Annotated in this window: 51 protein-coding genes and 2 pseudogenes (1 of these 53 cut by a window edge); 25 read left to right on the top strand and 28 right to left on the bottom strand. The window is 72.2% G+C overall.

Annotated elements, in window-relative coordinates:
• Positions 1-116: 116 nt before the first annotated feature.
• Positions 117-758, bottom strand: a complete 642-nt coding sequence (locus EDD32_RS13045) for a TetR/AcrR family transcriptional regulator (protein WP_123918126.1) — start codon at positions 756-758, stop codon at positions 117-119.
• A gap of 427 nt (positions 759-1,185) precedes the next feature.
• On the opposite strand from EDD32_RS13045, the gene EDD32_RS13040 reads away from it, so the two are divergent.
• From EDD32_RS13040 to EDD32_RS12995, 10 genes and pseudogenes are all read left to right on the top strand, one after another.
• Positions 1,186-1,401 carry a Flp family type IVb pilin gene (locus EDD32_RS13040; RefSeq protein WP_170175291.1) on the top strand — a complete coding sequence of 72 codons (216 nt, stop codon included), beginning with the start codon at positions 1,186-1,188 and terminating at the stop codon, positions 1,399-1,401.
• Positions 1,402-1,473: 72 nt separating this feature from the next.
• Positions 1,474-1,860, top strand: coding sequence for a TadE/TadG family type IV pilus assembly protein (locus EDD32_RS13035; protein WP_123918124.1), 387 nt, complete (start codon positions 1,474-1,476; stop codon positions 1,858-1,860).
• Positions 1,848-2,861: a pilus assembly protein TadG-related protein gene (locus EDD32_RS13030; RefSeq protein ID WP_123918122.1), complete on the top strand. Its 1,014-nt coding sequence runs from the start codon at positions 1,848-1,850 to the stop codon at positions 2,859-2,861. The genes EDD32_RS13035 and EDD32_RS13030 overlap by 13 nt, the downstream gene beginning before the upstream one ends.
• On the top strand, positions 2,858-3,610 hold the full coding sequence (cpaB, locus tag EDD32_RS13025; protein WP_170175289.1) for a Flp pilus assembly protein CpaB: 753 nt from the start codon (positions 2,858-2,860) through the stop codon (positions 3,608-3,610). The genes EDD32_RS13030 and cpaB overlap by 4 nt, the downstream gene beginning before the upstream one ends.
• Entirely contained in the window at positions 3,607-4,812 is a 1,206-nt protein-coding gene (locus EDD32_RS13020; protein WP_123918118.1) for a CpaE/TadZ family protein, read from the top strand. The genes cpaB and EDD32_RS13020 overlap by 4 nt, the downstream gene beginning before the upstream one ends.
• Complete coding sequence (locus tag EDD32_RS13015) at positions 4,809-6,404, top strand: TadA family conjugal transfer-associated ATPase (protein WP_123918116.1); 1,596 nt, start codon at positions 4,809-4,811, stop codon at positions 6,402-6,404. Before EDD32_RS13020 ends, EDD32_RS13015 begins: the two co-directional genes overlap by 4 nt.
• A 251-nt stretch (positions 6,405-6,655) precedes the next feature.
• Positions 6,656-7,348 (top strand): type II secretion system F family protein, encoded by a 693-nt coding sequence (locus EDD32_RS13010; RefSeq protein WP_246006291.1) that lies wholly within the window; start codon positions 6,656-6,658, stop codon positions 7,346-7,348.
• Positions 7,349-7,357: 9 nt separating this feature from the next.
• Positions 7,358-8,254, top strand: coding sequence for a type II secretion system F family protein (locus EDD32_RS13005; protein WP_123918114.1), 897 nt, complete (start codon positions 7,358-7,360; stop codon positions 8,252-8,254).
• A gap of 98 nt (positions 8,255-8,352) precedes the next feature.
• Positions 8,353-8,877: a prepilin peptidase gene (locus EDD32_RS13000; protein ID WP_246006126.1), complete on the top strand. Its 525-nt coding sequence runs from the start codon at positions 8,353-8,355 to the stop codon at positions 8,875-8,877.
• A 314-nt stretch (positions 8,878-9,191) separates the two neighbouring features.
• Positions 9,192-9,668, top strand: a pseudogene (locus EDD32_RS12995) (IS1634 family transposase); the annotation flags it as partial.
• A gap of 29 nt (positions 9,669-9,697) precedes the next feature.
• Here the strand turns inward: EDD32_RS12995 and EDD32_RS12990 are convergent.
• Positions 9,698-11,086 carry an IS256 family transposase gene (locus tag EDD32_RS12990; protein ID WP_123920527.1) on the bottom strand — a complete coding sequence of 463 codons (1,389 nt, stop codon included), beginning with the start codon at positions 11,084-11,086 and terminating at the stop codon, positions 9,698-9,700.
• 113 nt (positions 11,087-11,199) lie between these two features.
• Between EDD32_RS12990 and EDD32_RS12985 the strand changes: the two are divergent.
• Positions 11,200-12,377 (top strand): annotated as a pseudogene (locus EDD32_RS12985) (IS1634 family transposase); the annotation flags it as partial.
• A gap of 138 nt (positions 12,378-12,515) precedes the next feature.
• Here EDD32_RS12985 and EDD32_RS12980 read toward each other — a convergent pair.
• The 4 genes from EDD32_RS12980 to EDD32_RS12965 form a co-directional block, all read right to left on the bottom strand.
• Positions 12,516-13,711 (bottom strand): IS3 family transposase gene (locus tag EDD32_RS12980; protein WP_123918110.1). Its coding sequence is split into 2 segments (ribosomal slippage): positions 12,516-13,424 and positions 13,427-13,711, totalling 1,194 coding nucleotides; the frame shifts between segments, so codons are not numbered across the junction.
• 93 nt (positions 13,712-13,804) lie between these two features.
• Complete coding sequence (locus tag EDD32_RS12975; protein WP_246006125.1) at positions 13,805-14,905, bottom strand: IS110 family RNA-guided transposase; 1,101 nt, start codon at positions 14,903-14,905, stop codon at positions 13,805-13,807.
• A 273-nt stretch (positions 14,906-15,178) separates the two neighbouring features.
• Positions 15,179-15,679 carry a nucleoside deaminase gene (locus EDD32_RS12970; protein WP_123918108.1) on the bottom strand — a complete coding sequence of 167 codons (501 nt, stop codon included), beginning with the start codon at positions 15,677-15,679 and terminating at the stop codon, positions 15,179-15,181.
• An 82-nt stretch (positions 15,680-15,761) separates the two neighbouring features.
• Positions 15,762-16,742: a magnesium transporter gene (locus EDD32_RS12965; RefSeq protein WP_123918106.1), complete on the bottom strand. Its 981-nt coding sequence runs from the start codon at positions 16,740-16,742 to the stop codon at positions 15,762-15,764.
• Between the two features lie 187 nt (positions 16,743-16,929).
• Between EDD32_RS12965 and EDD32_RS12960 the strand changes: the two genes are divergently transcribed.
• Genes EDD32_RS12960 through EDD32_RS12950 form a run of 3 tightly spaced genes read left to right on the top strand, consistent with a single transcriptional unit; the run spans position 16,930 to position 19,525 of the window.
• Positions 16,930-17,637 carry a copper resistance CopC family protein gene (locus tag EDD32_RS12960; RefSeq protein WP_170175288.1) on the top strand — a complete coding sequence of 236 codons (708 nt, stop codon included), beginning with the start codon at positions 16,930-16,932 and terminating at the stop codon, positions 17,635-17,637.
• Positions 17,634-18,260 (top strand): copper chaperone PCu(A)C, encoded by a 627-nt coding sequence (locus EDD32_RS12955; RefSeq protein ID WP_123918102.1) that lies wholly within the window; start codon positions 17,634-17,636, stop codon positions 18,258-18,260. The genes EDD32_RS12960 and EDD32_RS12955 overlap by 4 nt, the downstream gene beginning before the upstream one ends.
• Complete coding sequence (locus EDD32_RS12950; protein WP_123918100.1) at positions 18,260-19,525, top strand: Dyp-type peroxidase; 1,266 nt, start codon at positions 18,260-18,262, stop codon at positions 19,523-19,525. Before EDD32_RS12955 ends, EDD32_RS12950 begins: the two co-directional genes overlap by 1 nt.
• A 238-nt stretch (positions 19,526-19,763) precedes the next feature.
• On the opposite strand, the gene EDD32_RS12945 is transcribed toward EDD32_RS12950, so the two are convergent.
• Genes EDD32_RS12945 through EDD32_RS12930 form a run of 4 tightly spaced genes read right to left on the bottom strand, consistent with a single transcriptional unit; the run spans position 19,764 to position 25,674 of the window.
• Positions 19,764-20,873 carry a nitronate monooxygenase gene (locus EDD32_RS12945; protein WP_123918098.1) on the bottom strand — a complete coding sequence of 370 codons (1,110 nt, stop codon included), beginning with the start codon at positions 20,871-20,873 and terminating at the stop codon, positions 19,764-19,766.
• Between the two features lie 27 nt (positions 20,874-20,900).
• A complete protein-coding gene (locus tag EDD32_RS12940) occupies positions 20,901-21,917 on the bottom strand; it encodes a hydroxymethylglutaryl-CoA lyase (protein ID WP_123918096.1) in 1,017 nt (338 codons plus the stop codon).
• On the bottom strand, positions 21,914-24,106 hold the full coding sequence (locus EDD32_RS12935; protein ID WP_123918094.1) for an ATP-binding protein: 2,193 nt from the start codon (positions 24,104-24,106) through the stop codon (positions 21,914-21,916). Before EDD32_RS12935 ends, EDD32_RS12940 begins: the two co-directional genes overlap by 4 nt.
• Positions 24,107-24,111: 5 nt before the next feature.
• A complete protein-coding gene (locus tag EDD32_RS12930; protein WP_123918092.1) occupies positions 24,112-25,674 on the bottom strand; it encodes a carboxyl transferase domain-containing protein in 1,563 nt (520 codons plus the stop codon).
• A gap of 75 nt (positions 25,675-25,749) precedes the next feature.
• On the opposite strand from EDD32_RS12930, the gene EDD32_RS12925 reads away from it, so the two are divergent.
• Together EDD32_RS12925 and map are read left to right on the top strand one after the other, a co-directional pair.
• A complete protein-coding gene (locus EDD32_RS12925; RefSeq protein ID WP_123918090.1) occupies positions 25,750-26,481 on the top strand; it encodes a TetR/AcrR family transcriptional regulator in 732 nt (243 codons plus the stop codon).
• Positions 26,478-27,260, top strand: a complete 783-nt coding sequence (gene map, locus EDD32_RS12920; protein WP_123918088.1) for a type I methionyl aminopeptidase — start codon at positions 26,478-26,480, stop codon at positions 27,258-27,260. Before EDD32_RS12925 ends, map begins: the two co-directional genes overlap by 4 nt.
• A 49-nt stretch (positions 27,261-27,309) precedes the next feature.
• On the opposite strand, the gene EDD32_RS12915 is transcribed toward map, so the two are convergent.
• From EDD32_RS12915 to EDD32_RS12905, 3 genes are all read right to left on the bottom strand, one after another.
• Positions 27,310-28,086 (bottom strand): enoyl-CoA hydratase-related protein, encoded by a 777-nt coding sequence (locus EDD32_RS12915; protein WP_123918086.1) that lies wholly within the window; start codon positions 28,084-28,086, stop codon positions 27,310-27,312.
• Positions 28,087-28,267: 181 nt separating this feature from the next.
• Complete coding sequence (locus EDD32_RS12910) at positions 28,268-29,800, bottom strand: catalase (RefSeq protein ID WP_246006124.1); 1,533 nt, start codon at positions 29,798-29,800, stop codon at positions 28,268-28,270.
• Positions 29,801-29,922: 122 nt separating this feature from the next.
• On the bottom strand, positions 29,923-30,348 hold the full coding sequence (locus EDD32_RS12905) for a Fur family transcriptional regulator (RefSeq protein ID WP_123918082.1): 426 nt from the start codon (positions 30,346-30,348) through the stop codon (positions 29,923-29,925).
• A gap of 246 nt (positions 30,349-30,594) precedes the next feature.
• Between EDD32_RS12905 and EDD32_RS12900 the strand changes: the two genes are divergently transcribed.
• Positions 30,595-32,613: an HNH endonuclease gene (locus EDD32_RS12900; protein WP_170175287.1), complete on the top strand. Its 2,019-nt coding sequence runs from the start codon at positions 30,595-30,597 to the stop codon at positions 32,611-32,613.
• A 116-nt stretch (positions 32,614-32,729) separates the two neighbouring features.
• Here the strand turns inward: EDD32_RS12900 and EDD32_RS12895 are convergent, their stop codons facing one another.
• Both EDD32_RS12895 and EDD32_RS18870 read right to left on the bottom strand, forming a co-directional pair.
• The gene (locus EDD32_RS12895; RefSeq protein WP_123918078.1) at positions 32,730-33,635 is read right to left on the bottom strand and encodes a D-hexose-6-phosphate mutarotase; all 906 of its coding nucleotides are present in this window, start codon (positions 33,633-33,635) and stop codon (positions 32,730-32,732) included.
• A 91-nt stretch (positions 33,636-33,726) separates the two neighbouring features.
• Complete coding sequence (locus tag EDD32_RS18870) at positions 33,727-34,188, bottom strand: hypothetical protein (protein WP_170175286.1); 462 nt, start codon at positions 34,186-34,188, stop codon at positions 33,727-33,729.
• A 297-nt stretch (positions 34,189-34,485) separates the two neighbouring features.
• Between EDD32_RS18870 and EDD32_RS18865 the strand changes: the two genes are divergently transcribed.
• Both EDD32_RS18865 and EDD32_RS12885 read left to right on the top strand, forming a co-directional pair.
• Positions 34,486-35,466, top strand: coding sequence for an aminoglycoside phosphotransferase family protein (locus tag EDD32_RS18865; RefSeq protein WP_170175285.1), 981 nt, complete (start codon positions 34,486-34,488; stop codon positions 35,464-35,466).
• Positions 35,467-35,495: 29 nt separating this feature from the next.
• The gene (locus EDD32_RS12885; RefSeq protein WP_246006123.1) at positions 35,496-36,836 is read left to right on the top strand and encodes an AI-2E family transporter; all 1,341 of its coding nucleotides are present in this window, start codon (positions 35,496-35,498) and stop codon (positions 36,834-36,836) included.
• Positions 36,837-36,884: 48 nt separating this feature from the next.
• On the opposite strand, the gene EDD32_RS12880 is transcribed toward EDD32_RS12885, so the two are convergent.
• From EDD32_RS12880 to EDD32_RS12870, 3 genes are all read right to left on the bottom strand, one after another.
• A complete protein-coding gene (locus tag EDD32_RS12880) occupies positions 36,885-37,328 on the bottom strand; it encodes a hypothetical protein (protein ID WP_123918074.1) in 444 nt (147 codons plus the stop codon).
• Between the two features lie 102 nt (positions 37,329-37,430).
• Positions 37,431-37,676, bottom strand: coding sequence for a DUF6191 domain-containing protein (locus tag EDD32_RS12875; RefSeq protein WP_123918072.1), 246 nt, complete (start codon positions 37,674-37,676; stop codon positions 37,431-37,433).
• Between the two features lie 123 nt (positions 37,677-37,799).
• Positions 37,800-41,420 carry an error-prone DNA polymerase gene (locus EDD32_RS12870; protein WP_123918070.1) on the bottom strand — a complete coding sequence of 1,207 codons (3,621 nt, stop codon included), beginning with the start codon at positions 41,418-41,420 and terminating at the stop codon, positions 37,800-37,802.
• 281 nt (positions 41,421-41,701) lie between these two features.
• Between EDD32_RS12870 and EDD32_RS12865 the strand changes: the two genes are divergently transcribed.
• The gene (locus EDD32_RS12865) at positions 41,702-43,624 is read left to right on the top strand and encodes an LTA synthase family protein (RefSeq protein ID WP_123918068.1); all 1,923 of its coding nucleotides are present in this window, start codon (positions 41,702-41,704) and stop codon (positions 43,622-43,624) included.
• A 39-nt stretch (positions 43,625-43,663) separates the two neighbouring features.
• On the opposite strand, the gene EDD32_RS19550 is transcribed toward EDD32_RS12865, so the two are convergent.
• The 6 genes from EDD32_RS19550 to EDD32_RS12835 all read right to left on the bottom strand — a co-directional run bounded on the left by EDD32_RS19550 (position 43,664) and on the right by EDD32_RS12835 (position 50,133).
• The gene (locus tag EDD32_RS19550; RefSeq protein ID WP_123918066.1) at positions 43,664-44,035 is read right to left on the bottom strand and encodes a GntR family transcriptional regulator; all 372 of its coding nucleotides are present in this window, start codon (positions 44,033-44,035) and stop codon (positions 43,664-43,666) included.
• Positions 44,032-44,910, bottom strand: a complete 879-nt coding sequence (locus EDD32_RS19545; RefSeq protein WP_123918064.1) for a hypothetical protein — start codon at positions 44,908-44,910, stop codon at positions 44,032-44,034. The genes EDD32_RS19550 and EDD32_RS19545 overlap by 4 nt, the downstream gene beginning before the upstream one ends.
• A gap of 166 nt (positions 44,911-45,076) precedes the next feature.
• On the bottom strand, positions 45,077-46,753 hold the full coding sequence (locus tag EDD32_RS12850; protein ID WP_246006122.1) for a DNA polymerase Y family protein: 1,677 nt from the start codon (positions 46,751-46,753) through the stop codon (positions 45,077-45,079).
• Between the two features lies 1 nt (position 46,754).
• The gene (locus EDD32_RS12845; RefSeq protein WP_123918062.1) at positions 46,755-47,753 is read right to left on the bottom strand and encodes a hypothetical protein; all 999 of its coding nucleotides are present in this window, start codon (positions 47,751-47,753) and stop codon (positions 46,755-46,757) included.
• Between the two features lie 410 nt (positions 47,754-48,163).
• Positions 48,164-48,349, bottom strand: coding sequence for a hypothetical protein (locus tag EDD32_RS12840; RefSeq protein ID WP_123918060.1), 186 nt, complete (start codon positions 48,347-48,349; stop codon positions 48,164-48,166).
• Positions 48,346-50,133: an SNIPE associated domain-containing protein gene (locus tag EDD32_RS12835; RefSeq protein WP_170175284.1), complete on the bottom strand. Its 1,788-nt coding sequence runs from the start codon at positions 50,131-50,133 to the stop codon at positions 48,346-48,348. Before EDD32_RS12835 ends, EDD32_RS12840 begins: the two co-directional genes overlap by 4 nt.
• Positions 50,134-50,291: 158 nt before the next feature.
• Between EDD32_RS12835 and EDD32_RS12830 the strand changes: the two genes are divergently transcribed.
• The 4 genes from EDD32_RS12830 to EDD32_RS12815 all read left to right on the top strand — a co-directional run bounded on the left by EDD32_RS12830 (position 50,292) and on the right by EDD32_RS12815 (position 53,221).
• A complete protein-coding gene (locus EDD32_RS12830; RefSeq protein WP_123918056.1) occupies positions 50,292-50,819 on the top strand; it encodes a YbhB/YbcL family Raf kinase inhibitor-like protein in 528 nt (175 codons plus the stop codon).
• 146 nt (positions 50,820-50,965) lie between these two features.
• Entirely contained in the window at positions 50,966-51,502 is a 537-nt protein-coding gene (locus EDD32_RS12825) for a YbaK/EbsC family protein (protein ID WP_123920523.1), read from the top strand.
• Positions 51,502-52,638, top strand: a complete 1,137-nt coding sequence (locus tag EDD32_RS12820) for an AAA family ATPase (protein ID WP_123918054.1) — start codon at positions 51,502-51,504, stop codon at positions 52,636-52,638. Before EDD32_RS12825 ends, EDD32_RS12820 begins: the two co-directional genes overlap by 1 nt.
• A 118-nt stretch (positions 52,639-52,756) precedes the next feature.
• A complete protein-coding gene (locus EDD32_RS12815) occupies positions 52,757-53,221 on the top strand; it encodes a tRNA (cytidine(34)-2'-O)-methyltransferase (RefSeq protein ID WP_123918052.1) in 465 nt (154 codons plus the stop codon).
• 21 nt (positions 53,222-53,242) lie between these two features.
• Here the strand turns inward: EDD32_RS12815 and EDD32_RS12810 are convergent, their stop codons facing one another.
• Both EDD32_RS12810 and pip read right to left on the bottom strand, forming a co-directional pair.
• Positions 53,243-53,518, bottom strand: a complete 276-nt coding sequence (locus EDD32_RS12810; RefSeq protein WP_123918050.1) for a DUF2277 domain-containing protein — start codon at positions 53,516-53,518, stop codon at positions 53,243-53,245.
• 115 nt (positions 53,519-53,633) lie between these two features.
• On the bottom strand, positions 53,634-54,587 hold the full coding sequence (gene pip, locus EDD32_RS12805) for a prolyl aminopeptidase (protein WP_123918048.1): 954 nt from the start codon (positions 54,585-54,587) through the stop codon (positions 53,634-53,636).
• Positions 54,588-54,664: 77 nt separating this feature from the next.
• Between pip and EDD32_RS12800 the strand changes: the two genes are divergently transcribed.
• Complete coding sequence (locus EDD32_RS12800; protein ID WP_246006121.1) at positions 54,665-55,051, top strand: nitroreductase family deazaflavin-dependent oxidoreductase; 387 nt, start codon at positions 54,665-54,667, stop codon at positions 55,049-55,051.
• Positions 55,052-55,446: 395 nt separating this feature from the next.
• Here the strand turns inward: EDD32_RS12800 and EDD32_RS12795 are convergent, their stop codons facing one another.
• Both EDD32_RS12795 and EDD32_RS12790 read right to left on the bottom strand, forming a co-directional pair.
• Complete coding sequence (locus EDD32_RS12795; protein WP_123918046.1) at positions 55,447-56,373, bottom strand: TrmH family RNA methyltransferase; 927 nt, start codon at positions 56,371-56,373, stop codon at positions 55,447-55,449.
• A gap of 7 nt (positions 56,374-56,380) precedes the next feature.
• On the bottom strand, positions 56,381-56,723 hold the 3' end of the coding sequence (locus tag EDD32_RS12790; RefSeq protein ID WP_123920521.1) for an ABC transporter ATP-binding protein. It continues 1,577 nt past the right edge of the window; only the last 343 of its 1,920 coding nucleotides appear in the window; the start codon falls outside the window, past its right edge; the stop codon is at positions 56,381-56,383.

Genomic DNA, 56,723 nt, shown 5'->3' with positions numbered 1-56,723 from the left:
AGACAGCGACGACGAAGGCCCCCGACCTCGGTCGGGGGCCTTCGTCGTTGTCAGGTTCTCACGCTCGCACGCACTACCTCTACCAATCCCGGCTCGCTCCGGCCGCCCTGGCGGCCTCACGCGCCGCGGCGACGGGATCTGCGATGGTGGTTCGATCCGGTCAGTCCCGAGGCGAGCTGGGCGAACGCCTCGTCGAGCATGGCGGGCAGTCGCCGGGCGGCGGACCCGGAGCGCATCCACAGGCCGATGGTGCTTCGGATGGTCGCTACCGCGGCGGCGCTGACAAGGCCGGGGTAGGCGTCAGCGTCCGGGTCGGCCCCGGTGCGATCGGCGATGACGGCCCGAAGGTCCGCTTCCAGCGCGTCGTACTGCGCGAGGCGGTACGGGCGCAGGCTCACGAACTGCTCGTCGAGCTCGAGATGGCGGACGAAGGAGCGCACCTGTTCGAGACTCCACGCTTTGGTCGACCCGACCACCGCCTGGCGCAAGACCTCCAGTGGCGGCTCGTCGGTCGGCCGCTGCACGGCGCCGTCGACGAAGCCCGCCCAGCGGGGGGCGTCAGCGGCGACCACCGCCTCCTCCTTGGAGGCGAAGTAGTTCGAGAACGTCCGCGGCGAGACGAAGGCCATCCTTGCGATCTCGTCGATCGTCAGGTTGTCCATGCCGTGCTCCAGCGCCAGCTTGAGGGCGGCATCGGCGATCGTCTCTCGCGTCATCAGCTTCTTGAGCTCTCGCAAGCCCATGTCAGGGGAGTCCATGCCCGTTCCTCACGCGCGTGGTTGCTAGTTCGGCAAACCCCCAGATGGTGCTGGGGATGGTCGCCTCTCCCCCGAGAACGACGGACACCTGCTCAGGTTCTGCGCTCCTGCCGGCTCCGCCCCCAGGCGGGTCCCGCTATCAACAAGGCTAGCCCCAAAGCGGCCCAATGTCATGAGATCTGGCACCGGGCATGGGTCGAAGGTCCCACCTGCGAGAACGCTTCGCGAAGCGTCCAGAGCCCCTTGCCGGCCGACTCGGACTATCACAACTTCGCTTCAACGCAAGTTCGCCACACCAAACTGCTTGCGGGACCCGCAAAGTTCTGCCAAGGTCAGCGATGCATGGCCGATTTTCACCCCCTGCAAGTCGGCGTGCACACACCGCTTCGGCCCGGCCGGAGAGCCCCACTCACAGAGAGTCCCCACCATGAACCGTGCAGCCGCATTTGTCATGACCATGTTCACCCTCGTCGGCGACCGTTTCGAGAACCGCAAGGACCGTGGCGCCACCGCCGTGGAGTACGGCCTGATGGTCGCCCTCATCGCCGTCGCCATCATCGTCGTCGTCACTGCCCTCGGCGGTCAGCTCAGCACCCTCTTCACGAGCGTGACGGAGGCCCTCAAGCCAAAGGTCACTGCCTAGTCTCGTCGAGCGCGGCGCAGCGATTGTGCTGCGCCGCGCTTGTCCACTCCCAGTGCGCTGAGAGGCGGAGATGTGAGAGGGATACGTCACCAGTGCGAGAAGGGTGCCGCAGCGGTCGAGTTCGCGTTGCTCGTTCCGGTGCTCGTTGCGCTTCTCCTGGGCATCGTGGAGTTCGGCCGTGCCTACAACGTCCAGAGCACCATCTCTGGAGCCGCACGTGAAGGCGTGCGCGAGTACGCCCTTCACAATGACGCATCTGCAGCCGAGGACGCGGTGCGATTCTTCGCCGCATCCCTTGACCAAGGTGCGTTGACGGTGACCGCCAACCCATCCTGCCCACCTGCGGGCGGGGATGCACGCACGACTGTCACCGTGACGTATGACTTCGATTTCATAACAGGTTGGTTCGGAAACGGCCTGACCTTGACCGGCATGGGGACAATGAGATGCAACGGTTGAACTGCCAGAGGGACCGCGGAGCGGTTGCCGTTGTTGTCGCACTGCTCATGGTCGCGATCATCGGCACCGCTGCGGTATCCGTGGATGTAGCCAACATGTGGTCGGACAAGCGTCAGCTCCAAAATGGAGCCGATGCCGCTGCTCTAGCGATTGCGCAAGAGTGCGCCTCTGGGACCTGCGGCGGCAACCCGACCGACACCGCCAAGGAATTCGCTGTCCTCAACAAGAACGACAGGCTTGCCAACGCAGAGGTCGAGCTCGACACGGCTGCTGGCAAGGTCAGAGTGGTAACGAAGGCAGATACCGACCACTGGTTCGCTCCCATCTTCGGCCTGGACAGTAGTGAGGTCGGTGCGGCAGCTACCGCCGCTTGGGGCCCTGCTGGCAGCGCCACCTCGGCACTGCCGCTGACCTTCTCCGTGTGCGAAATTGCCGCCATGACGGACGGGTCGTTTCAAGAGACGCCAAGCGGTTCCGGCAACTGGGAGCTCAAGTACAACTCTACTCAGACCACGACGATCTACCTCGACCACCCTGGTTCGAGCAAGGACGGAAGCGACGGTTGCACGTCCACATCGAGCGGGGCAGAGATCCCAGGAGGATTCTCGTGGATCACCGATGGCCTTGACGCTTGCACCGCATTTACGGCGATCGGCTATCCCGTTCCGAGTGACACCGGGAACCCTGGACCCGGCGAGTGCAGTGCGGATTACTTGCAGACTCTGATCGGGCACGATGTCGTTCTTCCCATCTTTGGAGAGAGTGGCGGATCTGGATCGGGCGGCTCTTACACCATCTACGGGTACGTGGGCTTTACCCTTGAAGGCCTCTTCCTTCAGACGCAGGGAAACGGGCCAATTGCGTTGGGTGACAGCAGCGGCTGCAACGCCGGAAATGGTCAGTGCATCCGCGGGAAGTTTACGAAGATCTCCGACGGAACCGGCACCTCTTCCCCCACCGCCCCCAACACCGGGGCATCCAATGTTCGACTGACGGATTGAGCAAACCAGTGCAGCGCCGTGTCATCGCCGCCGTTTCGGCAGCACTTCTCGCCCTCGTCGGTGGGCTCCTCATCATCAGCTACGTCCGTGGGGCAGACCAGCGCGCCCTTGCCGGCCAAGAAGCCGTGGACGTACTCGTTGTCTCCGAGGACATCCCCAAGGGAGCCTTGGCTGAGGAAATCGTCGCCTCGGTCAGCGCCGTTCAACTTCCTGCCGTGTCGGTACCTGAGGACGCCGTCACGTCGCTCGAGGAGGTCTCCGGTCTCGTGGTCACGGCCGATCTGTACCCCGGCGAGCAACTTATTGCGGCCCGTTTCGCACAACCAGCAAGCCTCGCGACCTCAGAGGTCGATGTCCCTGCGGGTCTTCAGCAGTTGTCAATCCAGCTGGAGCCGCAACGTGTCATCGGCGGGCATCTCGACGCCGGCGACAAGGTCGGAATCTTCGTGTCCATGCCGGGCGAGGCAGAGGTCCCCGCGCAGACCCGCCTCATCCTGAGTCACGTTCTCGTCACCCGTGTCCAGGGCGGCATCGCAACGCCCACGGACGCCGACGAGTCGGCCGCTGACCCGGCAAGCACGCAGGGCACGCCGGACCAGGTCGTGATCGTCACGCTTGCGACGACCGCACCTGACGCCGAACGCATCGTCTTCGGTCAGGTCAGCGGATCAATCTGGCTCTCCGTGCAGCCGGACGACGCGACGGCGGACGGCAGCCGGATCGTGACGCGGGAGAACATCTTCGAATGACCCGCGTCGTCCTCGCCACAGGCTCGCCAGACCTCCTGGAACGCATGCACTACGCCACGGGAGGGGCATTCCTCGCGCTTCGCGGTGAAGCCCTGCCCGTCGACGTCGAGGATTTCTTCACCAAACTAGGTGGCGCGCCTCGGCCGGATGTCGTCATGCTGGACGCGGATGGCGAGACAGAACATGCCCTCGGCCTTGCCGCTGACTTCCGACGCAGGCTCCCTGGCGCGAGTGTGGTTCTGGTCAGTCCGCTGGGTTCCGACCTCGGCCTCCAAGCGTTGCGCGCCGGCGTTGTCGACATCCTGCACGCGGAGGCCGACATCGAGGCGATCCGGCTGGTTCTGGACCGTGCCTCCGACCTCGCCGCACGACCGGTCGAAAGCCACGGGCATGCCCCGACGGCCAGTGTTGAGCCCGGACAGCAGGGCAAGGTCATCAGTGTGATGTCGCCCAAGGGCGGCGTGGGGAAGACGACGATCGCTACCAACCTCGCGATCGGGCTCGCCGAATCCGGTGCCCAGTCCACCGTTCTGGTGGACCTCGACATTCAGTTCGGCGATGTCGCCAGCGCGCTCGATCTTGAGCCGGACTACACGCTCCCCGACGTCGTAACCGGTCAGGGCCAAGGCGACACCATTGCACTGAAGAGCTTTCTCACCCAGCACAGCTCCGGGCTGTTCGTGATCTGCGGCGCCGACTCGCCCGCGGCCGCAGACGGCATCACGACCGCGGATGTCTCCGCCCTGCTGCGGTCGCTCGCGGACGAGTTTCGGTTCGTCGTGGTGGACACCGCGCCGGGCCTCACGGAACATAACCTCGCCGTCATGGACGAGACCAGCGACCTCGTGCTCGTCACAAGCATGGATGTCCCTGGCATTCGCGGCCTTCGCAAGGAGATCGACACGCTTGACCGCCTCAGTATGGTCGACGCCGAGCGCCACATCGTCGTCAACCTCGCGGAGAAGGGCGTCGGACTCGACATCAAGGACGTGGCCGTCACCCTCGGGACCGACGTCCATGTGGAGATCCCACGGTCCAAGGCGGTCTCACTCTCCGTCAACCAGGGAATCCCGATACTCGTATCCAGCCGTCGGGACGCAGCCGCACGTCAGATTGCCCTCCTCGTTGAGAGGTTCGTGCCGCAGGCCGACGCCCAAGCAGCCAACCGAGGCCGACACAGGCTGATCGGAGGAAACCGATGAACCTCGCCGAGAGGCTCTCAGTGGCCGCCCGCGCCAATGGTGCGCGCGCCGGGGAGGTTGACGATCAGCACCGGCCCCCTCCGGCCGCACCACAAGGGGCGCCCGAAGCCCTGCGGCCGGAAAATCCGCCGCTTGCTGCCGCACCGTCGGGTGGTGTCGGTCTCCACCCTGGTGTCGCAAGTGCCGTCGCTCCCGTCACCACTTCGGGCCCGAACCCAGCGAGTACGGCGACATCGCTCTCCGGGAGGCAAGCTGCCACGCAGTCACCGACCTCGACGGCGACATCGGCGACCTCCTGGGTGGCTGCCGACCCGATGTCCAAGCTCAAGGCGAAGGCAGCTGCTTCACTCTTCGAGCGGATGGGGTCACGGCTGAGCGACCCGACGCTCAGCGAGGAAAAACTGCATGAGTTGGTACATGCCGAGCTCCTCGCGGTGGTCGAGGAGGAGAAGATTCCTCTCACGAGCGAAGAGCGCCTGCGATTCATCCGTCAGGTCCAAGATGACGCGCTGGGCTACGGCCCCCTCCAGCGATTCCTTGACGACCCGACCGTCACCGAGGTCATGGTCAACGGCCCTGACAACATCTATATCGAGCAGAATGGCAAGCTCGGACGCGCGCCCGCGAGCTTCAGCTCCGAAACGCACCTTCGACGCGTGATCGAACGCATCGTCTCGCGGGTCGGTCGCCGCATCGACGAGTCCTCGCCCATGGTGGACGCACGCCTCGCCGATGGCTCCCGAGTGAACGCGATCATCTCGCCGCTGGCATTCTCCGGCTCTACCTTGACCATCCGGAAATTCTCCAAAGACCCCTACAAGGTCCACGATCTGATCCGGTTCGGAACGCTCTCCCCGGAGATGGCCGAACTGCTGCACGCCTGTGTGGCCGCGAGGCTCAACATCATCATCTCCGGCGGTACCGGTACGGGCAAGACGACGCTCCTCAACGTCCTCTCGTCGTTCATCCCCGAGGACGAGCGCATCATCACCATCGAGGACGCTGTCGAGCTCCAGCTCCAGCAGGACCATCTGGTCCAGCTCGAGAGCCGCCCGCCCAACATCGAGGGCAAGGGGGCGATCTCGATTCGCGATCTCGTGCGCAACTCGCTCCGCATGCGTCCCGATCGCATCGTCGTCGGCGAGGTCCGCGGCGGTGAGACTCTCGACATGCTGCAGGCCATGAACACCGGCCACGACGGCTCACTCTCGACCGTTCACGCCAATACCCCCCGCGATGCGGTGTCACGTCTCGAGACGATGGTGCTCATGGCAGGGATGGACCTGCCACTACGCGCGATTCGCGAGCAGATCGCATCGGCGGTGAACGTCATCGTCCAGCTCAGCCGACTACGGGACGGCACCCGGCGGGTCACCGCGGTCACCGAGGTGCACGGCATGGAGGGCCAGACGGTGACGATGCAGGACGTGTTCGTCTTCGATCATGCCGCCGGGATCGACGCCAACGGCCGCTACCTCGGTCGCACGATCCCCACTGGTGTGCGTCCCCGCTTCGCCGAGAGGTTCTCGGACATGGGCATCAACGTCTCCCCGAGAGTCTTCGGTGGTCCCGAGATCGGCACGTACAGGTGAGCGTCATCGCCGAGACCCCGTCACTTGCGGTCGGCCTAGCGGCCGCGGTCACAGCTATCGCCGTCCTCGTCTTCATAGCCGTCGCGCCAGCGTCCAACCGGGTCGAGCTTCGCCGCAGGCGCCCCGGTGCACCTCCCCCGCCAGGGCCGCTGGCGACCATGTCCTCGGCGGCAACGGCAGCCGTGGGGACAGCGATGGAACGCCGGGGCACCGGAGGCCTTGCCGGAACGCTCGAGCATGCCGGTGTGAAGATGCGTCAGCAGGATTTTGCCTTCCTCGTTTTGGTAGGCGCGCTTGCGCTCGCGGCCTTCGGCGTCCTGTTCCTGGGGCCTCTGGGACTCCTCCTCAGTAGCCTCTCGCCCCTCCTCGCCAAGGTAAGGCTCGACTCGTTGACGGCGCGCCGCCGGCGGAAGTTCGCCGACCAGTTGGATGACTCACTCCAGCTCATGGCCAGCAGCTTGCGTGCCGGTCACAGCCTTCCGCAGGCCCTGAATTCAGTAGCCCGTGAGGCGGAGGAACCCACATCCGAGGCTTTCTCGCGGATCATCAACGAAACGCGTGTCGGTCGCGACATGGGCGACTCCCTCACGGACACCGCACGCCGGATGGGATCGGAAGATTTCGAGTGGGTGACTCAAGCCATTGCGATCAATCGCGAGGTCGGTGGGAACCTCGCGGAGGTGCTCGACGGTGTCGGTCACACCATCCGGGAACGTAACCAGATCCGCCGCCAGGTCAAGGCGCTCAGCGCCGAGGGCAAACTCTCGGCGTTCATCTTGATGGGCCTTCCGTTCGTTGTGGCGATCTTCCTCGTCTTCACCAACCCTGGATACATCTCCGGGCTCACCCAAAGCCTTCTCGGCTACGGCATGCTTGCGATTGGCGCGGTCCTCCTGATCGTTGGCGGGATCTGGATGCGCAAGACCGTCCAGATCAAGTTCTGAGGAGTCAACATGCCCACTGTGCTCGTTCTGGGTGTGTTGGCGGTGAGCGCGGCCCTTGGCACTGTCACGTTTCTCGCCGTGGCCGGAGCTGACCGTTCGAGACAACAAGCCGTCGCGAACTTGCAGCGTGGGATACACCTGGGATCTTCGGCGGTGGCCTCCGGACCGTCACGCAGTGACGGTGTTCTCGCGGTCTTGGTCGCACGCTTGACTTCCCCGGTGACGAGGAGGCGGATCGACAAGCTGCTGGCCCGCGCCGGTCGTCCGGCGGCCTGGCCACCCGAGCGGATCGCAGCGGCGAAGGTCCTCCTCGGGGCAGCTGCGGCTGCTCTCTCGTTTCTCTACATCCAATCCACGTTCTCTGCACTCAGCCTGCTGCTGGGCGCAGGCGTCACAGTTGTCGCGTACTTCCTACCGGAACTCCTTCTCCACAGCCGTGGGCAGGAGCGCAGTCAACAGATTCAGCTCGAGCTCGCCGACACCCTCGATCAGATGACGATCGCTGTCGAGGCAGGCCTCGGCTTCGACGCCGCCATGGCACGTGCCGCCAAGAACGGAAAGGGACCGCTTGCCGAGGAACTCACCAGGACTCTCCAGGACATCCAGATCGGTCAGGGCCGCCGGCAAGCGTTCGAGTCTCTGATCGCTCGCACCGATGTCACGGACCTCCGCCGATTCGTGCGAGCCGTCATCCAGGCCGACCAGTACGGCATCGCCATTGCCGACGTCCTCCGAACGCAAGCGGCCGAGATGCGGATCAAGCGTCGCCAGCGGGCGGAGGAGAAGGCGATGCAGGTTCCGGTCAAGGTGATCTTCCCCCTGTTGCTCTGCATCATGCCTGTGCTCTTCATCGTCGTGCTTGGACCCGCTGCGATCGACATCGTCGCCACGTTCTCCGAACTGTGACGCTGGTGTTATGGGCCGCCCTGACGTCTGCCGTCGCACTGGCGACTCGGCAGAGAGTGGTTCGGAGTGCGACTGCCGGGACGGGCCAGCCTTGGTTGGTGCCCGCTCTGGCAGCAGTCTGCGGCGCAGGCGCGGCGCTGGCAGGTAGGACCTGGGCCGAGACACTGGCATTCGCGATACTCGGGCTCGCCGCAGCCTTCCTCGTCGTCATTGACTTTGCCGAGTACCGGCTGCCCGACGCCATTGTCCTGCCGACCTATCCGCTGTTCTTCGGTGCCCTCACCCTGGCGGCCGCGCTCGAGAACGACTGGTCTCGGCTCGGCCGTGCGGCCGCCGCGGGCGGCCTCCTGCTCGTCTCGTACTTCATCCTCGCGTGGATCAACCCGGCGGGCCTGGGTCTCGGTGACGTCAAGCTCGCCGGTCTGCTCGGCGGCTTCCTCGGGTGGTTCGGCTGGCCGCAGGTGCTCATGGGGACCCTTGCCGCCTTCGCGCTTGTCGCCGTGGTCTCTCTCATTCTCCTGGCGCTGCGCCGGGTGGGGCGCAAGAGCGAGATCCCATTCGGCCCGTGGATGATCGCGGGCGCGGCCGTCGGGGCTGCGTGGCAGCCGCTCGTGCTCGGCTGATATGTAGGGCGGTTTGTCAAGTGGGCAGGGGTTGGCCGCCGGTCCGGGGCTGGGTTGCTCCGGATCGGGCGGCTTTCCCTTTTCCTGGCCTGTGAGTCCTGGGTGGGGTGCGTGTCTGTTCGACGCGGTGTCGAGTCTGATATGCGCGGGTTGGTTGCCGCATGACGGTGGTTTCGGCGGGGACGGTCGGCACGGTCTGACCTGACTTGGCTCACGGGTGGGCGTCCCGAGGGGCAGTAGGGCCCTGACCTGCTGCGATGTTGTTGGTTTAGTGCGGTTTCACGCACTAAGCGGGTGCGCTCTAACCTCGCGGGGTGGCGTTTATCAGGCGGGTGCGCACGGCGTCGGGTGCGACGGCGGTGCAGATCGCGGAGTACGCCGACGGGCGTCAGCGCATCGTGAGGCATGTCGGTTCAGCACACACCGAGGCCGAGCTCGGTGTCCTGCTGGAGCAGGCCCGTGAGCTGCTGGCGAACCCCGCCCAGGGGGTGCTCGATCTCGGGATCGAGCCGACGCCGCCGGTGACACCGCTGGCCCCACCAGTTCGCGAGGCCGAGCTGTTCCACGCGCCGCAGGCGGCGCCGGACCGGGGCCGGGACGGCCCGGGCCGGGTCATCTCGACGGACTCGCGGCTGCTGTTCGACGCCCTTGCCGAGGTGTTCACCGCGCTGGGGTTCGACACGGTCGGCGATGCGGTGTTCCGCGACCTGGTCATCGCCCGGATCGTGGAGCCGACCTCGCTGCTGGACACCGGGCGAGTGCTGACGGACCTGGGCCGGGTGAGCCTGTCAAGTTTTCTGTGTAGGACGGTTGGTGTCGGTTATTGGTTGATGTGGCCGGCGAGGCGGTCGGGGTAGAGCAGTTCGAGTTGGTTCAGGGCGGCGTTCCAGCCTTCGGTGGTGGCGCCCTCGACGAGTCGGCCGGCGGCTTTGCGTCGGTTGGCGGGTAGGCCGGCTTCTTTGGCGCGTTGGCGGGCGCGCTTGTCCTCGATGTCGGTGATCGCGAGCCAGAGGAGCTTGATGACGGCGTCGTCGGAGGGGAAGTGGCCGCGGTTCTTGATGATCTTGCGGAGCTGGTAGTTGAGCGACTCGATGGTGTTGGTGGTGTAGATGACCCGGCGGACCTCGGGCGGGAAGGCGAGGAAGGGTGTGAAGCGTTCCCAGGCGCGTTGCCACACCGCGATCGCGGCCGGGTACTTGCGCCCCAGGTCGGTCTCGGCGAGCTCGAGCAGGGCGGTCTCGGCGGCGTCGGCGTCGGGGGCGGTGTAGACCCGGCGCAGCCCGGCGGAGAAGGCCTTGCGGTCGCCGTAGGCGAGGTAGCGGTTCGCGGCCCGGATCAGGTGGACCACGCAGGTCTGGACGATCGTGTTCGGCCAGGTCGCCTCGATCGCCTCGGGCAGGCCCGGCAGGCCGTCACAGCAGGCGATCAGGATGTCTTTGACGCCCCGGTTGGCGAGCTGGGCGCAGACCCCGGCCCAGAACTTCGCGCCCTCGCCGGACTGGACCCAGATGCCCAGGACGTGCTTGATCCCGTCGGTGTCGATCCCGACCGCGATGTGCGCGGCCCGGTTGACCACGTGGGCGTCGTGGCGGACCTTGACGACCAGGGCGTCGAGGAAGACGACGGGGTAGACCGGGTCCAGCGGGCGGGACTGCCAGGCGATGACCTCCTCGGTCACGGCGTCGGTGATGTTCGCGATCGTCTCGTGGGACAGATCAGTCCCCAGCGTCCGGGCCAGGTGGGCCTGGATGTCCCGGACCGTCATCCCGCCGGCGTAGAGGCTGATGATCATCTCGTCCAGGCCCCCGAGACGGCGCTGGCCCTTGGGGACCAGGCGGGGGTTGAACGAGCCGTCCCGGTCCCGCGGGGTCGCCAGCGGGACCGGCCCGATCTCGGTCTCGACCGTCTTCGGGGTGCTCCCGTTGCGCGAGTTCCCACGCCCGGCCCGCTCGCCCTTGGCGTAGCCGAGGTGGTCGTCGAGCTCGGCGGCCAGGCCGCGTTCGAGGACCGAGCGGATCAGCTCGGGCAGGAACCCGCCCTGCCCGGTCAGCGCGACCCCCTCGGCGCCGGCCTGCTTGACCAGGCGCTCGATCAGGTCGTCGCTGACCAGCTCCTCACGCAGCTGCCGGGCACTCTTCTCCGGCCGACTCGGTTGCGGGTCGTCGGTGGGCACGTCCTCAGTCTCGGCGGCCCGCACGGCCGCGTCCATCAGGTCCTGCGAGGTCCACTGCGTCGTGGTCATGATCGTCTCCTCACACTGGCGTGAAGCCAGCGTCTAGGAACCATCACTTACACAGAGCATTTGACACGCCCGGCCGGGTCCCGGCCAGCTACGCCACGATGAAACGCACCCTCGCCCGCGCCGCGGTCGGCGGGTCGTATCGCGACCAGATCGCCACCTTGTGCTTCGAGCACGCCGTGAGCAGCGGTGACGTCTCCCTGGTGCTCTACGACGTGACCACGTTGTACTTCGAGGCCGAGAAGGAGGACGACCTGCGCAAGGTCGGCTACTCCAAGGAACGCCGCGTCGACCCCCAGATCGTCGTCGGGCTCCTGGTCGACCGGCACGGCTTCCCCCTCGAGATCGGCTGCTACGAGGGCAACAAGGCAGAGACCGCCACGATCATCCCGATCGTCAAGCAGTTCCAGACCCGTCACGACATCGAGGACATGGTCGTCGTCGCCGACGCCGGCATGCTCTCCGCGACCAACCTGCGCGAGCTAGACGAGGCGAACCTGCGGTTCATCGTCGGCTCCCGGGTGACCAAGGCACCGCTGGACCTGGCCTCGCACTTCCGCTGGCACGGTGACGCCTTCGCCGACGGGCAGGTCATCGACACCCTCACCCCCAGGACCGGGCGGCGCAACGAGAACGACCCGGCTCATCGGGCCGAGCCGGTCTGGGACCGCGACCTTCACCCTGGCTCGTGGCGGGCGGTCTGGGCCTACTCCGCCAAACGCGCGGCGAGGGACAACAAGACGCTCACCCTCCAGGAGAACCGGGCCCGCGCGGTCATCGCCGGGGAGAAGGCCGCCCGCACCCCGCGATTCGTCAAGACCAGCGGCGACGGGCACCGCCTGGACGAGACCGCCCTGGCACGGGCCCGGCGACTGGTCGGGCTCAAGGGCTACGTCACCAACATCCCCGCGCCAGTGATGCCGGCGGGTGAGGTCATCGGCTCCTACCACGACCTGTGGCACGTGGAGCAGTCCTTCCGGATGAGCAAGACCGACCTACGCGCCCGCCCCATGTTCCACCGCACCCGCGACGCGATCGAGGCCCACCTGACCATCGTGTTCACCGCACTGGCGGTCTCCCGCGAGGTCCAAGCCCGCACCAGCCTGGCCATCCGCAACGTCATCCGCCAGCTCCGGCCGCTGCGCTCCGCCACGATCGCGATCAACGGCGCCACCCAGACCTTCGCCCCCGCCATCCCCACCGAGCAGCAAGCCATCCTCGACGCGATCCACAGCGGGCAACTCACGCACTAAGCGAATGAGCCAACTCAGGGCACGGTCTGAGGTCGGGCGTGCCCGGCCTGGTCAGGGTCCGGGGGCTCACAGCCGATTCGTGGGTCGTCCCCTCACGCTGCTTCCTCGCCGCAGGGGACTGCTGCACGAACGGGTGACAGGTTGGGTCAGGCAGCCTGAGTGGCTGGCGTGGTCATGATGGTCTCGTACTCGATGGGGGTCAATCGGCCCAGGGCGTCTTGGCGTCGGCGGCGGTGGTAGGTCCGTTCGATCCAGGTCACGATCTCGATCCGTAGCTCTTCACGGGTGGCCCAGGCTCGGCGGTCGAGAACGTTCTTCTGCAGCAGGGAGAAGAACGACTCCATTGCGGCGTTGTCGCCGGCTGCGCCGACGCGGCCCATGGAGCCGACCATGGCGTGACGGTTGAGAGCGTGGACGAATTTCCGGCTTCGAAATTGAGATCCACGGTCAGAATGAACAACACAGCCGGCGACGTCGCCACGGCGTGCGGCGGCGTTGTTGAGCGCTGCGACGGCCAGGCGTGACTTCATCCTCGAGTCGATGGAGTACCCCACGATCCGGTTGGAGGAGACGTCCTTGATCGCACACAGGTAGAGCTTGCCCTCACCGGTCCAGTGCTCGGTGATGTCGGTCAGCCACAGCTCGTTGAGACTTTCGGCGGTGAACGCGTGCCGGACCCGGCCCTTGTCGTCGGTCACGGCGCACAGGTCGTCATGGACCGGCGGGCCCGGCTTCTTGCCGTTCTTGCCGCGCTTGGGCTTGCCGAACGCCGACCACCACCCATTGGCCGAGCAGATCCGCCACGCGGTCCGTACCGCCATCGCCTCCCCGGCCTCGCGTGCCTCATCGAGGAGGAACCGGTAGCCGAACTCCGGGTCCTCGCGGTGGGCGTCGAACAGGGCGTTGGCACGGTAGGCCTGCTCGAGGTCGGAGTCGGTGACCGGGTGAGCGAGCCAGCGGTAGTAGGGCTGGCGCGCGATCTTGAGCACCCGGCACGTCACCGTGACGGGAACACCGTCGACGGCCAGCTCACGGACGAGCGGGTACATCATTTTCCCGGCAGGTTCGCCTGCGAGAGATAGGCCGCGGCACGGCGCAGGACCTCGTTCTCCTGCTCCAGCAGCCGGATCCGCTTCTTCGCCGCGCGCAACTCGGCGTTGTCGGCCGTGGTCGTGCCCGGCTTGGTGCCGTCCTCGACGTCGGCGGTCTTCAACCAGTTCGTCAGGCACGACTCGCTGATCCCGAAATCGGCAGCGATCTGCTTCAGATGGACCCCTGGCTCACGGTTCCTCGCGACACGGACCACGTCGTCGCGGAACTCCTTCGGGTAGGGCTTGGGCACGGTGCACATCCTTCCAGCAGCACCTCTCGGCACCACAGATCAGATGTCACCTATCCGTGCAGCAGTCCCCAGGGCCGGCGGGTCAGGGCTTGTTCACCGGGTGGTGGCCAGGGACCAGCACCATCCGGCGAGTTCTCGGGCGATCGCGATGTTCGCGACCGTGGTGCGTTTGTGCTCGGTGTCGAAGTGTTCCCAGCGGCGGTGCAGGCGCAGGTTGCCCTCGTGGCCGCGGGCGGCCTGGGTGGGGGTGGCGGCATCGAAACGAGCTTGCAAGATGGTCCCGACCCGGTAGCCGGGGCGGTGGTGCCAGGCCGCTTCGACGAGCAGTCGGCGGGCGTGGGGGTTGCCGGCCTTGGTGATCGGCCCCAGGCGCCGGGTGCCTCCGGAGGAGTGCTCGGTCGGGGTCAGGCCGAGGTAGGCGCCGATCGAGGCGCCGGTGAACCGGTCCCAGTCACCGATCTCTACGGCCAACGACATCGCGGTGATGCCGGCGATACCGCGTAGGCAGCCCAGGGCGTGGAACACGCCGGTGAACTCACTCTCGGCTGCCAGGAGGGCGACCTGGTGGGCGAGGTTCTTCTTGCGGGCCTCCAGCAGCAGGACGTGTTGGTGGGCGTCGTCGAAGGCGGTCTGGGAAGCCGGCTGCGGGAGACGGATCCGCGCCAGCCAGGCGTGGTGCTCCAGAGTCCATGCTCTCCCGCCGGAGTAGACGATGCCGTGGCGCAGGAGGAGCTTGGAGGCGCGGTGCCGGGCGCTCATCAGGTCGGTGCGGGCGTCCTCGTGGGCGCGGGTCAGGTCTCGAGCGGCTTCCTCGGTCGGGGTCGGGACCCGTACCGCGGTCAGGTCCGCGGCTGCCAGGCGCCGGGCCAGCAGAGTCGCGTCACGTTTGTCGGTCTTGACCCGGTCGCCCGATGCGCGGGCGATCTTGGAGGGGGCGGCGACCACGCACCGCAGCCCGGCCTGGTCCAACGCCCTAGCGAGGCCGAACCCGGTCGGGCCGGCCTCGTAGGCCACCGCTGCCGGGCCGTTCAGACCGGTGAGGAACCGCAGCACCGCGGTGGTCTCTGCGGCCAGGTGGGCATTGATGAGCTCGCCGGTGGTCAGGTCGAGCGCGGACGCGCTGATGGAACGGGCGTGGACGTCTAGACCCACGACCCACCGCTCACGAGCGGCAGGGATTATGTTGGTGAACACAGGAGCCTCCCGACGACTGTGATCCACCGGCGCCCCGGATTGGTCACCGGTGGTAACTCACGACGATGCGCCGCGGGGGCTCCTGCTGACCAGCGCCGCCTCCAGGCGAAGGTGTGGTTTGTCGGTGGGGAGTCAAGACCGGGCCGCAGGCCCGCCCCGCAGGGGACGAAGTGCCTTGACGCCCCACCGACAACCACCACAATCACCAACCAGCGGCGCGACCCCGAGACCCAACACCAGCCGCACTACATACCGTCTGACCGATCCGAACGCTCAGACCCAGAACCCCACGTGCGGCTCGGCCGCCTCGTCCTCCAGGTGCGGCCCGCTGACCGCCACCTCGCGCTGGCCGCGCGCCAGCACCTCCCGGCATGGGAAGGAGAAGGTCGGGTTCTCGGGGTGCGCGCCGGTCAGCTCGAGCAGCCGGACCTCCGACAGCGCGTAGACGATCCGCCCGACTCCCGTCCAGTACCCCGCCCCCGTGCACATGACGCACGGCTCGGCGCTCGTGAACAGGGTCGCGTGGCCCATCCCGTCCGGCCCGATCGCCCGGGCGGCGTCCGAGAGCGCCAACAGCTCCGCGTGCTGGGTGGGATCGCCGTCGGGCAGGAGGGCGTTGTTCCCCCGCGAGGCAACGACGCGTCCGTCGCCGTCCACGACGATCGCGCCGAAGGGATGCTTGCCTGCGGCCTTCGCCTCGACCGCCACCCGGAGTGCCGTACGAAGGTGTGCCTCGTCCTGAGGGGTGAGCTCTGCGCTGCGGGTGGTGGTCACGGAACCGAACGTAGCCGCTGCGCCTGCCGGACGGCCACGCAGGCCGAGCACCCGCGGCGCGGCACAGCACGACGGCTCCGACCTACAGCACGATCGCCGTGGCGACCACGAGGTAGATCGTCACCGTCAGCAGGTCCTGGATCACCGTGGCAAGTGGGCCCGACCCGAAGGCCGGGTCCTTCCCCATCCGGTGGATCAGCCACGGCAGCCCCAGGGCGATGACCGTCGCGATCGACGACGCCGCCAGGAGCGCCAGAGCCACCGCGATCGCCACGAGCCAGTCCCCCCAGATCAGCCCCACGGGCAGCAGCGACAGCAGCCCGAGCACGATCCCCAGGAGCAGTCCGGTGAGGACCTCCCGGCCCGCGATGCGCCGCACCCCGATCCCGACGGACAGGCCCCGGATCACCAGTGCCTCGGTCTGCGTGCCCACGGCGTCGGCCATGTAGACGACGCCGGGCACGAAGAACGCGATGAGCACCTCCTGGGAGAGCTGTTCCTCGAAGCTGCCGACGACGCCGGCGGCGATCAGCGCCCCCGCGAGCCCCACGAGCAGCCAGGGCAGCCGGTGCCCGAGGCGGCGAGGGATCGCCTCGACCGACGTGGTCTGCGCGGGAGAGGCCGAGCGCATGAAGCCGCCGAGCCTGACCATGTCCTCGTCGTGCTCCTGCAGGACCACCTCCAGCAGCGCCGTCGGCGGGACCAGCCCGGCGAACCGGCCGTCCTCGTCGACGACCACGAGGGTGGGTTCCTCGTGCTGGACGGCGAGCCATGCCGCCCGCTCCTGGGCGGTCGACGGCGTGACGACGGGCGGGTTCGGGTCCATGAGCTGGTCGAGGATCGTCTCCGGCGGCGCGGCGAGGAGCCGCTCGAGCGTGACGAGGCCACTGAGCCGGTCGCCGTCGACGAGCGCGACGACGGCGGCGCTGTCGTAGCGGTGTCCGCGCATGGCCGCGAGGACCTCGCCGGCGGTGTCTGTCGACCGTGCGACGGGGACGTTCCGGGAGGCGTGCTGCGCAGCCGTGCCGAGCTCCGTCGCCCGTTGCGTGTCGAGCTCCGTCATCCCGCACCTCCGGGTCCGGTTCGTCCCAGGATGCTCCGGATCAGGGCCTGACGACAGAGCCCAAGGGCCCTTGAACCGCGAGATCACGCCGCTGTGGAGTCTTCTTACCAGCACTGCAGCATGCCCCCCGGGGTATGCTGACCTCTGGTCATCTAGGGTCACGCGCTGCCGCACGAGGGAGGTCGGGATGTCGTTCTCTGCCGTGCGCCCCCGCACCGGCCGCACCGGCCGCACCGGCGGAACCCGAACGGCACGCCTTCGCTCGGCTCTCGTCACGGTCATCTCCCTGCTGGGGACCGTCCTGGTGCTCGCGCTCGGCACCGCTCCCGCCGTGGCGCACGACTACCTCGTGAGCACCTCCCCCGAGGCCGACGCGACCGTCGACGTCCCGCCCACCTCGGTCGACCTCACCTTCAACAGGTCCCTGCTCGGCGTCGCCCCCGCGATGATCGTCACCGGCCCCGCCGGCGAGACGCTCGTCGAGGGCACGCCCGAGATCAGAGATGCCATCGCGAGCATGCCGATGCCCTCCTCGATGGCGGAGGGCACGTACCGCGTGGCGTGGTCCGTCGTCTCCGGGGACGGGCACCGGATCCAGGGGGCGTTCGCCTTCTCGGTCGGCACGCCGTCGCTCAGCAGCACCGACGCCGGAGCGCCCGAAGGCGCCGCCGACGCCCCGACGGCCGCCGTCGCCGAGCCGGGCCGAGAGCAGGCAGACGGCGGATTTCCCGCCTGGGCCGCCGGCGTGCTCGGCGGACTGGCCCTCCTGGCCGTGCTGGCAATCGTCGTCGTCGGGAGCATGCGATCCCGCGCCGCGACGGAGGCCATCACACCGCCCGATCCCGCTCCAGCCGCCACCGCACGAACCAGCACCTCGCCACCAGGAGAGTCATGAAGCGCCCCGGGCTCGCAGCCACCCTCGTCCTCGTCACCGCCCTGGCGTCGTGCTCGTCGCCGGGCACGGCGGACTCGACGAGCGCCATGTCGGGGTCGACATCCGATGCGTCGGGGACCGCGCAGACCGACGCCACGGCGGCGGATGGGTCTCTCAGAGTCACCGACGCCTGGGTCAAAGCCGCCACCGTCGAGGACGGCATGACGGGCGCGTTCGGCGTCCTCACCAACGACGGCGAACAGGACGTCCACGTCGTCGGCATCTCCTCCCCCGTCGCCGGGCGCGCCGAGCTGCACGAGACGGTCGCCGGCGACGGCGGGGCGATGGTCATGCAGGAGATGTCCGACGGGTTCGTCGTCGAGGCCGGTGAGGAGCACGAGCTCGTCCCGGGCGGGGACCACCTCATGCTCATGGAGCTCACCGAGGACCTCGAGGCCGGCGACGAGGTCGAGATCACCCTCGAGCTCGAGGGCGGCGCCACGGTGACCTTCGTGGCCTCGGGCCGAACCTTCTCGGGCGCCAACGAGGAGTACGGCTCGCACGGCGAGGAGAACCCGGAGCGCGAGGGCGAGGAGTCCGTGGGCAGGTCCGAGGAGCCCACGGAGACGGGGTCCGACGGCTGATGGTTCGCGCACGGTCCGGTACGACGGAGGAGACGCCGACGACCTCCGTTGGCGCCCCGGGGGTCGGCCGGCGGACCTTCCTCACCGGCGGTGCGGGCGCCGTCGCCGGCGCCGCGGCCACGTGGCTGGGCACTCGCGCGGCGGCCGACCCCGCCGCCCCGGCCCCGACGCCCGAGGACGCGGCCGGCACCGCGACGGTCCCGTGGCGGGGCGAGCACCAGGCCGGCGTCGTCACCGCTCCGCAGGCGTTCGGCACCTTCCTCGCGATGGACCTCGCCGACGACGTCGACCGCGACGCCCTCGTCCGCCTCATGCGGGTCTGGACCGACGACGTCGACCGGCTCACCACCGGGCGCGGCGGCCTGTCCGACACCGAGCCCGAGCTGGCCGAGGTGCCCGCCCGGCTGACGGTCACCCTGGGGCTCGGGCCGGGCTTCTTCACCGCAGCGGACCTGGAGGCACAGCGCCCGGCGTGGCTCGGCCCCCTGCCCGCGTTCGGCGTCGACCGGCTCGAGGACCGCTGGTCCGGCGGGGACCTCGTGCTGCAGATCTGCGCGGACGACCCGATCACCGTCGCGCACGCGGTGCGGCTGCTCACCAAGGAGGCGCGTTCCTTCGCGTCGGTACGCTGGGTCCAGCAGGGCTTCCGCAACGCACCGGGCACGACGCCGTCGGGGCAGACGATGCGCAACCTCTTCGGCCAGGTGGACGGCACCACGAATCCGCGAACGGGCACCGACGACGCCCTCATCTGGGCGGGCGGCGACGGCGTCCCTGCCTGGCTCGAGGGCGGGACGACGATGGTGGTCCGCCGCATCGCCATGGACGTGGACCGCTGGGACGAGCTCGACCGGACCGGACGCGAGATCGTCGTCGGCCGCGACCTCGACACCGGCGCCCCGCTGACCGGCGGCGCCGAGCACGACGAGGTCGACCTCGAGGCGACGAACGAGCTCGGCTTCCCAGTCATCGACATCGCGTCGCACGTCCGACGCTCGAGGACGTCGGACCCGACCCAGCGGATCCTGCGGCGCGCCTACAACTACGACGTGCCGCCCAAGCCGGGGCGGCTGTCGAGCTCCGGCCTGATCTTCGTGGCGTTCCAGGCCGACCTTGAGCACCAGTTCATCCCGCTGCAGCGGCGCCTGGACGAGATGGACCTGCTCAACGAGTGGACGGCGCCGATCGGCTCGGCGGTCTTCGCCGTCCCCGGCGGCGTGCGGACGGAGGGCGAGTACCTCGCGCAGCGGCTGCTCGAGGGGTGAGGCTGCTCAGCACCACGTCCGGCAGGCGGTTCATCACGCTGCTCTCCGACCCTTCGTCGCCGAGCGATCCCCTTGTCGCCGAGCGATCCCTTCGTTGCCGAGTGAGAGTGGTCTGCGGGGATCGCTCGGCGACAGAGGGATCTTTCGCGGCCGACGCCCCCCTTCATCGCCGAGTGACCCCTTCGTCGCCGAGTGAGAGTGGTCTCCGCAGCAGCGCGGACTCGGCGGTTAAGCCGGCTCAGCGCCCGCACAGCTCGCGCAGGCGCGCCTCGCAGCCGGTGACGATGTCGCGGACGATGTCCGCCGTCGGTCGCAGCTCGGTCATGCTCCCCACCACCTGGCCGACGAAGAACGACTCGAGGTCGCGCGCCGTCGCCACGCCACGCTCGGCGGCGGCATCGATGCGCTCCCACGCCTCCCGCACGAGCATCGGCTGGAGCGGCAGCGGCAGCGGGGCAGGCGCCCCAGGGGCGGCCCACTCCGCGAGCCACGCGCTGGCGAGCTGACGGGCCGGCTTGCCCGTCCGGCTGGTCGAGATGACCGTGTCCGAGCTCGACGCCGCGAGCAGCTTGTCCTTGATGGCACGGCCGGCGAGGTCCTCGTGGCTGGCGAGCCAGACCGAGCCGGCCCAGCCGCCCGCAGCGCCGAGGGCCAGCGCCGCGGCGAGCTGCGGGCCGGTCGCGATGCCACCGGCGGCCAGGACCGGCACGTCCCCGGCGACCGCGACGACCTCCGGGGTCAGGACCATCGTGGCGACACCGCCGGTGTGCCCGCCGGCCTCCGTGCCCTGCGCGACGAGGAGGTCGACCCCGGCGGCGAGCTGGCGCTCGGCGTGCTCGCGCTTGCCCACGAGCGCCGCGACGGGGACGCCCGCGGCCCGAGCCCGCTCGAGCATGGCCGGTGGTGGGGTGCCCAGGGCGTTGGCGACGAGGGCCGGCCGGTGCGCGAACGTCACGTCCAGGAGCGCCTCGACGAGCCCGGCGGACGTGTTGGTCTCGAGGCTCGCGTCGATGCGGCCGAACGGGTCCACCGGCTCGCTGAGCGGCGGGATGCCGTACTTCTCCAGGAGGGCATCGACGAACGCCCGGTGCTCGGCGGGGATGGCAGGGTCGGGCCCGACCGCGGCCCTGGACCGCGCGGGCACGAGCACGTCGACTGCGTAGGGCCGCCCCTCCAGCTGCTCCTCGATCCAGGTGAGCTGGGCGTCGAGCTGGTCCGGCGTGTACATCGTGGCGCCGAGCACGCCGAGCCCGCCCGCGCGGGAGACCTCGACGACGACGGCCGGGGTGCGGTTGAACCCCGCGAGCGGGTGCTCCACCCCGACGAGGTCGGTGAAGGCGGTGCGCATGGTCTCCTCCGGTGGGGTCGTGGCAGGTCAACGGGTGGGTGCGGGTGGTTCGTCCGGCGCGGGCGCCGCAGTCTCGGATGAGCCGGTGGACGACGGCGCCTCCACCGTGGGGTGGTCGGGCCGGCTCAGGGCACGGACCACCCGGGAGGGACTCGGCCGGCCGAGGTGTCCGGCCAGCCACTCGCTCGTCGCGACGAGCGCGTCGAGGTCGACGCCGGTGTCGATGCCCAGGCCGTGGAGCATCCAGACGAGGTCCTCGGTGGCGAGGTTGCCCGTCGCGCTGCCGGCGAAGGGGCACCCGCCGAGCCCGCCGGCAGCGGCGTCGACGGTCGTGATGCCGTGCTGCAGAGCCGCGAGGGTGTTGGCGAGGGCTTGGCCGTACGTGTCGTGGAAGTGGACGGCGAGGCGTTCGGTGCCGATCCCCACAGCATCCAGCGCGTCGAGGAGCGCGACCACGTGCCCGGGCGTCGCCACCCCGATCGTGTCGCCGAGGGAGAGCTCGGTGCAGCCGAGCTCGACCAGGCGGGCGGCGACGTCGACCACCTGGCCGAGCGCGACGTCGCCCTCCCACGGGTCGCCGAAGCACATGGAGAGATATCCCCGGACGGGCAGGCCGCTCTCCCGCGCTCCGGCGACGACGGGAGCGATCATGAGGAGCGACTCGGCCACTGAGCGGTTGAGGTTGCGCTGGGCGAAGGACTCCGTGGCGCTGGCGAAGATCGCCACCTCCTGCGCGCCGGCGGCCAGGGCGCGCTCGAGCCCGCGCTCGTTGGGGACGAGCACGGGATGGCGCACGCCCGTCGTGGGGTCGACGGCGGCCATGAGCTCTGCGGCGTCGGCGAGCTGCGGCACGAGCCCCGGCCGGACGAAGCTCGTGACCTCGACCGCGGACAGGCTGGCGGCCACCAGCCGGCGGACCAGCTCGGCCTTGACGGCGACGGGCAGGACGAGCGGCTCGTTCTGGAGGCCGTCCCGGGGACCGACCTCGTAGACCGTCACCCGCTCGGGCAGGCCGGCGAGCGGCACCGCGCGCGGCGCGCTCACCCGTGCCCCCGGACGGTGAAGAGGGCCTGGCCGAGCGTGACCTGGTCGCCCGGTGCGACGAGGACCTCGGCCACGGTGCCGGGATGGGGTGCGAGGAGGCGGGTCTCCATCTTCATCGCCTCGAGGACACCGAGGAGGGCGCCGGCCTCCACGTGCTCCCCCGCCTCGACGGCGACGTCGCGGACGAGGCCGGGCATCGGGGCGGCGACCGCACCGTCCGAGGATGACTCGGCGCCGCGGCTGCGCCGGTCGGGCACCGTGAGCACGGTGGTCTGGCCATGGCGGGAGACGGCGACGCGGCCCGGGCCCGTCTCGACGACGACGGCGTGGGCCAGGCCGTCGATCTCCAGCCGGAGCTCGTGGCCGGCACCGAGGCCAGGCTGCACGGGAAGGGTGGGCGCGTGCTGGGTGCCCGCCGCAGGGAGACGACGGATGGCGAGTGCGCGCCCATCGACCACGACGTCGAGGACACCGGTGCCCACGTCATGGCCCCTGACCTCTGCTGGCGACAGCCAATCGCCAGGGCCCACGGTCACCTCATGGACGTCGCCGTCGTGCGCGAGCGTGAGCACGACCGGCGCGGGCGGCCCGCCGAGCCGCCAGCCGTCGCCGGCACCGAACGGGTGGGCAGCGCCGGAACCGTTCGTCGCGCCAGGCCCGCGCCGGGCGCCGGTGAGCGCGTCCGCGAGCGCCACCGCCCCCGCGACGAGCGCGACGTCGTCGGCCTGTGTGGGGAAGGCACCGGGGTGGGTGTCGAGCCAGGCGGTGTCGATGGCCGCGGCACGGAAGTCGTCGGAGGCGACGAGCCGGCGCAGGAAGCCGGTGTTCGTCGTGACACCGAGGACGGCCGTGTCGTCGAGCGCCCGCACGAGAGCCGCGCGGGCGGACTCGCGGGTGGGTCCGTGGGCGATGATCTTGGCGAGCAGCGGGTCGTACCAGGTGCCCACCTCCTGCCCGGGCTCGAGGGCCGTGTCGGTGCGCGCCCTCGTCGGCCAGCGGACCGTGGTCGCCGTGCCGGCCTGCGGGAGGAAGTCAGGCCCCTCGGCGTAGACGCGCACCTCGATCGCGTGGCCGGTGACGGCGACGTCCTCCTGACGCAGGGGCAGCCGGTCCCCGCGGGCGACGGCGAGCTGGAGGGCCACGAGGTCCAGGCCGGTGACCGCCTCGGTGACGGGGTGCTCCACCTGGAGCCGGGTGTTCATCTCGAGGAGATACGCCTCGTCGCCGGCGACGAGGAACTCCACCGTGCCGGCACCGACGTACCCCACCTCGCGGGCGAGCCGCACGGCCGCGCCGGTGAGCTCCTCGCGCAGCGTCGCGGTGATGATGGGCGCCGGGGCCTCCTCGACCACCTTCTGGTGGCGGCGCTGGACCGAGCAGTCCCGCTCGAACAGGTGCAGGACAGTGCCGTGGCTGTCGGCGAGGACCTGCACCTCGACGTGGCGTCCGCCCTCGACGTACCGCTCGACGAGGAGGGCGCCGTCACCGAAGGCCGCCGTCGCCTCCCGGCGGGCGGCGGCGATGGCGGCGGGCAGGTCGACGGCGTCGCGCACCACCCGCATGCCCTTGCCGCCGCCGCCGGCGGCGGCCTTGACGAGGAGGGGCAGTCCCACCTCGGCGAGGGCTCGTCGGGCGAGATCGTCGTCGTGCGCACGATCCACCTGCGCGAGGTCCCCGTCGCGCGCGGGTACGTCGTGCGCGTGCTGCTGGTCGCCGTCGCCGGTCCCCGACCGCTTGCCGTCGACCACCGCGGGCAGCACCGGCACCCCGGCCCGCACGGCGACGGCGCGCGCGGCGTCCTTGCGTCCCATGAGCGCGATGACGTCCGAGGGCGGTCCGACGAACGTGAGGCCGGCGTCCTCGCAGGCGCGGGCGAACGCGGCGCTCTCGGAGAGGAAGCCGTAGCCGGGGTGGACGGCGTCGGCACCCGTGCGCCGGGCGGCCTCGATGAGCGCGGGGATGTCGAGGTAGGACTGCGCGGCGGGCGCCGGCCCGAGCCGGACGGCGGTGTCGGCGAGGCGGACGTGCGGTGAGGCGGCATCAGCGTCGGAGTACACCGCGACGGTGCGCAGCCCGGCGGCGCGCGCGGCACGCAGAACCCGCACCGCCACCTCGCCGCGGTTGGCGACGAGCAGCGTCGTGAACGGCCGCCGCCCGGACCCGGCCGGGGTGGTCGCTGCGCTCGCCACGGCGCTCACATCCGGTACAGCGCGGGCAGGGGCCGCGGGATCGGGGCGTTCGCCGTCGCCGCGAGGGCGAGCCCGAGCACGCGCCGGGTGTCGACCGGGTCGATGACGCCGTCGTCCCAGAGCCTGGCCGTGGCGTAGTACGGCGAGCCCTGACGCTCGTAGCGCTCACGCACCGGTGCGCGGAACTCCTCCTCGTCCGCCTCCGACCAGGTTCCGCCGTCGGCCTCGATCCGGTCCCGGCGGACGGTCGCGAGGACCGTGGCCGCCTGCTCCCCGCCCATGACGGAGATCCGGGCGTTGGGCCACATCCACAGGAACCGGGGGTCGTAGGCGCGCCCGGCCATCCCGTAGTTCCCCGCGCCGAACGACCCGCCGATGACGACGGTGAGCTTGGGGACCACGGCGGTCGCGACGGCGGTCACGAGCTTCGCGCCGTCCTTGGCGATGCCCGCCGTCTCGTAGTCCTTGCCCACCATGAAGCCGGCGATGTTCTGCAGGAAGACGAGCGGGATGCCCCGCTGGTCGCACAGCTCGATGAAGTGCGCGCCCTTGAGCGCGGAGTCGGAGAAGAGGATGCCGTTGTTCGCGACGACCCCCACCGGGTAGCCCCAGATCCGGGCGAACCCGCACACGAGGGTCTCGCCGTAGAGGGCCTTGAACTCCTGCAGGCGTGAGCCGTCGACGAGGCGTCGGACCACCTCGCGGACGTCGTAGCCGGTGCGCAGGTCCGCCGGGACGACGTCGTAGAGGCCGGCGGGGTCCTCCGCCGGCTCCTCGGACAGTTCCTGGCGCAGCGACGGGGACGTGGTGCGCTCGATCGTGGCGACGAGGCGCCGGAGGATCTCCAGGGCGTGGGCGTCGTCGTCGGCGAGGTGGTCGACGACGCCGGAGCGGCGGGCGTGCACCTCTCCCCCGCCGAGCTCCTCGGCGGTGACGACCTCGCCGGTCGCCGCCTTCACCAGGGGCGGACCGCCGAGGAAGATCGTGCCCTGGTCGCGCACGATGACGCTCTCGTCGGACATCGCCGGGACGTACGCGCCGCCCGCCGTACACGAGCCCATGACCGCGGCGAGCTGGGGGATGCCGCGGGCGGACATCTGCGCCTGGTTGTAGAAGATGCGCCCGAAGTGGTCGCGGTCGGGAAAGACCTCGTCCTGCAACGGGAGATAGGCACCGCCGGAGTCGACGAGGTACAGGCACGGGAGCCGGTTCTCGGCGGCGATCTCCTGCGCGCGCAGGTGCTTCTTGACCGTCACCGGGTAGTAGGTGCCGCCCTTGACCGTGGCGTCGTTGGCGACGACGACGCACTCGCGTCCCGCGACCCGGCCGACGCCGGTGACGATGCCGGCGGCCGGGACGTCCTCGCCGTACATGCCGTGGCCGGCGAGCGGGGACAGCTCGAGGAAGGGCGAGCCCGGGTCGAGGAGGCGGTCGACGCGGTCACGGACGAGGAGCTTGCCGCGCGCCGTGTGCCGGTCGCGTGAGCGGGTGTCGCCGCCCTGGCGCACGACGGCGAGCCTCTCCCGGAGCTCGGCGGCGAGCTCGGCAAGCGTGGGCGAGACTGCCAACGGCGTTCCTCCTCGGTGAGCGAGCGCTGCTGGTGAGGTTAGCCAGCGTTAACCTCGGTGTCTACCATGACGGTCATGCCCGGCTCCGCAAGCCCCCGCACGTCCGGCTCCGCCAGCCCCCGCACGTCCGGCTCCCCGATCCCCCGGCGGCGCCAGATCCTCGACGCGGCGGCCGAGCTCTTCGCGCGCTCAGGGTTCCGGGGCGTCTCCATCGACGACATCGGGGCCGCGGTGGGGATCTCGGGACCGGCGCTGTACCGGCACTTCCCCCGCAAGGAGGCGATCCTCGGCGAGCTGCTGGTCGGGATCAGCGAGGAGCTGCTCGAGGAGGGGCGTCGTCGCGCGCGAGACGCCGGCGGCGAGGAGATGGGCGTCGGCGAGGCAACAGAGACAGTCGGCGAGGAGACCGACGTCGGCGGCGTCGCAGCGCTGGTCGACTGGCACGTCGAGTTCGCCCTCGACCATCCCGACCTCATCACCGTCCAGGCGCGTGACCTCGACGCGCTCGGGCCCGAGGACCGCGAGCACGTCCGACGTCTCCAGCTCGCCTACGTGGAGGTGTGGGTCGACGCCCTGCGGGCGGAGCATCCGGGCGTCGACGTGCGCACCGCGCGAGCGGCCGCGCACGCGGCCTTCGGGCTCATCAACTCGACCCCGCACAGCGCCCGGCTGGCCCGGGCCGAGATGGCCGCGCTGCTGCGCCGGATGGCGCTCCAGGCCCTCCGGGCCGTGGACGTCGAACCGCACCGATCCGCGTCGCGGTGCACACTGGTCCCCGCCGGAAGCGCGAAGGAAGGCACCGCATGATCGAGATCCTCAACCCCACCGAGCTGTCGCGTGCACGGGACACGGGCGCCGTCGTCGCCAACATCCTGCAGAGCTTGAAGAGCCGCGCCGCGGCGGGGACGAACCTCCTGGAGATCGATCTCTGGGCCCACGAGATGATCGACGAGGCCGGGGCGCGCTCCTGCTACGTCGACTACGAGCCGTCCTTCGGGCGCGGGCCGTTCGGGCACTACATCTGCACGTCGGTCAACGACGCCGTGCTCCACGGGCTGCCGCACGACTACGTCCTCGCCGACGGCGACCTGCTCTCGCTCGACCTCGCCGTCGCCAGGGGCGGGGTCGTCGCGGACTCGGCCATCAGCTTCGTGGTGGGCGAGTCCCGGCCCGCGGAGAGCCTCGCGATGATCAGCGCGACCGAGCGCGCCCTGAGCGCGGGCATCGCCGCAGCCCGCCCGGGCGCTCGCATCGGCGACCTCTCGCACGCCATCGGCACGGTCCTCAGCGAGGCGGGGTACCCGGTCAACACCCAGTTCGGGGGCCACGGCGTCGGGTCGACCATGCACCAGGACCCGCACGTGCCCAACGCGGGCCGGCCGGGGCGCGGGTACGTCCTGCGACCCGGGCTCGTGCTGGCCCTCGAGCCGTGGGTCATGGCGGACACCGCCGAGCTCGCCGTCGACGACGACGGCTGGACGCTGCGGAGCGCAACCGGCTGCCGGACCGCCCACAGCGAGCACACGATCGCCATCACCGACGACGGCGCCGAGATCCTCACCCTGCCCGGGGACCCGCAGCGGTGAGGTGAGCCCTGCCCGGGTCCGCGGCCGGCTCCACGCGGGTTGCCGGGACTCAGCCCCTCGGCACCCACGACGGCGGACGCTTCTGGGCGAACGCCGCCAGGCCCTCCTGCCCCTCGGCCGAGGCGAAGTGCGCGGCGGAGAGCCGGCCGAGCACGGCGAGCTCGTCGGCGTCGTCCTCCGGCGGGTCGGCGAGCACCGCCTTCGTCGCCGCGAGGGCACCGGGCGCCCCCCGCAGGAGCATGTCCACCTGACGAGCGACCTCCTCGTCGAGGCGCTCCGCGGGGACGGCGGCGTCGAGGAGTCCGACCGCCACGGCCCGTCCGGCGTCGAACACCTCCCCGGTGAGGAGCAGCGCCCGCAGCGCCTGGGCCTGGACGCGGCGGCGGAGCGGGACGGTGATCACCGCGGGGACCAGGCCGAGCCGCACCTCGGGGAACGCGAAGGCGACGTCGTCGGAGGCGACGACGAGGTCGCACGCGGCGACCAGGCCCAGCCCGCCCGCCCGTGCCGTTCCCGCCAACCGCGCCACGACCGGCTTGGCGCTTCCGAGCAGCGCCACCAGGAGGCTGGGAAGCTCCGTGACGCCCTGGTCCTGCGGGGCGGCGCCGCGAGCCTCGGTGAGGTCGGCGCCGGAGCAGAAGACCGGTCCGGTGTGGGTGAGGACGACGACGCGGACACCGTCGTCGTCGAGCGCGGTGCGCAGGTGCGCGGCGAGCTCGCGCCGGACCTGGGCCGAGAGGGCGTTGCGGTTGTGCGGCGAGTCGAGCGTGATGGTGGCGACGGCGTCCTCGACCCGCAGGTGGACGAGCTCGGCGTTGTTACTCATGGGTACCCCTCTCGCGTCGGTCACGACCGTAGTGCTCGGCGAGCGACGGCGTCCTGACCGCGACCCGGTCCGCCGTCGGCAGGGAGTGCAGACCAGCCCAGCCTGGCGCCGTCGTCGTCACGCGGCACGGGCCGGGCCCGGCGACCAACGAGGGTCACCGGGCCCGGGTGTGCGCCGGGGGTCAGCCCGCGTGCGTGACGGCGTCGGCCACCGCGGCCTCGGCGCGCTCGGGCTCGTCGGAGCCGGCGCCCGGGCTGTCGTCGGTCCGGCCCGCCCGGTAGGCGGCCTCGATGCGCTCGCCGATCTCGGCGTCGACGGCCTTCCAGTACGCGAAGGCGCGGGAGAGGACCGGCTCGACCACGCCACCGGCCAGGTGCCCCGCGACGGTCTGCACGAGCCGCTCACGCTGGGCGTCGTCGTAGACCTCGCGGACGAGGATGCCCGGCTGGGTGAAGTCGTCGTCCTCGGGGTGGAGCGAGTAGGCGCTGCGCACCATCTCGCCGTCGGACTCCCAGCCCTCGACCACGGGACCGGTCTCGTCCGACCAGCTGCGTCCGAAGGAGTTGGGCGCGTACACCGGCGCGGTGCCGGTGTGCTCGTAGGTCATGTTGCCGTCGAAGGTGTAGGAGTTCGTCGCCACCTTCGGCTTGTTGACGGGGAGCTGGAGGAAGTTGGTGCCGATGCGGGCCCGCTGGGCGTCCGCGTAGGCGAAGACCCGGCCGAGCAGCATCTTGTCCGGGGAGAACCCGATGCCCGGCACGGTGTTCGACGGCGCGAACGCGGCCTGCTCGACCTCGGCGAAGAAGTTCTCGGGGTTGCGGTTCAGGGTCATCGTGCCGACCTTGATGAGCGGGAAGTCCGCGTGCGACCAGGTCTTGGTGAGGTCGAAGGGGTTGACCCGGTAGGTCTTGGCCGCCTCGTACGGCATGACCTGGACCGACATGACCCAGCTCGGGTGGTCCCCGCCCTCGATGGCGGCGTGAAGGTCGCGCCGGTGGAAGTCGGCGTCGGCCCCGGCGAGGCGCTCGGCCTCGTCGTTGGGCAGGTTCTCCAGCCCCTGCTGGGAGTGGAAGTGGTACTTGACCCAGAAACGCTCCCCCGCGGCGTTGACCCACATGTAGGTGTGGGAGCCGTAGCCGTTCATGTGCCGCCACGTCTTGGGCAGGCCACGGTCACCCATGAGGTAGGTGACCTGGTGGGCGGACTCGGGGTTGTTCGTCCAGAAGTCCCACTGCATGGTGTTGTCGCGCAGGCCGGAGCCCGGCATGCGCTTCTGCGAGCGGATGAAGTGCGGGAACTTCATGGGGTCGCGGACGAAGAAGACCGGGGTGTTGTTGCCGACGAGGTCGAGGTTGCCCTCGGCGGTGTAGAACTTCAGCGAGAAGCCGCGGACGTCGCGCCAGGTGTCGGGCGAGCCCTGCTCGCCGGCCACGGTGGAGAACCGCGCCAGCATCTCGGTCCGCACGCCGGGCTGGAACAGGGCGGCCTTGGTGTAGCGACTGACGTCCTCGGTGGTCTCGAAGACGCCGAACGCGCCGGCGCCCTTGGCGTGGGGGTTGCGCTCCGGGACGCGCTCACGGTTGAAGTGGGCGAGGGTCTCGACGAGCTGGACGTCGTGGAGCAGGAGCGGGCCGTTGCTGCCGACCGAGAGCGAGCTGCGGTCGCTCACGGCGGGGGCGCCGGCGCCCGTGGTGGATCCGGTGTCGTAGGTCAATTTCTCTCCTTCGTCGGTACTGCTGGGAAGTCGGACCGTGGTGGGCGCCGGGAGCAGCAGCACCCCCGCCACGCGGCTGGCCGCTGACTCCACCGATGCGCCGGGGCGGAGCATCGGTGGAGTCAGCGGACGGGCCCGGCGAGACAGTCGGGGCACGTGCCCCAGTAGGTGACCTGGGCCCGGTCGATGACGAAGCCCTGGTCCGTGCTCGCCGTGAGGCAAGGTGCGTGGCCGACGGCGCACGGCACGTCCGCGACGGCGCCGCACCCTCGGCAGACGACGTGGTGGTGGTTGTCCGCGCGTGCCAGCTCGTAGCGTCCTGGCGAACCCTCCGGCTCGATCCGCTCGACGAGACCGGCCGTGGTCAACGCGCGCAGGACGTCGTAGACCGCCTGGGTCGAGACGGCGCCGAGACGCTCGCGCACGGCGGTCCCGATCGCGTCCGCATCGGCATGGGGGTGACCCTCGAGGTGCTCGAGGACAGCCACCCGTGGCGCCGTGACCCGGAGTCCCGCAGAGCGGAGCAATTCCGGATGGGTGACGGCCATAACGTCACTCAATCACCTTTTCTGGAACCGTTCAAGTTTGAAGGTCGCGCCTGTCGGCTCGCGGAACACATCACTGACCAGCCATGACGCCTCATGACATGAGCCGGGACGCATCTCGTCTGGCGCAGGCTCCACCTCCGTGTCAGCCGCGGTCCACACCCGCCGGGGTCGATGTCAGTACCTCGGCCTAGCGTTCCTCGTACAGCGGTTCGACGTCGAGATGAGGTGGTCGATGTGGTGGCGGAGATGACCCGCGAGCCCGCGAACCGTGATGAGGGTGCCGTCTGCCGCACGGGCACCGACACCGCTGCCACCGACGGAGCCGTCGAGCCGACCTGGCCGGAGTGGGACTGCTCGGGGGTTGCAGACTGCTGCCTCGTGGCCCGCGTCGGCGGGGTGTGCGAGCACCTTGCGGGCGACGTGGACGAGATCGTCGCGCAAGGCAGTGCGGAGTGGGATGCCGAGGTGGCACGACTCTCGGGGCTGATCACCGAGGCGAAGATCGAGGGTGACCAGTCCACGGTGGACTGGCTGCTGGAGTACTGCGGCGGGGTGGAAGAGTCGCCCGAGCCGGATAACGAGCCCACAGTGGCCGAGATCGAGGCGATGGACCGCTACACCGGCCCGCCCCCGGTCAACCCGCCCCTGGGTCAGTCCATCAGGCCCGCGGCGTGGCAGCAGATGGAACCCGACGCGTCCTTGGCGGCGCTTCTGGAGGACATCGACGTCACCCAGGTCGACCCCTACCAGGCGGTGGAGATCGTCGCGGCGTACAAGCGGCTGGAGAGCTGGGCGGCCGGCATGGCGGCGCTGGCCGCGGCCGCCCTCGCCGAGAAGGACGGCATGTCCACGGCACCGCTGGTGGGTGACCCCCGCCCCGTCCGTAACGGGACCCCCGAGGAGCTCGCGATCCGCCTCGGCACGACCCGCACCCAGGGCCAGAAGCTCGTCCGGCTCGGTCGGGCGATGAGCGAGACCTTCGCCCCGACCGGGGACAAGCTCCTCACCGGGGAGATCGACGTGGCGAAGGCCGAGGCGATCGTGTCCCACCTGTGGAACGCCTCGGCGCAGGTCGCGTGGCTCGTCCAGGACGAGATCCTCCGCGACGCCCCCGGCTCGACCGTGCACCAGCTCACGCGCCAGATCACGAAGACCCTCATCGCCGTCGACCCGGACGACGCCGCCAACCGCCACCACCGCGCCGCCCGCGAGCGCCGGGTCACCCATCCCGCCCCGCTGCCCGACGCCATGGCCTCGGCGACCTTGACCGGCCCGGTCCACGAGCTCGCCGCGTTCGACCTCGTCCTGGACGCCGCCGCCGCGGCCGCCAAGGCGGCCGGTGACCGACGTACCCGTGACCAGCTCCGGTACGACGCCGCCATGGTCATGGCTCAGCAGGCCCTCGCCACCGGTTGGATCGGCGCACCACCGCCCGACCAGCAGGACACAACCGCGAGCCGCGGCACGAGCACGTCGAGTCGGACGGCCGGTTGCACCGGGTGGGCCATCCCCCGCATCGAGGGGGCCTTCGCCTCCACGCCCCGACCTATGCGCCTTGCCCAGGCCGCCGGAGGCAGGCTCCAGATCGACGTCACCATCCCGCTGTCCCTTCTCGTGCAGGATCCGGCCGCGGCCGATGCCGGGACCACCAGCACCACCCCGTCGGGCACGAGTGCCACACGCAGCTCGAGGACCGGAGCCACGGCTGGCCCGGGCGCGCCGCCGGGCGGGCAACAACCGGCCAGACCCGGTGACCCGGCGGCCGGCACCCCGGGCGAGGACGACGAACCGGAGCCGCTCATCTGGCCCGACCCTGCCCAGGTGGCAGAGCTCCGTGGCTACGGTCCGATCACGCCGGATGTCGCCCGCGCCCTGGCAACCGGGGGCGTCTGGCGAAGGCTCGTCACCGATCCCCTCACCGGAGGACTGCTCGACGTCGGCCGCACTCGTTACCGTCCGCCGCCGGCGCTGGCTGCGTTCATCCGAGCGCGCGACCGAACCTGTGTCTTCCCCGGCTGCACAGCGCCCGCCGCGATGTGCCAGATCGACCACACCCTGGCCTGGTCGCAGGGCGGCCGCACCGACCGCGACGACCTCGGACCCCTGTGCGAGGGCGGCCACGTCCTCAAGACCGACGGCCTCTTCACCGTCATCCAACCCTCGCCCGGCATCTTCGAGTGGACCACGCCGTCCGGCCACCGCTACCGGCGCGAGACCAACGGCACCACCACCAGACTGCCCCGCGCCGGCGTCCCCGCCTACTAGGGCGGCTCGCCTCGAGTGGGCTGATGCACCGGTAGGGCGCGCGGCGCCTCGACGGTCTGGAACCGGAGGGACGCAGCGCCTCGGACAGGACCGTGCCCGGGCGAGGCACCAGCGACTCAGGCGTGGCTCACGGCGTACGTCGCGGACATCGTGTGGGTCGCACCCGGCGCAAGCACGACGGCGTTGTCCAGGGCGTTCGCCGTCTCCACGCAGACCATGGTCGGCCACTCCGCATCGTCGTAGTCCGGCATGGCGGCGGCCTTGGCAGTCCACGGGTTCCACACGACGGTGTCGGCCGAGCTCTCCTTCGACACCGTGATCGTGCGTGCGCGCGCCGGGTCGACGACCACCGCGGACCCGCTCGAGTGGTAGACGCGGTCGGTCTCGCCCGTGAAGGTGACCGGACCGCTCTGCGTCTTGAGGTAGGGACCGCCGTCCGGGGCCTTGTCCAGGTACCGAGCGCCGTCGAGACCCTCGACGGTGACGGCCGTGACGTCCTGCACGTGGAGGTAGGTGTGCAACGCCTCCTCGTAGGAGTACTCCTCGTCGCCGGGGTTCCGCACGGCGAGGTACACCGTGAGCTCGCTGCCCATGACCACCGTGTACGTCGCCTCGAACGGGTGGGCCCACTTCTCGGCACCCGCCGACCCCTCGACGTCCTCGTGCCCGAGCCGGAAGGTCAGCGTCACCACGCTGTCGTCGTCGCTGGCCCCGACGAGCCGCCAGTCCGCGAGGCGGGCGAAACCGTGGGCGGGACTCATCCCCGGCTCGCGTCCCGGACCGAACCACGGGAAGCAGATCGGCACGCCGCCGCGGATGGGCTCCGTCGGTGCGAACCTGGACGCCTTGCTCATCCAGACCACCGGGTCGTGGCCGGCAGGTACCCAGCCCGTCACGTGGGCTCCGTGGAGGTAGACCTCTCCCTCGGCCAGCGGGGTGGAGATCCGGAGGGCGGGCAGCCCGCCGCTCGCCTCGACGAGGGCGACGGAGGGCGGGAGATCGACGGTGATCGCGGTGGTCATGGAGCCGACGCTAGACCCGCTCCCCCCGGCCAACCACCTGTTGCACGATCTTGTCGGCTGCGCAGATGTCGGGCCCCGGCGTGCGGCGACGTCAGTAGGCGGGACCGCGACCGAGCTGCGCGTCCTCCTCCTGCTCGTCGATGAAGGCGCTGAGGATCTCGCCGGAGAGCTTGTCGATCCGCTTGCCGATGTGGTCCTCCTCGCGGGTGGCGGTCTCCTTGCCCATGGCACCGAGGACGGAGATCGAGGCGTCGATCTTGTCGAGCTGACGACGCCACTCCTCGGCGCGCCTGGTCTCGCGCGCGTCGTCGGCCGAGGCGTGGAGGTAGGCGACCTGGTCCCGCAGGATGTTGACGCGGCGGCGCAGCCCTTCGGACCCGTGGCCGGACCTGCGCGCCTTCGCCATCCGGTCGACCTGCGTCTGGACGACCCGGAAGACCTCGGGGTTCTCCTTCATGGCCTTGGTGAGGGTCGGGCCGAACTTGCGCACGACCTCCACCACGGTGGGTCCGGCCACCATCGCCAGCTTCATGATCCCGCTGATCTTCGCCACGGTCGTTCTCCTTCTTCTCGCACTGCCGGCCCTGCGGTCCGGCCATGCCGTCCGCTCACTCCGTCGCGGTCCTGCTGCCGCGGTCCTGACCATCAGCCTGCCACGGTGGCCCGCCACCCGCTCACCCGGTCGGCGCCCACCCGCCTGCGCCGTACTCTCGGACGAGCCCATCCGCACCGACGACCGGAGCCCGCCGTGCCCGCCTACACCCCCCTCCCTGACGGTGAACGGGCGCCCGACAGCGAGTCAGACGGTCGGGCCGTCGCCGACCGAGATCGCGCCGAGCGTCTCGACGTCTTGAGCGACGCCCGTGACGACGCATCGCTGCCGACCGGTGCGGTGCCGGTCCCGGCGGCGCTGGGCGAGCTCGGCGGCACCGCCGCGGGCCGGGCGTGGCTGCGTGAGCTGCCTCGGCTCGTGGACGAGGCGCGGACCCGCTGGGGCCTGCGCATCGGCGCCCCCTTCACGGCAGGACGTACCGCCTGGACCGCACCGGCCCGCACCCGCCGGGGTGAGGACGCCGTCGTCAAGATCGTGCTCCCGCACGTGGAGGCCGCCGGCGAGGCGGACGCGCTCGAGCTGTGGGCAGGTACCGCGGTGGCCGAGCTCCTCGACCACGACGGCTGGACGCTCCTCCTCCGGCGGTGCCGGCCCGGCCACGCGGTCGAGGAGGACCCGCGCCTGCGCGAGGAACGGGTCGAGGTCCGCCTCGAGGCGGCCGCGTCGGTGCTGGCGGGGCTCCAGGTAGACCCCCCGGGAAACCGTCCCCCCACCATCCGCGACCTCGGGGCGGTCACCCCCCAGCTGGCCGCGCGGCTTCGTGAACGGACGCAGCGGCACGGCGCCGACCTGGGAGCCGACGCCGGGCTCCTCGCCGCAGCGGCCGACCTGCTCGACCACCTCCCGGGCGGCGCCACGCGCACCACGCTGCTGCACGGCGACCTCAACCCGGGCAACCTCATCGCGGACGACGACGGGGTCGCACGCCGGTGGGTCGCCATCGACCCCAAGCCGCTCGTCGGCGACCCGGCCTACGACCCGTGGCCGCTGCTCGCGCAGACGGGAGACCCGTTCCGTGAGCCGTCACCGGCGTCGGAGCTGCGCGCCCGGACCAGGCTCGTCTGCGCCGTCACGGGGCTGGACCGCGACCGGGTCGCCGCGTGGGCGCTGGCCCGGACCTGCGAGTCCGCCCTCTGGCGGGCGACCGAGCTCGGTGACCGCACCGGGGCGCTCGCCGAGCTGGACCAGGCGCGTGTCTGGTCGCGTCTCGCAGGCTGAGAGGGTGCCCGTGCGGCACACTGAGCGCGATGGCATCGATGGGTGATCGGTCGCGCAGGCTGCTGGGCCAGATGGGCCGGCAGATCCGCCGCGCGCCCCTGCGCTACCGGCCCTCACGCCCGTCGTCCGTCGACCAGGTGGTGGCCCAGCCGCACGTCGCCGCCGACACCCGGCCGCCGCTGACGCTCACGATGCCCGCCCGGGCCATGCGCCCGTCGTCGGCGGGCAGGCTGTCCGTCCGGCGGATGCCCGAACGCGCCGCCCACGCCTCCTTCCCCGACGACGGCGTGCCGAGGTGGCTGCGCAAGTACGGCACGATCGCGTGGTTCCTCATCGGTGTGGTCATCGTCGTCGGGATGGTCGTGTTCGCGACGTCGCGGATCCAGGCGGTCTTCATCGCGGTGTTCCTGGCGCTGGTCGTGACCTCCGTCCTCGACCCGGTCGTGACCTCCCTCGCCCGGCACATGCCACGACCGCTGGCCACGGTGGTGAGCCTGCTGCTGTCGTTCGCGATCGTCGCGGGGATGCTGACCTACGTCATCTCCTCGGTGGCCGGGCAGTGGGAGTCCCTCGCCACCCGCTTCAGCGACGGCATCGACACGATCCTGGAGTTCTTCGAGACCGGCCCGCTGCCGTTCCACTTCAGCCAGGCCGAGATCAACGACGCCATCAACGAGGCGATCGCCGCCGCGACGAGCTACCTGCAGGAGAACGCCACCGACCTCGTGGGTCAGGTTCTCAGCAACGCCGGGTCCGTCGCGCTGGTCTTCACGGTGCTGGCCCTGAGCCTGTTCGTCACGATCTTCTTCCTCGCCCGCGGCGAGGTGATGTGGCGCTGGTTCCTCACCCAGCTCCCCGCCCGCAACCGCGAGCGGACGAACGTCGCCGCGACGGCCGGCTGGTACACGTTCTCCGGGTACGCCCGGGGCACGATGATCGTCGCCTTCGCCGACGCCCTCATGGCGTTCACCCTGCTGACCATCGTCGGGGTGCCGCTCGCCGCGCCGCTGTCGGTGCTGGTCTTCATCGGCGCGTTCATCCCGCTCATCGGCGCGCCGATCGCCATGGTGGTCGCCGCGGTCGTGGCCCTGGCTGCCGAGGGCTTCGTGGCCGCACTCATCGTGACGATCGGCGTGGCGCTCATCGGTCAGATCGAGGGGCACATCCTCGAGCCGCTCGTCATGGGCAAGCAGGTGTCGCTCCACCCGGTGGTCGTGGCGCTCGGCGTCACGGCGGGAACCTTCCTCAGCGGCCTGCTCGGCGCGATCATCGCGATCCCGCTCATCGCCGTGACGTGGGCGGTCTACTCGGCCCTGCGCTCGGTCGAGCCGCCGCTGGACGACGAGCTCGACGCACCCGTCCGCGCCTGAGGCCCGCTCGCAGGTCTGCGGGGTGGGCCCGCTCGCAGGTCAGCGGCGTCAGACCCCGGTGGTGGGTAGCTGGGAGAGGAGCCGCTCGAGACCGCCGGTCCGCAGGTAGTACACCCAGGCGACGATCGCGACGAGCATGAGGAGCCCGAGCAGGGTGGCGATCCAGCCGAGGGTCCGTCCGACCGTCCCCGACCTCCCCATGGACTCGGCCCTGTTCCCCTGCCAGATCGCCAGCGGACCGAAGATCAGCGGAAGCCAGGACATGGCCATGATGCCGAAGGCGAGCGAGAGCTGGACGGCCGTGTCGGCCTTGCGGCTCTTCTCGGCGGCGAGTCCCGCGCCGCTGCTGGCGGGTGCGTACGCCGCGACACCCGCCTGCTGGCCGAACGTCGGCGGCTGGTAGGCCGACGGCGGCTGCGCCGGCCGGGCACCCGGGTCGGGTTGCGCGTACGGGTTCTGCGGGGCCCCGGCCTCGCGGTTCGACTCATGCATGCGCGAGTGCTCTCTCTCGGTCCGTGGGGGTTGGTGCTTGCCGTAGGAAACCACACTGCGAGCGCAGAACGCGTGCGTTTGGCGCGGTGTCGGATCAGGGCGTCAAGCGTCGGTTGCGGCGCCAGGTCGGGCACCGTCGTCGGCGGCGTCGGTGACAGCGTCGGCGGCGTCGGTGACAGCGGCGGCGGAGTCTGCCGGGGGCACATCGATGTACGCCACACCCGCGTCCAGGTCGATCCCGAACGGTGGCGCGGCCGAGCCCGGGATCTGCACCTCGTGACGGCGGCGCTCCCGTTCCTCGAGCAGGTGGCGGAGCCCCGGCTCGACGATCATGAAGACCTCGGACACACCGTCAACCTACGCGCGGCCGCAGCTCACGGGAAGGTCGCGGGGCGGAAGGGTCGCGGGTTGATGGGAAGGTCGCGCGTTGCACTGAAAGGGTCGCGGGGTGCACGGGTGGTGCCGCAGGCTTCAGTGGAAGTCCCGCGAGGTCGAAGCCACCCGGAGGCTCAGCGGCTCGAGGTGGTCCGCGACGAGGTTGGTGACGCCGTCGGCCCGCTCGAGCGTGCCACGCACCACGAGGGCGGCGGAGGTCCGGGCCACCTGGCGGTAGCGGCTCCACAACCCCGCCGAGCACACCACGTTGAGCAGCCCGGTCTCGTCCTCCAGCGACAGGAACGTCACCCCGCCCGCGGTTCCCGGACGCTGGCGGTGCGTGACCACCCCGCCGACCCGCAGCCGCTCCCCCGGCGTGCACCGGTCCAGCTCCCCCACGGCCAGCACCCCCTGGGCCCGCAGGTCCTCCCGGCGGAACTGGGTGGGGAAGGTGTCCACCGAGACCCCGGTGGCCCACACGTCGGCGACGGCGGTCTCCACCGGGTCCATGACCGGGAGCCCGGGGGCGTCGGCGCCGACGGCGGTGCCCGGCAGCGGCGGCTGGTACCAGCCGGACGGGGCACCGGCAGGCTGCGCCCTGGGAGGACCGGGGGGTGCGGCACCGGGACGGCTGGATCGAGCGGCTGCCGGTCGGCCGGACTGCGCGGCACCGGGCCGGCCGGACTGTGCCGGACCACGCCGCGGCCTCGTCCCGTGCCGGGTGCCGTGCTCCCCCGCGAGCACCCCCGCGGCCCACAGCGCCTCGCGACGCTCGAGCCCGAAGCAGCCCAGCGCCCCGGCGGTGGCCAGGGCCTCGAGCTGGGCGGCGCTGAGGTCGACCCGGCGGGCGAGGTCGGGCAGATCGGCGAACGGGCCACCGCGCTCACGCTCGGCGACGATCCGCTCCGCCGTCGCCTCCCCGATGCCGCGCACGGGGGCCAGGCCGAGCCGCACCGCCAGGTGGGGGTGCGGGCGGACGAGATGGGCGACGGCGGAGACCGGCCTGTCATCGCCGTCGGCGGGGACCGGCGCAGCGCCACCGTCAGCGGCGGCCGACGTAGAACCGCCGTCGACCGTCGACCCGCCGTCGGCCGTCGACCCGCCGGCGTCTGCCACGCGCTCCACCCCCGCCAGTGCCGCAGACGCAGCGACGTCCGCCCGCAGCACGCGCACACCGTGCCGGCGGGCGTCGGCGACCAGCGACTGCGGGGAGTAGAAGCCCATCGGCTGGGCGGCGAGCAGCGCGGCGAAGAAGGCCTCGGGGTGATGAACCTTGAGCCAGGCGCTGGCGTAGACGAGGTAGGCGAAGGAGAAGGCGTGCGACTCGGGGAAGCCGAAGTCGGCGAAGGCCTTGAGCTTGTCGTAGATCGCCTCGGCCACCGGGCCGCTCACGCCCTTGCCGGCCATGCCCTGGAGGAGCCGGCCGTGCAGCGCCTCCATCCGCTCGGTCGAGCGCTTGGAGCCCATGGCCTTGCGGAGCTGGTCGGCCTCGGCGGGGCTGAACCCGGCGACGTCGATCGCGATCTGCATGAGCTGCTCCTGGAACAGCGGCACCCCGAGGGTCTTGGACAGCGCCGGCTCGAGGAGGGGGTGGAGGTAGGTGACCTTCTCCCGGCCGAGGCGCCGGTTGATGTAGGGGTTGACCGAGTCGCCCTGGATGGGGCCGGGGCGGATGAGGGCGACCTCGACGACGATGTCGTAGAAGTTCTCCGGCCGCAGGCGCGGCAGCGTGGCCATCTGGGCGCGCGACTCGACCTGGAAGACGCCCACCGTGTCCGCCGCCTGCAGCAGGTGGTAGACCGCGGGGTCCTCCTGGGGCAGGGAGTGCAGCCCGAGCGGCGACGGCGTGTCGGCGGCAACCGGCTCGGCGTCGGCGTCATCAGCGGCGTCGGCGGCGTCGGCGGCGTAGCCCGGCGCGTTGACGGCGTCGAACGCCAGCCGCAGGGCGGTGAGCATGCCCAGGCCGAGCAGGTCGAACTTGACCAGGCCGGCGTCGGCGCAGTCGTCCTTGTCCCACTGCAGCACGGTGCGACCGGGCATCGTGGCCCACTCCACGGGGCAGACCTCGATGACCGGCCGGTCGCACAGCACCATGCCGCCGGAGTGGATGCCCAGGTGCCGTGGAAGACGCAGAAGGCGCTCCGCGATGTCGATGACCGGCTCGGGGATCCCGGCGAGGTCGTCGGCCGGTGAGGCGGCCCGCCCGTCCCGGGTGCGCATCTCGCGCCCGGACTGCCCGTCGTCGGGCCGTCGCAGGCTCCCCCACCGCTCGATGGACTTCGACCACGCGTCCTGCTGCCCGACGTCGTACCCCAGGGCCCGGGCGGCGTCACGCACCGCCGAGCGCGGCCGGTAGGAGATGACGTTGGCGACCTGCGCCGCCCGGGTGCGCCCGTAGCGGTCGTAGACGAACTGGATGACCTCCTCGCGCCGGCCGGACTCGATGTCGAGGTCGATGTCCGGCGGCCCCGAGCGCCCCGGGGAGAGGAACCGCTCGAAGAGCAGCCGGTGCTGGACGGCGTCGACGGCGGTGATCCCCAGCGCGAAGCAGACCGCGGAGTTCGCGGCGGAGCCGCGTCCCTGGCACAGGATGTGCCGGGACCGGCAGAAGTCGACGATCTCGTGGACGATGAGGAAGTAGCCCGGGAAGTCCAGGTCGACGATGACCTCGAGCTCGTGCTCGATCATCGCGTACGCACCCGGCACGCGCTCCGCCCCCCGCGGGCCGTACCGCTCGGCGGCGCCGCGGTAGGTCAGCTCGCGCAGCCAGGTGGCCTCGGTGTGCCCGGCCGGGACGGGGTGCGGGGGCAGGTTGGGGGCGACGAGCTGGAGGTCGAAGGCGCACTCGGCCGCGAGCGCGACCGACGTCGACACCGCGCGGGGGTGACGACGGTGCCGCGCGGCCATCTCCGCCGGCGAGCGCAGGTGGGACGGGGACGCCGGCAGCCAGCCGTCGATCTCCTCCAGGGAGGCCCGCGCCCGGGTGGCGGCCAGGACGTCGGCCAGGGGCTGGTCCGCCGGCCGGGCGGCGTGCACGCCGCCGGTGGCCACCAGCGGCAGCCCGGCCCGGTCGGCGAGCTCGGCCAGGGCGTCGGCGACGGCGGAGTCGAGCGGGGCGCCGTGGTCGGTGATCTCCACAGCGACGTTGTCCCGGCCGAACAGCGCAGCGAGGCGGTCGAGCTCGGCGCGGGCGGCGCGTGCCCCCTCCGCCGTCGGCGCCCCGCCACGGCCCGACTGCAGGGCACGGCGCACCGACCCCTTGCGGCACCCCGTCAGGACCAGCCACTCCCCGGCGGCGCGGGCCGCGAGGTCCTCGAGGTCGTAGTCCGCACGCCCCTTGGAGCCGGCGTGGAGGTGGGCCTCGGCGATCGCGGTGGAGAGCCGCGCGTACCCCTCCGGCCCGCGGGCGAGGACGAGGAGGTGGGTGCCGTCGGGGTCGGGTCGGCCCGACAGGCCCGGGACCCCACCGGGACCCTCGTGGGCCCCGGCGCGACCGGTGGTGCCCAGACCGAGCTCGGCGCCCAGGACGGTGGGCAGGCCCAGCCCGCGGGCGGCCTCGGCGAGGCGGACGACGCCGTAGAGCCCGTCGTGGTCGGTGAGCGCCAGGCCGGACAGGCCCAGCCGGGCGGCCTCCGCAGCCAGCTCCTCGGGCGCGCTGGCCCCGTCGAGGAAGCTGAAGGCCGAGTGCGCGTGCAGCTCGGCATAGGCGTCGACCATCACGACATCGTATCGAACAATCGTTCGACACGATGGCCGGGGATGGGCAACCCGCCCCTGGGACAGCCACCCGACCGCACCCCCTCCCGGCCCCGATGCGACCCCCACCGACCTCCCCCACCGACCTCCCCGACCCGGCCCGGCGCCACCGGCGGGTACCGTTGTTCTTCCACCGGTCACCGTCGGTTCACCGACCAGCCACCACGTGTTCCTATCCGCTCCTCCCCTCGCCCCGCCCGGCACCGACCCGCGGGGCAGCCCGGCACCACGAAACGGCAGGCATGTTCCTCAAGACCGAGCGGGCCGCGCGACGGCCCGGCCGCCGATCGACGGCCAGGCGCCTGGCCCTGGCCGCGCTCCAGCTCGCCCTGACGATCGTCGTCGCCGCCGTCATCACGATCGGTCTGGAGACCGTCCACGCCCTCAACGACCCGTGGGTGCCGACGGCCGAGCGCCTCACCGGCCTGCCGACCGACCTCGTGCTGCTCGGGATCTTCCTGGTCTGGTCCTTCGTCGTCCTGCTCTTCTCCCTCACCGGCCGGCTGTGGGCGGCGGCGGGCATCGCGCTGGCGGTGGCGACCGTCATCGCCTTCGCCGACTACCAGAAGATGCTCCAGCGCACCGAGCCGGTCTACCCCTCCGACACCATCTACCTCCTCCAGCCGGGGTTCCTCGTCGAGACCGTCGGCCCGACGGTCGCGGCTGCGCTCGCGCTCGCCGCGATCGCCCTGCCGGTCCTGGCGTGGGCGCTCGTGCGCCTGGTGCGCCGCCGTCGCCCCCGCCCCGAGCCCCTCCTCGCCCGGCGACCGGCGTACGCGCTGCGCGCCGTGGCCGGCGTCCTCTCCGCGCTCGTGCTCGTCTCCGCGGCCGGGTTCAACCAGCCCGGCAACCCCGTCCGGGAGATCTACGAGGACGCCGGGACCACCTGGGCGCCGTGGAACCAGACCGAGAACTACGCCCGCAACGGCTTCGTCACCGGCACCCTCTACAACGTCCCCGCGCCGGCCATGGAGCGCCCCGAGGGCTACGACGCCGCCCGGATGACCGAGATCGTCGAGACGTACCGGGCGGTCGCTGCCGAGACGAACTCCACCCGGGACCCGGCGGCCCTGGCGGAGACCAACGTCGTCATCGTCCTCGCCGAGACCTTCACCGACCCCCTCAACCTCGACGGGGTGGAGGTGGGGCTCGACCCCTTGCCCTACACCCGCTCGCTCATGGCGTCGACGACGTCGGGGACGATGCTCAGCTCCGGCTTCGGCGGGGGGACGGCGAACGTGGAGTTCGAGGTCCTGACCGGCATGGCGCTGTACAACTTCCAGGCCCAGGTGCACACGCCGTTCCAGGCGCTCGTGCCCCACCGGTCGGAGTTCCCCTCGTTCCTGTGGAGCCTCGGTGCGCCGGACCGGGCCACCCTCGCGATCCACCCCTACCTGGCGAGCTTCTACCGGCGCGACGACGCCTACCCGGTCCTCGGCTTCGAGCGGGCCGAGTTCCGCGACGACATGACCCACACCGACACCATCGAGCGCGACCCGCACGTCTCGGACGCCGCGACGTTCACCGAGCTCCTCGACGAGCTCCGCGCGTCGGACGAGCCGCTCCTGGCCAACGTCGTGACGATGCAGAACCACGGGCCGCTGTCGGGGAAGTACGACGACCCGGTCGACGTCGTCGGCCCCATCGACGACGCCCGGACCGAGCGGCTGGGCAACTACGTGCGGGGGCTGGCCCACTCCGACGACGCCCTCGCCGGCCTCGTGGCCGACCTCGAGGCACTGGACGAGCGCACCGTCGTGCTGCTCTACGGCGACCACCTGCCCTCGTCCTGGCCCGAGGCGGTCCTCGACCTCAACGACGAGCGGACCCGGTACGAGACGCCGTGGTTCGTCTGGGCGAACTTCCCCACCGAGAAGGTCGAGACCCCGCCGGTGCTGGGGCCGAACTTCCTCGTCAACCAGATGCTCGCCACCGTCGGCGCCCCCGTGACGCCGTACAACGCCCTCCTCGACGAGCTCTCGCGGGAGGTCCCGGCGATGGAGCGGACGATGATGCTCGACCCGGAGGGCGAGGAGATCACCGAGGCGGACCTCTCCCCTCGGGGCAAGGAGCTCCTCGAGGACTACCGCCTCGTGCAGTACGACATGGTCGTCGGCGAGGGCCACGTGGCCCGGGAGATGCTCGAGGTGCCGGCGGGCGACTGAGGTCGTCCTGACGTGCCGACCGACGGTCGGTCGCGTCGCCTACTGCGCCCAGGAGAGCAGCGCCCCGCGGACCAGCCCGAGCAGCTCCTCGTCGGACAGGCCCAGGGCCCGGGCCCGGACCACCACGCGCTGGATGGCGTCGTGGAGGCCGTCGTCGCCGCGGCCCGCCCCCTCGGCCACGACCGTGCCGGTGCGCCGCCGGGAGTGGACCGCCCCGACGGCCTCGAGCTCGCGGTAGGCCCGCGTCACGGTCCCGACGGCGACGCCGAGGTCGGCCGCGAGGTCGCGCACCGTCGGCAGCCGGGTTCCCGGCGCGAGGGCGCCGGCGGCGATGAGGGAGGCGAGCTGGGCGCGGATCTGCTCGTACGGCGGGACGCCGCCGCCGAGGTCCACCCGGACGCGCACGCTCACGGTCGCACCGGACGCACGGTCCCCACCACGGCGGTGACGGCGATCCCCGCCGCGAGGAGCCCGGCCCCCCAGGCCACGACGGTGAGGTCCACCCGGGCGAGCGCCCCGGCGGCGACAAGCAGGAGACCGACGATCGTCACGGCGAGGGCGAGCTGGACCCCCTGAGCCACGCGGGTGGCGGACAGGGCCCGCACGCGCACGTCCTCCTCGGGGGCGACCTCGGCGACGGCGGGCCGGCGGGTGATGAGGTGGCGCACCCACAGGTGGAGCAGGACAAGGGCGACCATACCCACGAGCACCGGCACGCCGTAGGGCCAGCCGGGGAACGGGCCGGCGGCGGAGCTGGAGAGGAGCTGCCCCCCGGAGTCGACGGTCGAGGTGCCGACCGAGCGGCCGTCCGGCTCCGCGATCAGCCCGGCGACCAGGACGACCACCGCACCGAGCGCCAGCCAGACCAGCACGAGCCGCGCGGCGAGGTGGCCCGCGGGCGCCAGGGCGGGGCGACGGACGAGGAAGGCCTCGCGCCGCTGTCCCTGCGGCCGGGGCCAGGTCAGCTCGCCGAGGGCGAGGGTGAGGACGTAGACCGCTCCGGCGAGGACCGGGCCCAGCGCGGCGAGGAGCCCCGGGGTGGCGGTGGCAGAGACGAACGCCGTCGGCAGGACGGTGGCCGCCACGAGCGCCCCGACGATCCCCGTGGCCGCGGCGACGAGCGAGATGGTGTCGACACGGCGCACCGCCCGGCGCCATGCGGGCACGGGCGGAGCCGCGGGGGCACCGCGGCCGGCGACGACGACCGCCGCCGCGGCGAGCGCGGCAAGGGCCACGACGAGCAGGACGGCGAGGACGAGCACCACGAGGAGCACGAAGACGGACACGGGGCGACCTCCATCAGACCAATGAATCAATGTGCTGACACATTGACATAGGAAGGCGCGGCCCGTCAACACCGGACGAGTCCGCGGCCGTGGACCTCGCGGAGGCCGGCGTGCCGCAGTCGCCAGCAGCCGTACGCCTCCTCAGTCGCAGCAGCCGTACGCCTCCTCAGTCATAGACCCCCTCGACCCGCCACCGCCCCTCCTCGACGGCGAGCAGCAGGGCGGGCGAGTCGTCGGTGACGACCTGGAGGTAGACCCGCGGCCGACCACCGGACCACCACCGCTCGCGCACCGGCCACGGACCCGCCCAGGCCCGAACCTGGTACCGGCCGGGCTCCACGGCGGGCGTCGGTCGTCCGGCGGCCGGCGGCGGGACGACGACCCGCACGGGCGGGCCGCTGACGCTCCCCCGCTCGTCGACGACGACCTCGGCGCCGGTGTCGTCGAGCAGGCGCACCTCGACCGGCTCCCCCGGCACGGTGGCGGGCCAGGGCTCGGGCACCTGACCCGGCCACGGGGCGTCGGTACGGCGCAGCGGGGCGGGGTCGTCCCCCCAGGCCACCAGCCGGGCGGCCGAGCGGGGGTCACGCCCGCCCTGGAGGACGGGCACGAGGACCCCCTCGGCGCCGAGCAGGCCCTGGACGCGCAGAGCGGCCCGGGCGGCCTGGAGCTGCCCACGCGAGGAGCGCCCCCACAGCCCGTCCTGCACGGCACCGGCGGGGCTGACCTCCTGGGCGGTGAGGTCCAGGTGGGTCAGGGGCGCCGACGGCGGCCGGCCGGAGCGGCCGGCGAGCCAGCCCTCGAGCTGCCAGCGGACCCGGTCGGTCAGCTCGGCTGCGGTGGGCGACCCGTCGATGCTCCAGGTGCGGACGAGCTCGGCACCGTCCTCGGTGCGCGCCCGGACCTCCAGCCGCGCACAGACCACCCCGCGGCGCAGGAGCCGCTCGGCGAGCTGCTCGGCGAGCGACCGGGCGGCGAACGCGGCGACGTCGGAGCGGGCGGCCGGCGGGTCGAGCTCGGTGGCGGCGACGACGTCGTCCTCCACCCGCCGGGAGACCGGCGGACGAGCGTCCTCGCCCCGGGCGAGGCGGTGGGCCGCCAGTCCCCTGGTGCCGAAGCGGGCGGCGACGTCGCCGGTCCCCAGGGACGCGAAGGCACCCAGGGTGCGCAGCCCGAGCCGGCGCAGCAGGTCGACGAGCTCGTCGGTCTCAGCCACGGCCTGACGGGTGCCGGCGGCGTGGGCGAGGACCGCGACGTCCTGACCGGAGAGGAAGGCGGCGGTCGTCTCCCGGCCGGCGGGAACCAGGACGCCGGCGCGGGCGGCGAGGGTGGCGGCCAGCAGCCCGTCGCCGATGCCGACCTGGCACTCGGCCCCGGTCTCCGCGGCCACCGTGCCCACGAGCAGCTCGGCGAGGGCGTCCTCGGAGCCGACGTGGCGCACCGGTCCGCGGGCGAGGAAGACGACCATCCCGGGACGGGCGACCTCGACGTCGGCGACGACGGTCTCCACCGCCTGGACGAGGGGCTCGAAGGCGCGGGCGTCGCGGACGGGGTCGGCGGGCAGCAGCTCGAGCCCGGGGCACAGCTGCTGGGCGCTGCGGCGCCGCATGCCAGCCCGCACCCCGGCCCGGCGGGCGGACGCGGAGGCGACGAGGACGCCGCGCCCGTCGTGGACGGCGACGGGCACCTGGGGGTCGACCAGCCCCTCGGCGACCGCGGCTGCCACGGGCCAGTCCGGCACCCACAGCACCACCCGGCGCGCCGCGGTGGTGGCGGTGGATGCCGAAGCGGTGGGGCGCGCCGCGGTGGTGGTGGCGGCTCCGGTGCGCGCGGCGGTGGGCACCTCACACCGCCCGCAGGAGCGGCACGTCGAGCGGCCCGCCGGTGGGCACCGGCCCGGCGCCCACCGACCCGGCGTCCGCCGACCGGGCGTCCACCGGTCGGGCAGGACCCAGCGGCTCGCCCGCCGGTGGCCGGACCCCGTCGGGGCCGACCCGCACCCGGACCTCCCCCGAGCGGGCGGCTCCCGCACGCCCGGCGGCGCACACGGTGAGCTCCTGCTCCACCAGGTGGCCCCACCCCTGACCGAGACCCTGCCAGGCCGGCCGGGTCGCCTGCAGCACGACGTGGGCGCCGGGCCACGGGTGGGTGCTGAGCAGCACCGCGCCGCGGGTCCGGATCCGGGCGGCGACGAGCCGGCGGTCCCGGTCGGTCAGGGCCGGGCTGCGCCCGACGACGAGGACGTCGAAGCCGTCCACCAGCGCACCGACCACCGAGACGGCGTCAGGACCGGGAGCCGGGACCGCCGCGACGCGGTCGAGGTCGAGCCCCGCCCCGGCCGCGGCCCGCCACCCCACGTGGGGCAGGGCCGCGAGCGCGCACCACGCCCCCTCCTGGCTCGCGGCGGCTGCGAGAGCGAGGACGAGGGAGGTGGAGCCGGCCACCTGGACGACGCTGCCGCGGGAGAGGACACCGCCGGGGAAGAGAGGGGCGAGCGCGTCGGGCACGGGGAACGTCCCCCCGACGTGACCCACGGCCCGGTCGGGGGTGTCCGGCAGGACAGGTGCGGACACCCCGGTCGCCCGTCCCGCCGCGGCACCGGCGACCGGCTCGGACGAGACACCGACCGACCGGTCGAGAGATGAGGCAGCTGCCGGGCCCGTCAGGGCATCGGGGGAGGCGGCCGGCGCGGCCGACACGGCTCCCAGCCGGGTACGCAGACCCGCAGCCGCCTCCGCACGACCCAGGGCCGCCCGCGCCCGGGCCAGACGGGCAGCGGGATCGTCGGCGAGGTCCGGGGACTCGGCTCGGCCGGGGAGGGTCGCGAGCATCGTCGTCGCCATGCCCATCCTTTCCTCGACGGCCTGATCGAACGTGCGTTCGACGCGTTCAAGTCTTGGTCGGGGAGAGCCGGTTGTCAACCGGCTCGGCATGTCTCCCCGCCGGCCCCGTACCCGCGCCGGAAGTCTTCACGCCACCACCGACATCGACGGTCCAGACCGGCTCCGAGCCCTCCTCACGGGACGAGATTGCTCAGATGGTCGCGATCCACGACCAGATGAGCGACTCGGTGCTTCCGCCCGTGGCGCCGTCCGTTCACCACCGGACGAGATTGCTCAGATGGTCGCGATCCACGACCAGATGTGCAGACTCGTCGCGGCCGTGGTGCACCTCAGACGGAAAGCAGCCCGAGCCGGGCGGCGGCGCTCGACGAGCTCGCCCCAGATCAGCCCAGAGGCCCGCCCGGGCCGGATCAGCCCAGGAGGAGGAACACCAGCACCGCGAGCGCGAGGAGGGCCGAGGCGACCAGCCACGGGAGCACGCGCGAACCGGAGGTGTCCAGCTCCACACGGTCCGCCGTCGCCGGGGGCGGGAGAGCCGATCCCCCCTCGGGCACGTCCACCCGGTCGCGGGGCGACGGCGGCGGAAGGTCCGTCACGACAGCTCACCCACGCCACGGGGATACGGGCCGGGCACGCCCTGGGCCGACCAGGCGCGCGCCGCCCCCTCGTTGTACGGCTGGTACTGCGGGACCGCGTCCGGCTGCTGCGCCGGGACCTGCTCCGGGTGCCGGCGGTGCTCGGCGGCCAGCTCGACCTCCTGCACGCGCAGCGCGTGGTACTGGTCCGTGATCGCCACCCCGAACGGCTCACCGTGCTTGGCGACGGCGTCCCGCGCCCGCAGCAGTCGCGTCAGGGCCCCGTCGATCGACCCGACCGTCGCCGTGCGCAGGGCGTTCTCCGCCTCGGCGTTGTACGCCCGCAGGCCCAGCTGCGTGATCTCCTCGACGATCTGGCGCCCCTTGCTCGCGGAGTGCCCGACCTTGAACGAGCTCGTGGCGGTGATGGCGGCGCCGTCGCGCAGCATCTCGACGACGGCCTTGCGCAGCGCCGCCAGGCGGGCGGTGAGCCGGACCGAGTCCTCGGCCGGGTGGTGGTAGTCGAACAGGCCGGTGTCCTGCAGCCGGACCCGCTCGCCGAGGTCCACCAGCGCCTCGCGGGACGCCGCGATCTGCTCCTCGAGGCCGGCGAGGTCGGCGCGGCGCGCCTCCACCTCGGCGCCCAGCCGCTCGCTCCGGTCAGCCAGCTGAGCCAGCTCCGCCTCGCGCGCCCCGACGAGCCGGCGGCTCTCCTCCTCCAGGCGCGCGATCTCGCTCTCACGGTCCTGGACCAGCCGGGCGGCCTCCTGCGCCGCGCGGGTCAGCTCGGCCAGGTCGGCCCGCCGCTGCGTCAGCTCCTGGGCGGCCGCGGCCTCCTGCTCCTGAACCCGGGCCACCCGTGCGGCGAGCTCCTCGCCGACGGACGCCTCCCGGGCGACGAGCTCGGCCCGGCGCGCGTCGAGGTCCGCACGTCCGGCCGCGATCTCCTCCGCCGCGGCGGTCTCGCGCGCGGCGAGCTCCGACTCCCGCGCGGCGACGGCAGCCGCGGCGGCCGCATCCCGGTCGGCGAGCTCGGTCAGGTGCGCACGCGTCTCCTCCTCGAGGCCCGCACGACGGCGCTCCTCCTCCTCGCCGAGCGCCGAGAGCCGGCTCCGCTCCTCCTCGGCCAGCGCGGCCCGGCCGCTCTGGATCTGCCGGTCGAGCTCGGCCCGGCCCGTCTCGATCTCGCGGGCCAGCTCGGCCCGGCTGCGCTGCTCCTCCTGCGCCAGGGCCGCCCGCCGCGCGTCGAGCTCGCGGGCGAGCTCGGTCCGGGAGAGGTCGGCCGCGCGTGCGGCCTCGGACTCCATCGCGGCCATCTCGGCGCGGCCGGCGTCGAGCTCGGCGCGCTGGCGTTCGAGCTCGGCGCGCCCGGCCGCGATGTCCTCCTGCTGCGACGCGAGCCGGGCCTGCCGGGTCTCGAGCTCACCCTTGCTCGCCGCGAGCTGGTCCCGGCCCTGCTCGAGCCGGGTCCGCACCGCCGACAGCTCCTCCTCGGCCTCGGCGAGCTCGGCCCGGACCCGCTCGGCCTCGGCCCGCGCCTCCGACCGGATCCTCTCCGCATCAGCCCGCGCCTCCTCACGCAGCCGCTCGAGGTCCGGACCGGCCGGAGCGAGGGCGGCAGGGGCGTGGGCGGCCGACGACGCCGCCGCGGCGGCGCCACCGGTGCGGAGGGACCGGCGCGCCGCACGGGTCGCGGGCAGGCGCTCGTCGGTCCACGAGAACCCGTCCCACCGTCGCAGGAAGGCGGCGTCCTCGGGGTCGGGGTACCAGCCGGCCGGCGCGGCTCCGTGATCGACCTCAGCCACCGTTGTCCTCCCACGTCCCAGGGGTGTCGGGCCACACGCTACTGCCTGGACACGCCCGCCGTCCGGTGCCTGCCGCACCGATCGCGCCACGTCGAGCGGACCGGCCCGTGCAGGCCGTAGGTTGTGAGCGACGCCGTCGCCGACTCCCGGAGGATGAAGTGGACCTCGACCGCCCCCTCGCCCAGGACCCCTACGACAAGCTGCCCGCCGTGCCGTCCTTCACGGTCACCTCCACCGACCTCGTGCACGGCGAGCGGATGGCGGACCTCCACGCCGCCGGCGGCGGCAACGTCTCCCCCCAGCTGGCGTGGTCCGGCTTCCCGGCGGAGACCCGCGGCTTCGTCGTCACCTGCTTCGACCCCGACGCCCCCACGCCGTCGGGCTACTGGCACTGGACCGTCCTCGACCTCGGCACCGACACCACCGAGCTCGAGCAGGGCGCCGGCGAGTCCGACCTCATGCTGCCCGGGGCCGCCTTCCACGTCCGCAACGACGACGGCGACCACACGTACACGGGCGCCGCGCCGCCCGCCGGGGACCGCGAGCACCGCTACTACTTCGTCGTCCACGCCCTCGACACCGAGACCATGGAGCTGGAGGAGGACGACTCGCCCACGAAGGTCGCGGTCCGGACCGTCTTCCACACCCTCGCCCGGGGCATCCTCGTGGCGACCTACCAGCGGTGAGCACGGACGTCCCGGCTCCGGGTGAGAGCACGGCGAGCGGCACCTCCTCGGAGACCTCCCTCGCCGCGGGCGAGGCGCTCTCGCCCGGGCACGCGCCCGAGCCCACGGCTGTCCTCGGGGAGGAGTCGGTCGCCTTCGGCACCCTCCTGTGGGTCCCCGCCCTCGACCGACCCGATCTCCTCGCCGAGCCGGTCCGCGCGGCGCTGGCCGCCCGGGCGGCGACCGAGCCCGACGCCGTCGCCGAGGTCCGCGTCGCGGAGATCGACCCCGACCTCGCCGACACCCTGGCGATGACCGAGGCGTACCGCCTCCCGCTCGGCGCCTCGGCCAACTGCGTGCTCGTCGCGGGCCGACGCGACGGCGAGGAGCGGGTCGCGGCGTGCGTCGTGCGGGCGAGCACGCGCGCCGACGTCAACTCCACCGTCCGCCGCATGCTCGACGTGCGCAAGGCCTCGTTCTGGCCGACCGAGCGCGCCGTCGAGGCCTCGGGGATGGAGTACGGGGCGATCACCCCGATCGGGGTGCCGGCCTCGTGGCGTCTGCTCGTGGACGCGCGAGTCGCCGTCGGCCCGGCGATCGTGGGCTCGGGCGTCCGCGGCTCGAAGCTCCTCCTGCCCGGTGAGGTCCTCGTGGGCTTCCCCGGCGTCGAGGTGGTCGAGGGCCTCGGGGTCCCCACGGCCTGATGCTGACCACCGTCGCGGTGCGGGGGTACCGGTCCCTGCGCGACGTGGTGCTGCCGCTGGGGCCCCTCACGGTGGTCACCGGCGCGAACGGCTCGGGCAAGTCCAACCTCTACCGCGCGCTGCACCTCCTGGCGGCCACCGCGCGGGAAGGAGCGCCGGCGGCCCTGGCCCGCGAGGGTGGTCTCGCCTCCGCGCTGTGGGCGGGTCCGGAGCAGGGTGGGGGTACCGAGGGGACCGTCCGGCGCGGACCGGTGCGGGTGGCGCTCGGCGTCGCCGGGGACGAGACGGGCTACGCCGTCGAGCTCGGCCTGCCGCAGACCGACCAGCGCAGCGCGTTCGCCCGCGACCCGGAGGTCAAGGAGGAGACGGTGTGGGGCGGCTCGATCGCCCGGCCCGCCACGGTGCTCACCGAGCGTCGCGGGCCGCTGGTGCGCACCCGGGACGAGACCGGCTGGGCCACGCTCACGACCACCGCGCGTCCGCACGAGTCGATGCTCGACGTCGTCGCGGACCCGCGCCGCTCCCCCGAGCTGGTGACGCTGCGCGAGGAGCTGCGCTCCTGGCGTCTCTATGACCACCTCCGGACCGACGCCGGCGCCCCGGCCCGGATGCCGCAGCCGGGCTCACGGACCTCCGCGCTCGCGCCCGACGGCGCCGACCTCGCCGCGGCCCTGGCAACGATCGACGAGATGGGCGGGCGTCGGGACCTCACCGCCGCGCTCGACGACGCCTTCGGGTCCCGGCTCGAGATCGCCGTCCGGGAGGGCACCTTCGAGGTGCTCCTGCACCAGCCGGGCCTCCTTCGCCCGCTGCGAGCCGCCGAGCTCTCGGACGGCACCCTGCGCTTCCTCATGGTGACGGCGGCCCTGCTCACCCCACGCCCGCCACAGCTCGTCGTGCTCAACGAGCCGGAGCAGTCGATGCACCCGTCGCTGCTGCCGGCGCTGGCGCGGACCATCGCCCGGGCCGCCCGGTCGACCCAGGTGGTGGTGGTCACCCACTCCGCCGACCTGGCCGGCGCGGTGGCGGCGGAGGGCGAGGAGCCGCTCACCGTGGAGCTGGCGAAGACGGCGGGCGAGACGGTCGTCGTCGGCCGGGACGGCCCGCTGGACCGACCCGCCTGGCGCTGGCCCTGAGGGCGGCGCGGCGACGTGAGCGGTGGGGCGACGGGAGCCGTGCGTCGACCTGAGCGGTGCGTCGACCTCAGCGGTGCGTCGACCTGAGCGGTGCGGTCGCGGTGGGACGATGACGCGCGTGTTCCACGTCGTCTTCTACGAGCCCCGCATCCCGCCCAACACCGGCAACGCGATCCGGATGGTCGCCTGCACGGGCGCAACCCTCCACCTCGTCGAGCCGCTCGGCTTCGACCTCTCCGACGCCCAGCTCCGCCGCGCCGGCCTGGACTACCACGACCTGGCCCGCGTCGTCGTCCACCCGGGCCTCGACGCCGCGCTGGCGGCGGTCGCCCCGGGGCGGGTGCTCGCCTTCACGGGCTCGGCGACGCGCAGCTTCGCCGACGTCGCCTACGAGCCGGGCGACGTCCTCCTCTTCGGCCCCGAGCCGACCGGCCTGCCGCCGGAGGTGCTGGCCGACCCGCGCGTGAGCGACCGGCTGCGCATCCCGATGCTGCCGGGCGTGCGGTCGCTCAACCTGTCCAACTCCGCGGCCATCGCCGTCTACGAGGCGTGGCGCCAGCACGGGTATCCCGGCGGAGTCTGAGGTCCTGGGCCCTCCGCCCGCTCAGCCGACCTCGGCGAACCGGCGGCGGCTGCGCTCGCGCGCCTTCTCGGCCTCGACCTCGCGGTCCTTGGGCGGGGCGGTGGTGACGAGGTCGCCGAGGAGCTCACGTGTCGCGGCGACGACTCGCTCCACCGCCAGGTCGAACGCGGCCGCGTTGGCCTGCGAGGGCTTGTTCATGCCGGCGACCTTGCGCACGTACTGCAGGGCGGCGGCGTGGACCTCGTCCTCGGTGGCCGGCGGCGCGAAGTTGTGGAGGGTGTGGATGTTGCGGCACATGAGCTCCAGCGTGCCACCGGCCGGAGCCGGAGAGAAGACCTGGAGCGCGGCCGACGGGGGGCGCGCGCTGACGAGCGGGACGCCGACGAGCGCCGCGCCTGCAGCGCCGGGTCGCTCACCCCACGGCCGGTCCGGCGAACCGGTCCGTCGCGGCGACGATCGCCTCCGCGGTCGTCCCGTGCCCGGCCCCCTCGACGAGCACGAGCTCGCTGCCGGGCCAGGCACGGTGCAGAGCCCAGGCGACGTCCGGCGGGCTGGAGATGTCCAGGCGGCCGGCCACGATCACGCCGGGAGTCCCGGCGAGCCGCGTCATGCCGCGCACCAGCGCGCCGTCGTCGAGGAAGGCGGCGTGAGCGAAGTAGTGGGTGACGAGCCGGGCGAACCCGAGCCGGAACCGCGGGTCGGCGAAGCGCAGGTTGGGACGGTGGGCCGGGTGGGTCGCGGGGTGGGTCTCCTCCCAGTCGCACCACTGCCGGGCGGCGCGCTCGCGCACGACCGGGTCGGGGTCGTGCAGCAGCTTGCTGTAGGCGGCCGCGAGGCCTGAGCCGTCGGGCGCAACGTCGGGCCCGGCACCGTCGCGGAAGGTCTGCCACTCCTCGGGGAAGATCCGGCCCATGTCACGGGTGAGCCACTCGACCTCCCGGTGGGTGGTCATCACCGGGGAGACGAGGACGAGGGCGTCGACCCGGTCCGGGTGGTCCTGCGCGTACGCGAGCGCCAGCGTGGTCCCCCACGAGACACCGGTGACCACCCACGTACCGATGCCGAGGTGCTCGCGGAGCCGCTCGAGGTCGGCGACGAGGTGGGCGGTGGTGTTGGCGGAGAGGTCGGCGACGTCGTCGGCCGCGCTGGGGGTGGAGCGGCCCGCACCACGCTGGTCGAGCAGGACGATCCGGTACGCCTGTGGGTCGAACCAGCGACGCAGGCCGGGCGTGCAGCCGGACCCCGGGCCGCCGTGGAGCATGACGACGGGCCGGCCCGCGGGGTTGCCGCACGTCTCCCAGGAGATCTCGTGGCCGTCGCCGACGGCGAGCATGCCCGCGTCATCGGGCTCGATCGGGGGGTACATGCCGTCATCCTGCCCGGGCGGGAGCGCGGGTCGCTACGGTGGACGTGCCGGCCGTGCGCCGGCGGGAGGGAGGCCCGGTGAGCCCGCTCCCCCGTGCCCTGGCCCGCGCGAACCGCCACGTGCTCAACAAGGTGATGTCCCGCCTGGCCCCGCACCTGCCGGGCTTCGCCCTGCTCACCCACGTGGGCCGGACGTCCGGGCGCGCGTACACCATCCCGGTGAACGTCTTCCGCGACGACGACGGCGCCTACCGCTTCGCCCTCACCTACGGCCGCGGGGCCCAGTGGGTCCGCAACGTCCTCGCCGCCGGCGGGTGCACGGTCAGCGTGCGGGGACGGCGGGCCACCCTCGTGCGCCCGCGGCTCGAGCACGACCCGGACCGGGCGTGGGCCCCGCCGCTCGTGCGGGTGCTCCTCGGGGTCGTCGACGTGCCCGACTGCCTGGTGCTGGAGGAGAAGCGCTGAGGTCCGGACCGGCACTGCGGATGCCGAACGTCGCATGTGGGCGTCCACGCCGTCGGCGGACCGTGCGCTGCCGGCCGCGCGGCTGCCCGTCCGGAGCGGTTCGGCCCGGAGTGGGAGCAGCGGCGCCGAGTGGCACCCGCGCCGTCGTCGAGTTGGAGGTTGTTGCAGTGCGGATGGCGTCGGGACGACAGCAACGTCCAACTCGACGCATGCAGCCTCTGGCATGCCGGGCGCGGGACACCGGCACGCATCCGCGGCGTGTTCGGACCAGCCGTGCGTTCTCACGACAGCGGCCCAGACCAGGCAGCTGCGGCTGGGGCCGCAGGCGGCTGGGGCCGCAGGCGGCTGCGGCTCCGTGTGCGGCTGCGGCTGCGGCCGCGGCCGCGGGCGGTGGATCAGACGCGGGTGGCCCAGAACGCCACGGCCGAGGCTGCGGCGACGTTGAGCGAGTCGACCCCGCCCGCCATGGGGATCCGCACGACGACGTCGGCGGCCTCGACGGTGCCGCGGGCGAGCCCGTCGCCCTCGGTGCCGAGCACGAGGGCCACCTTCGCGCTCGCTGCGGTCACGGCCGGCGAGGCGGCGAAGTCGTCGAGGCTCATCGAGTCGTCGGAGAGCGCCAGCGCGGCGACGGTGAACCCGGCGCCCCGGAGGTCCGCGACCCCGCCCGGCCACGCGTCCAGCCGCGTCCACGGGACCTGGAAGACGGTGCCCATCGACACCCTCACCGACCGGCGGTAGAGCGGGTCGGCGCAGCGGGGGGTGACGAGGACGGCGTCGACGCCCAGCGCGGCGGCCGAGCGGAACATGGCGCCGACGTTGGTGTGGTCGACGATGTCCTCCAGGACCGCCACCCGCCGCGCACCGGCACCGCCGCGCGCCCCGGCGAGGACCTCGGCGACCGACGCCAGCGGCGGCCGGTGCATCGCGGCGAGCGCCCCTCGGTGGAGGTGGAAGCCGGTGATCGCCCGCAGCACCGGCTCCTCCGCGACGAACACGGGCGCGACGTAGCCGTCGTCGGTGGTGCCGTCGGAAGCGTCGCCGGTGGTGCCGTCGGCGTCATCGGCACCCGCGTCGGCGTACGGCTGGTCGGAGCCCGTCGCGGCCGCGACGACCGGCGCCATCGACTCGAGCCACTTCTCCGCCATGAGGAACGAGCGCGGCCGGTGCCCGGCCTCGACGGCCCGGCGGATGACGTTGGAGCTCTCGGCGATGTACAGGCCCTTGGCGGGCTCGTGCTTCGAGCGCAGGGCGACGTCGGTCAGGCCGGTGTAGTCGCCCAGGCGCGGGTCGGCGGGGTCGGTGATGCGGATGAGGGGCACGGGGCGGCTACTCCTCGACCACGGCGGCGGCGAACTGCGAGGAGTACAGGTCGGCGTACGCCCCGCCGGCGGCGAGGAGCTCGTCGTGGGTGCCCTGCTCGACGATCGAGCCGTGCTCCATGACGAGGATCCGGTCGGCGTCGCGGATGGTGGAGAGCCGGTGGGCGATGACGAAGCTCGTCCGGCCCTTGCGCAGCTCCCCCATGGCGTGCTGGACGAGCACCTCGGTGCGGGTGTCGACCGAGGAGGTCGCCTCGTCGAGGATGAGGATCTGCGGGTCGGAGAGGAACGCCCGGGCGATGGTGATGAGCTGCTTCTCACCGGCGGAGATCGCGCCGCCCTCGTCGTCG

It is taken from the genome of Georgenia muralis (genome assembly GCF_003814705.1).
GTDB classification, from domain to species: Bacteria; Actinomycetota; Actinomycetes; order Actinomycetales; family Actinomycetaceae; genus Georgenia; species Georgenia muralis.
Note: the sequence above shows the minus strand (reverse complement) of the source record. Positions and strands in the feature narration are given on the sequence as shown.

Bases quoted from the DNA above. Each gene is read 5' to 3' on its own strand.
- EDD32_RS13045 (WP_123918126.1), bottom strand. From the start codon at position 758: ATGGACTCCCCTGACATGGGCTTGCGAGAGCTCAAGAAGCTGATGACG.
- EDD32_RS13040 (WP_170175291.1), top strand. From the start codon at position 1,186: ATGAACCGTGCAGCCGCATTTGTCATGACCATGTTCACCCTCGTCGGC.
- EDD32_RS13030 (WP_123918122.1), top strand. From the start codon at position 1,848: ATGCAACGGTTGAACTGCCAGAGGGACCGCGGAGCGGTTGCCGTTGTT.
- EDD32_RS13020 (WP_123918118.1), top strand. From the start codon at position 3,607: ATGACCCGCGTCGTCCTCGCCACAGGCTCGCCAGACCTCCTGGAACGC.
- EDD32_RS13015 (WP_123918116.1), top strand. From the start codon at position 4,809: ATGAACCTCGCCGAGAGGCTCTCAGTGGCCGCCCGCGCCAATGGTGCG.
- EDD32_RS13010 (WP_246006291.1), top strand. From the start codon at position 6,656: ATGCGTCAGCAGGATTTTGCCTTCCTCGTTTTGGTAGGCGCGCTTGCG.
- EDD32_RS13005 (WP_123918114.1), top strand. From the start codon at position 7,358: ATGCCCACTGTGCTCGTTCTGGGTGTGTTGGCGGTGAGCGCGGCCCTT.
- EDD32_RS12990 (WP_123920527.1), bottom strand. From the start codon at position 11,086: ATGGACGCGGCCGTGCGGGCCGCCGAGACTGAGGACGTGCCCACCGAC.
- EDD32_RS12965 (WP_123918106.1), bottom strand. From the start codon at position 16,742: ATGACGGAGCTCGACACGCAACGGGCGACGGAGCTCGGCACGGCTGCG.
- EDD32_RS12960 (WP_170175288.1), top strand. From the start codon at position 16,930: ATGTCGTTCTCTGCCGTGCGCCCCCGCACCGGCCGCACCGGCCGCACC.
- EDD32_RS12955 (WP_123918102.1), top strand. From the start codon at position 17,634: ATGAAGCGCCCCGGGCTCGCAGCCACCCTCGTCCTCGTCACCGCCCTG.
- EDD32_RS12950 (WP_123918100.1), top strand. From the start codon at position 18,260: ATGGTTCGCGCACGGTCCGGTACGACGGAGGAGACGCCGACGACCTCC.
- EDD32_RS12945 (WP_123918098.1), bottom strand. From the start codon at position 20,873: ATGCGCACCGCCTTCACCGACCTCGTCGGGGTGGAGCACCCGCTCGCG.
- EDD32_RS12925 (WP_123918090.1), top strand. From the start codon at position 25,750: ATGCCCGGCTCCGCAAGCCCCCGCACGTCCGGCTCCGCCAGCCCCCGC.
- map (WP_123918088.1), top strand. From the start codon at position 26,478: ATGATCGAGATCCTCAACCCCACCGAGCTGTCGCGTGCACGGGACACG.
- EDD32_RS12915 (WP_123918086.1), bottom strand. From the start codon at position 28,086: ATGAGTAACAACGCCGAGCTCGTCCACCTGCGGGTCGAGGACGCCGTC.
- EDD32_RS12905 (WP_123918082.1), bottom strand. From the start codon at position 30,348: ATGGCCGTCACCCATCCGGAATTGCTCCGCTCTGCGGGACTCCGGGTC.
- EDD32_RS12900 (WP_170175287.1), top strand. From the start codon at position 30,595: ATGACCCGCGAGCCCGCGAACCGTGATGAGGGTGCCGTCTGCCGCACG.
- EDD32_RS12895 (WP_123918078.1), bottom strand. From the start codon at position 33,635: ATGACCACCGCGATCACCGTCGATCTCCCGCCCTCCGTCGCCCTCGTC.
- EDD32_RS12885 (WP_246006123.1), top strand. From the start codon at position 35,496: ATGGCATCGATGGGTGATCGGTCGCGCAGGCTGCTGGGCCAGATGGGC.
- EDD32_RS12880 (WP_123918074.1), bottom strand. From the start codon at position 37,328: ATGCATGAGTCGAACCGCGAGGCCGGGGCCCCGCAGAACCCGTACGCG.
- EDD32_RS12870 (WP_123918070.1), bottom strand. From the start codon at position 41,420: ATGGTCGACGCCTATGCCGAGCTGCACGCGCACTCGGCCTTCAGCTTC.
- EDD32_RS12865 (WP_123918068.1), top strand. From the start codon at position 41,702: ATGTTCCTCAAGACCGAGCGGGCCGCGCGACGGCCCGGCCGCCGATCG.
- EDD32_RS12845 (WP_123918062.1), bottom strand. From the start codon at position 47,753: ATGGCGACGACGATGCTCGCGACCCTCCCCGGCCGAGCCGAGTCCCCG.
- EDD32_RS12820 (WP_123918054.1), top strand. From the start codon at position 51,502: ATGCTGACCACCGTCGCGGTGCGGGGGTACCGGTCCCTGCGCGACGTG.
- EDD32_RS12810 (WP_123918050.1), bottom strand. From the start codon at position 53,518: ATGTGCCGCAACATCCACACCCTCCACAACTTCGCGCCGCCGGCCACC.
- pip (WP_123918048.1), bottom strand. From the start codon at position 54,587: ATGTACCCCCCGATCGAGCCCGATGACGCGGGCATGCTCGCCGTCGGC.